General features: G+C 71.8%; 52 protein-coding genes and 2 pseudogenes (2 of these 54 only partly in view). 29 read left to right on the forward strand and 25 right to left on the reverse strand.

The features are described 5' to 3' along the window. Positions 1-550, reverse strand: partial view of a L,D-transpeptidase family protein gene (locus tag ACF09J_RS28090; protein WP_392308245.1) — the 5' portion only. The gene continues 182 nt to the left of window position 1, outside the view; the window shows 550 of its 732 coding nt (coding positions 1-550); it begins with the start codon at positions 548-550; the stop codon falls past the left edge of the window. Positions 551-1,219: 669 nt separating this feature from the next. Between ACF09J_RS28090 and ACF09J_RS28095 the strand changes: the two genes are divergently transcribed. Beyond that, a complete protein-coding gene (locus tag ACF09J_RS28095) occupies positions 1,220-2,506 on the forward strand; it encodes an FAD-dependent oxidoreductase (RefSeq protein ID WP_392308246.1) in 1,287 nt (428 codons plus the stop codon). Between the two features lie 95 nt (positions 2,507-2,601). Here the strand turns inward: ACF09J_RS28095 and ACF09J_RS28100 are convergent, their stop codons facing one another. Then, positions 2,602-3,753, reverse strand: a complete 1,152-nt coding sequence (locus ACF09J_RS28100; protein ID WP_392308247.1) for a S1 family peptidase — start codon at positions 3,751-3,753, stop codon at positions 2,602-2,604. 231 nt (positions 3,754-3,984) lie between these two features. On the opposite strand from ACF09J_RS28100, the gene ACF09J_RS28105 reads away from it, so the two are divergent. Then, positions 3,985-4,554, forward strand: coding sequence for a TetR/AcrR family transcriptional regulator (locus tag ACF09J_RS28105; protein WP_392308248.1), 570 nt, complete (start codon positions 3,985-3,987; stop codon positions 4,552-4,554). A gap of 402 nt (positions 4,555-4,956) precedes the next feature. Continuing rightward, positions 4,957-7,743 (forward strand): SpoIIE family protein phosphatase, encoded by a 2,787-nt coding sequence (locus tag ACF09J_RS28110; RefSeq protein ID WP_392308249.1) that lies wholly within the window; start codon positions 4,957-4,959, stop codon positions 7,741-7,743. Positions 7,744-7,857: 114 nt separating this feature from the next. Here ACF09J_RS28110 and ACF09J_RS28115 read toward each other — a convergent pair whose 3' ends face one another. The 3 genes from ACF09J_RS28115 to mdlC form a co-directional block, all read right to left on the reverse strand. Further along, positions 7,858-9,108 carry an MFS transporter gene (locus ACF09J_RS28115; protein WP_392308250.1) on the reverse strand — a complete coding sequence of 417 codons (1,251 nt, stop codon included), beginning with the start codon at positions 9,106-9,108 and terminating at the stop codon, positions 7,858-7,860. 72 nt (positions 9,109-9,180) lie between these two features. Then, a complete protein-coding gene (locus tag ACF09J_RS28120) occupies positions 9,181-10,635 on the reverse strand; it encodes a benzaldehyde dehydrogenase (protein WP_392308251.1) in 1,455 nt (484 codons plus the stop codon). A gap of 29 nt (positions 10,636-10,664) precedes the next feature. Beyond that, positions 10,665-12,245 carry a benzoylformate decarboxylase gene (gene mdlC / locus ACF09J_RS28125; protein ID WP_392308252.1) on the reverse strand — a complete coding sequence of 527 codons (1,581 nt, stop codon included), beginning with the start codon at positions 12,243-12,245 and terminating at the stop codon, positions 10,665-10,667. A 94-nt stretch (positions 12,246-12,339) separates the two neighbouring features. Here mdlC and ACF09J_RS28130 point away from each other — a divergent pair, with 94 nt between their 5' ends. The 3 genes from ACF09J_RS28130 (at position 12,340) to ACF09J_RS28140 (ending at position 15,534) form a co-directional block, all read left to right on the forward strand. Continuing rightward, the gene (locus ACF09J_RS28130) at positions 12,340-13,275 is read left to right on the forward strand and encodes a LysR family transcriptional regulator (protein ID WP_392308253.1); all 936 of its coding nucleotides are present in this window, start codon (positions 12,340-12,342) and stop codon (positions 13,273-13,275) included. 214 nt (positions 13,276-13,489) lie between these two features. Continuing rightward, positions 13,490-15,169, forward strand: coding sequence for a cytochrome c oxidase subunit I (gene ctaD / locus ACF09J_RS28135; protein ID WP_392308254.1), 1,680 nt, complete (start codon positions 13,490-13,492; stop codon positions 15,167-15,169). Then, positions 15,166-15,534 carry a cytochrome C oxidase subunit I gene (locus ACF09J_RS28140; RefSeq protein ID WP_392308255.1) on the forward strand — a complete coding sequence of 123 codons (369 nt, stop codon included), beginning with the start codon at positions 15,166-15,168 and terminating at the stop codon, positions 15,532-15,534. The genes ctaD and ACF09J_RS28140 overlap by 4 nt, the downstream gene beginning before the upstream one ends. Before the next feature lie 117 nt (positions 15,535-15,651). Here ACF09J_RS28140 and ACF09J_RS28145 read toward each other — a convergent pair whose 3' ends face one another. From ACF09J_RS28145 to ACF09J_RS28155, 3 genes are all read right to left on the reverse strand, one after another. Then, a complete protein-coding gene (locus ACF09J_RS28145) occupies positions 15,652-15,846 on the reverse strand; it encodes an antitoxin (protein WP_392308256.1) in 195 nt (64 codons plus the stop codon). A 106-nt stretch (positions 15,847-15,952) separates the two neighbouring features. Next, on the reverse strand, positions 15,953-16,381 hold the full coding sequence (locus ACF09J_RS28150; protein WP_392308257.1) for a hypothetical protein: 429 nt from the start codon (positions 16,379-16,381) through the stop codon (positions 15,953-15,955). A gap of 90 nt (positions 16,382-16,471) precedes the next feature. Then, positions 16,472-18,007 (reverse strand): MFS transporter, encoded by a 1,536-nt coding sequence (locus tag ACF09J_RS28155; RefSeq protein WP_392308258.1) that lies wholly within the window; start codon positions 18,005-18,007, stop codon positions 16,472-16,474. Between the two features lie 274 nt (positions 18,008-18,281). Here ACF09J_RS28155 and pgm point away from each other — a divergent pair, with 274 nt between their 5' ends. Next, positions 18,282-19,922, forward strand: coding sequence for a phosphoglucomutase (alpha-D-glucose-1,6-bisphosphate-dependent) (pgm, locus tag ACF09J_RS28160; RefSeq protein WP_392308259.1), 1,641 nt, complete (start codon positions 18,282-18,284; stop codon positions 19,920-19,922). A gap of 124 nt (positions 19,923-20,046) precedes the next feature. Then, positions 20,047-23,421 carry a pyruvate carboxylase gene (locus ACF09J_RS28165; RefSeq protein ID WP_392308260.1) on the forward strand — a complete coding sequence of 1,125 codons (3,375 nt, stop codon included), beginning with the start codon at positions 20,047-20,049 and terminating at the stop codon, positions 23,419-23,421. A 70-nt stretch (positions 23,422-23,491) separates the two neighbouring features. On the opposite strand, the gene ACF09J_RS28170 is transcribed toward ACF09J_RS28165, so the two are convergent. After that, positions 23,492-24,514 (reverse strand): LysR family transcriptional regulator, encoded by a 1,023-nt coding sequence (locus ACF09J_RS28170; RefSeq protein WP_392308261.1) that lies wholly within the window; start codon positions 24,512-24,514, stop codon positions 23,492-23,494. Positions 24,515-24,709: 195 nt separating this feature from the next. On the opposite strand from ACF09J_RS28170, the gene snpA reads away from it, so the two are divergent. Then, on the forward strand, positions 24,710-25,408 hold the full coding sequence (gene snpA, locus ACF09J_RS28175) for a snapalysin (RefSeq protein ID WP_392308262.1): 699 nt from the start codon (positions 24,710-24,712) through the stop codon (positions 25,406-25,408). Between the two features lie 120 nt (positions 25,409-25,528). Here snpA and ACF09J_RS28180 read toward each other — a convergent pair whose 3' ends face one another. Then, positions 25,529-25,933 carry a hypothetical protein gene (locus ACF09J_RS28180; protein WP_392308263.1) on the reverse strand — a complete coding sequence of 135 codons (405 nt, stop codon included), beginning with the start codon at positions 25,931-25,933 and terminating at the stop codon, positions 25,529-25,531. A gap of 26 nt (positions 25,934-25,959) precedes the next feature. Continuing rightward, positions 25,960-26,139, reverse strand: a pseudogene (locus tag ACF09J_RS28185) (DUF6233 domain-containing protein); the annotation flags it as partial. Between the two features lie 517 nt (positions 26,140-26,656). Here ACF09J_RS28185 and ACF09J_RS28190 point away from each other — a divergent pair. Then, the gene (locus ACF09J_RS28190) at positions 26,657-26,812 is read left to right on the forward strand and encodes a hypothetical protein (protein WP_392308264.1); all 156 of its coding nucleotides are present in this window, start codon (positions 26,657-26,659) and stop codon (positions 26,810-26,812) included. A gap of 10 nt (positions 26,813-26,822) precedes the next feature. Here ACF09J_RS28190 and ACF09J_RS28195 read toward each other — a convergent pair whose 3' ends face one another. Then, positions 26,823-26,954, reverse strand: a complete 132-nt coding sequence (locus tag ACF09J_RS28195; protein ID WP_392308265.1) for a hypothetical protein — start codon at positions 26,952-26,954, stop codon at positions 26,823-26,825. A gap of 48 nt (positions 26,955-27,002) precedes the next feature. Between ACF09J_RS28195 and ACF09J_RS28200 the strand changes: the two genes are divergently transcribed. The 6 genes from ACF09J_RS28200 to ACF09J_RS28225 all read left to right on the forward strand — a co-directional run bounded on the left by ACF09J_RS28200 (position 27,003) and on the right by ACF09J_RS28225 (position 30,775). Further along, complete coding sequence (locus ACF09J_RS28200) at positions 27,003-27,497, forward strand: YcaO-like family protein (RefSeq protein ID WP_392308266.1); 495 nt, start codon at positions 27,003-27,005, stop codon at positions 27,495-27,497. Between the two features lie 98 nt (positions 27,498-27,595). After that, positions 27,596-28,156 (forward strand): class I SAM-dependent methyltransferase, encoded by a 561-nt coding sequence (locus ACF09J_RS28205; RefSeq protein ID WP_392308267.1) that lies wholly within the window; start codon positions 27,596-27,598, stop codon positions 28,154-28,156. 316 nt (positions 28,157-28,472) lie between these two features. Continuing rightward, positions 28,473-29,483 carry an NAD(P)H-dependent glycerol-3-phosphate dehydrogenase gene (locus tag ACF09J_RS28210; RefSeq protein WP_392308268.1) on the forward strand — a complete coding sequence of 337 codons (1,011 nt, stop codon included), beginning with the start codon at positions 28,473-28,475 and terminating at the stop codon, positions 29,481-29,483. A gap of 70 nt (positions 29,484-29,553) precedes the next feature. Then, entirely contained in the window at positions 29,554-29,910 is a 357-nt protein-coding gene (locus ACF09J_RS28215) for a hypothetical protein (RefSeq protein ID WP_392308269.1), read from the forward strand. Next, entirely contained in the window at positions 29,897-30,418 is a 522-nt protein-coding gene (locus ACF09J_RS28220; RefSeq protein WP_392308270.1) for a hypothetical protein, read from the forward strand. The genes ACF09J_RS28215 and ACF09J_RS28220 overlap by 14 nt, the downstream gene beginning before the upstream one ends. A 72-nt stretch (positions 30,419-30,490) precedes the next feature. Further along, positions 30,491-30,775 carry a hypothetical protein gene (locus ACF09J_RS28225; RefSeq protein WP_392308271.1) on the forward strand — a complete coding sequence of 95 codons (285 nt, stop codon included), beginning with the start codon at positions 30,491-30,493 and terminating at the stop codon, positions 30,773-30,775. Here the strand turns inward: ACF09J_RS28225 and ACF09J_RS28230 are convergent. The 5 genes and pseudogenes from ACF09J_RS28230 to ACF09J_RS28250 all read right to left on the reverse strand — a co-directional run bounded on the left by ACF09J_RS28230 (position 30,772) and on the right by ACF09J_RS28250 (position 36,894). Then, a pseudogene (locus ACF09J_RS28230) lies at positions 30,772-32,042 on the reverse strand (Tn3 family transposase). The gene ACF09J_RS28225 and the pseudogene ACF09J_RS28230 sit on opposite strands and share 4 nt — an antisense overlap. Before the next feature lie 29 nt (positions 32,043-32,071). Beyond that, positions 32,072-33,784, reverse strand: a complete 1,713-nt coding sequence (locus tag ACF09J_RS28235; RefSeq protein ID WP_392308272.1) for a DUF4158 domain-containing protein — start codon at positions 33,782-33,784, stop codon at positions 32,072-32,074. A 94-nt stretch (positions 33,785-33,878) separates the two neighbouring features. After that, the gene (locus ACF09J_RS28240; protein ID WP_392308273.1) at positions 33,879-34,073 is read right to left on the reverse strand and encodes a hypothetical protein; all 195 of its coding nucleotides are present in this window, start codon (positions 34,071-34,073) and stop codon (positions 33,879-33,881) included. 107 nt (positions 34,074-34,180) lie between these two features. Then, positions 34,181-35,773: an MFS transporter gene (locus ACF09J_RS28245; RefSeq protein WP_392308274.1), complete on the reverse strand. Its 1,593-nt coding sequence runs from the start codon at positions 35,771-35,773 to the stop codon at positions 34,181-34,183. A 107-nt stretch (positions 35,774-35,880) separates the two neighbouring features. Next, entirely contained in the window at positions 35,881-36,894 is a 1,014-nt protein-coding gene (locus tag ACF09J_RS28250) for an NAD(P)/FAD-dependent oxidoreductase (RefSeq protein ID WP_392308333.1), read from the reverse strand. Between the two features lie 87 nt (positions 36,895-36,981). On the opposite strand from ACF09J_RS28250, the gene ACF09J_RS28255 reads away from it, so the two are divergent. The 5 genes from ACF09J_RS28255 to ACF09J_RS28275 all read left to right on the forward strand — a co-directional run bounded on the left by ACF09J_RS28255 (position 36,982) and on the right by ACF09J_RS28275 (position 40,089). Beyond that, a complete protein-coding gene (locus ACF09J_RS28255) occupies positions 36,982-37,578 on the forward strand; it encodes a helix-turn-helix domain-containing protein (RefSeq protein ID WP_392308275.1) in 597 nt (198 codons plus the stop codon). 119 nt (positions 37,579-37,697) lie between these two features. Beyond that, positions 37,698-38,579, forward strand: coding sequence for a class I SAM-dependent methyltransferase (locus ACF09J_RS28260; RefSeq protein WP_392308276.1), 882 nt, complete (start codon positions 37,698-37,700; stop codon positions 38,577-38,579). Positions 38,580-38,862: 283 nt separating this feature from the next. Further along, positions 38,863-39,045, forward strand: coding sequence for a hypothetical protein (locus ACF09J_RS28265; RefSeq protein ID WP_392308277.1), 183 nt, complete (start codon positions 38,863-38,865; stop codon positions 39,043-39,045). A gap of 60 nt (positions 39,046-39,105) precedes the next feature. After that, positions 39,106-39,654 (forward strand): recombinase family protein, encoded by a 549-nt coding sequence (locus ACF09J_RS28270; RefSeq protein ID WP_392308334.1) that lies wholly within the window; start codon positions 39,106-39,108, stop codon positions 39,652-39,654. A 132-nt stretch (positions 39,655-39,786) separates the two neighbouring features. Next, positions 39,787-40,089, forward strand: coding sequence for a hypothetical protein (locus tag ACF09J_RS28275; RefSeq protein ID WP_392308278.1), 303 nt, complete (start codon positions 39,787-39,789; stop codon positions 40,087-40,089). 191 nt (positions 40,090-40,280) lie between these two features. On the opposite strand, the gene ACF09J_RS28280 is transcribed toward ACF09J_RS28275, so the two are convergent. Continuing rightward, positions 40,281-41,717, reverse strand: coding sequence for an amino acid permease (locus ACF09J_RS28280; protein WP_392308279.1), 1,437 nt, complete (start codon positions 41,715-41,717; stop codon positions 40,281-40,283). 355 nt (positions 41,718-42,072) lie between these two features. On the opposite strand from ACF09J_RS28280, the gene ACF09J_RS28285 reads away from it, so the two are divergent. Beyond that, complete coding sequence (locus ACF09J_RS28285; RefSeq protein WP_392308280.1) at positions 42,073-42,453, forward strand: DUF2511 domain-containing protein; 381 nt, start codon at positions 42,073-42,075, stop codon at positions 42,451-42,453. A 102-nt stretch (positions 42,454-42,555) separates the two neighbouring features. Here the strand turns inward: ACF09J_RS28285 and ACF09J_RS28290 are convergent, their stop codons facing one another. After that, positions 42,556-43,317 carry a DeoR/GlpR family DNA-binding transcription regulator gene (locus ACF09J_RS28290; RefSeq protein ID WP_392308281.1) on the reverse strand — a complete coding sequence of 254 codons (762 nt, stop codon included), beginning with the start codon at positions 43,315-43,317 and terminating at the stop codon, positions 42,556-42,558. Between the two features lie 364 nt (positions 43,318-43,681). On the opposite strand from ACF09J_RS28290, the gene ACF09J_RS28295 reads away from it, so the two are divergent. From ACF09J_RS28295 to ACF09J_RS28325, 7 genes are all read left to right on the forward strand, one after another. Further along, on the forward strand, positions 43,682-45,208 hold the full coding sequence (locus ACF09J_RS28295; RefSeq protein WP_392308282.1) for an APC family permease: 1,527 nt from the start codon (positions 43,682-43,684) through the stop codon (positions 45,206-45,208). Then, positions 45,205-46,638: an FGGY family carbohydrate kinase gene (locus ACF09J_RS28300; protein ID WP_392308283.1), complete on the forward strand. Its 1,434-nt coding sequence runs from the start codon at positions 45,205-45,207 to the stop codon at positions 46,636-46,638. The genes ACF09J_RS28295 and ACF09J_RS28300 overlap by 4 nt, the downstream gene beginning before the upstream one ends. Then, positions 46,635-48,071, forward strand: a complete 1,437-nt coding sequence (locus tag ACF09J_RS28305) for an NAD(P)/FAD-dependent oxidoreductase (protein ID WP_392308284.1) — start codon at positions 46,635-46,637, stop codon at positions 48,069-48,071. The genes ACF09J_RS28300 and ACF09J_RS28305 overlap by 4 nt, the downstream gene beginning before the upstream one ends. Then, positions 48,068-49,321 carry an NAD(P)/FAD-dependent oxidoreductase gene (locus ACF09J_RS28310; protein WP_392308285.1) on the forward strand — a complete coding sequence of 418 codons (1,254 nt, stop codon included), beginning with the start codon at positions 48,068-48,070 and terminating at the stop codon, positions 49,319-49,321. Before ACF09J_RS28305 ends, ACF09J_RS28310 begins: the two co-directional genes overlap by 4 nt. 148 nt (positions 49,322-49,469) lie before the next feature. Continuing rightward, entirely contained in the window at positions 49,470-50,978 is a 1,509-nt protein-coding gene (gene proP / locus ACF09J_RS28315; RefSeq protein WP_392308286.1) for a glycine betaine/L-proline transporter ProP, read from the forward strand. A 110-nt stretch (positions 50,979-51,088) separates the two neighbouring features. Beyond that, on the forward strand, positions 51,089-51,772 hold the full coding sequence (locus tag ACF09J_RS28320) for an adenosylcobinamide amidohydrolase (protein ID WP_392308287.1): 684 nt from the start codon (positions 51,089-51,091) through the stop codon (positions 51,770-51,772). Positions 51,773-52,036: 264 nt separating this feature from the next. Further along, entirely contained in the window at positions 52,037-52,831 is a 795-nt protein-coding gene (locus tag ACF09J_RS28325) for an alpha/beta fold hydrolase (protein ID WP_392308288.1), read from the forward strand. Between the two features lie 41 nt (positions 52,832-52,872). On the opposite strand, the gene ACF09J_RS28330 is transcribed toward ACF09J_RS28325, so the two are convergent. The 6 genes from ACF09J_RS28330 to paaB all read right to left on the reverse strand — a co-directional run. Then, positions 52,873-53,568, reverse strand: a complete 696-nt coding sequence (locus tag ACF09J_RS28330) for an alpha/beta hydrolase (RefSeq protein WP_392308289.1) — start codon at positions 53,566-53,568, stop codon at positions 52,873-52,875. 20 nt (positions 53,569-53,588) lie between these two features. Beyond that, positions 53,589-53,783 carry a hypothetical protein gene (locus tag ACF09J_RS28335; protein ID WP_392308290.1) on the reverse strand — a complete coding sequence of 65 codons (195 nt, stop codon included), beginning with the start codon at positions 53,781-53,783 and terminating at the stop codon, positions 53,589-53,591. An 87-nt stretch (positions 53,784-53,870) separates the two neighbouring features. Beyond that, a complete protein-coding gene (gene paaE / locus ACF09J_RS28340; RefSeq protein WP_392308291.1) occupies positions 53,871-54,992 on the reverse strand; it encodes a 1,2-phenylacetyl-CoA epoxidase subunit PaaE in 1,122 nt (373 codons plus the stop codon). Then, complete coding sequence (paaD, locus tag ACF09J_RS28345; RefSeq protein WP_392308292.1) at positions 54,992-55,504, reverse strand: 1,2-phenylacetyl-CoA epoxidase subunit PaaD; 513 nt, start codon at positions 55,502-55,504, stop codon at positions 54,992-54,994. Before paaD ends, paaE begins: the two co-directional genes overlap by 1 nt. Further along, positions 55,498-56,364, reverse strand: a complete 867-nt coding sequence (paaC, locus tag ACF09J_RS28350) for a 1,2-phenylacetyl-CoA epoxidase subunit PaaC (RefSeq protein WP_392308293.1) — start codon at positions 56,362-56,364, stop codon at positions 55,498-55,500. The genes paaD and paaC overlap by 7 nt, the downstream gene beginning before the upstream one ends. Before the next feature lie 13 nt (positions 56,365-56,377). Continuing rightward, positions 56,378-56,638, reverse strand: the 3' portion of a protein-coding gene (gene paaB, locus ACF09J_RS28355) for a 1,2-phenylacetyl-CoA epoxidase subunit PaaB (protein WP_392308294.1). The gene runs 42 nt beyond the window's last position; 261 of the gene's 303 nt are visible here — the last part of the coding sequence; its start codon lies off the right edge, out of view; it ends in the stop codon at positions 56,378-56,380.

Below are 56,638 nucleotides of genomic sequence, written 5' to 3' on the forward strand. Positions count from 1 at the left end.
CGTTGGGCGGCGTGCCCTTGACGCGGTTGAAGTCGATGGCGATGACGTAGTCGAAGTCGTGCCAGGCGTTCTTCGTCCAGGACCGGGGAGCCTGGAACGCGGCGGACCGGGTGTACGGCAGTTTCGCCCCGGGGTTCTCGAGCACGCCGCCGGCGTCGCTCAGCGTGAACACCCCCACAGGGGTGCGCTGGTCGCCCTCGTGATGGTCCGTCGTCCAGCCCTTCCTGCCGTTGTGGGCCGGCCAGGAAGCCGTCCGCTCCCAGTGCGAACCGTGCCCGGTGAAGAACTCGACCGTCGAGTAGGGGGAGTCCGGCCCCGCTCCGTAGACCGCAACCACCTGACGGGACCCGGCCGGCACCCGATGCCACATCCGGTCGCCGATGCCCGGTACCCGGCTCGGGGAGGACCTGCGGCCCGGCCTGTGCTCCGCCGGTCCGCCGTGCCCGGCCACGCGCCGGTGGCCCGGAGCGCCGCAGGCCGTCAGCGACATCGCCAGCGCCCCGCCGACGGCCACCACGGCCGCTGTCCGCAACGCTCCGCTTTTTCGCATGCGCCCCATGATGGCACCACCCAGGGCGCGTTTTTCACCTGAATGGCCGTCCGTGGCTGCGTGCAGACGGCCCACTCGGTGTCTCCTTGAGTGAGAGAGGCGTCCATCGAGGGAGTGGAGCCGATCATGTATGAGATGTGTGCAGGAGCAGAGAAGCCCGGTGGGGCTCTCGTCTGGCACGTCATGGCCAAGCACACGACCACCACCCTGTGCGGACAGCAACTGGGTCAGCACGTAGACGGCGCGAGCGCACAGCGGGCTGGACACTGTTCCACCTGCATGGCGTTGTTCGGAAAGCTGATGACCGCACCACCCGCGGTCGGCTCTCCCGCCGCCACGGACCGCTAGGGTCTTTCGTCCGGATCAGCCCCGTGAGCCCGGCATGATCCAGGCGAGAGGCCCAACGTCCGGCCACCCGGCTCCCGTTCTCCGCCGCGAGGACGGGAGCCGGGTGTCGTGCTCCCTCTCTTCGGGGCTCGCGCGGGCGCGGCCGGTCAACACTCGGGCCAATTTTTGGCAACGTGTCCCCATATCGCATTCCGGAGGCGGTCGGTGGGTAACACTGAGCGGCGGAGGGGGGAGACGTGCGGCGGCGGCCTGCCGGCGCGCACATCCCGGAGTGTCACGCCCGCCTTGGGGAAGGCGGCGAGGGGACCAGCGGGGGGATGCATGACGCAGTCGCTTCCGGGGCAGCGGGCTGCCCGAGGGGGAGCGCGACCGGGGCGCCGGGCGCTGCCGGTCGTGGTGGTCGGCGCCGGGCCGTACGGGCTGTCCGTCGCCGCGCACCTGCGCGGGGCGGGGATCCCGGTGCGGGTCTTCGGGGAGGTCATGGGCAGTTGGCGGCACGCCATGGCGACCGGGATGTTCCTGAAGTCGACGCCGGACGCCGTCGACCTGTCCGCTCCGGAGCCGGGCGGCCGGCTGGCGGACTTCCTCCAGGTGCACGGTGAGCCGGAGCTGACCGAACTGACGCCCATCCCGTGCGAGGTGTTCGTACGGTACGGACAGTGGTTCCAGAAGCAGTACGTCGGCGAGGTGGAGCCGGCCCGGGTCGCGGCCGTCGACCCGGCCACGTCCGGCACGGGGTTCGCCGTACGGCTGGACGACGGACAGGAACTCGCGGCCGCCGCCGTGGTCGTGGCCACCGGCCTCAACGGACTGGCCCACGTCCCCGGCGAGTTGCGCGGACTCGCGCCCGAAGGGCCGGGGCCCGGCGCGCCGGTGTCGCACACCAGCCAGCACACCGACCTGTCCCGGTACGCCGGCCGCCGGGTCGCCGTGGTCGGCGGGGGCCAGTCCGCCCTGGAGAGCGCCGCACTGCTCCACGAGTCCGGTGCCCATGCGCAGGTGCTCGTCCGGGAGGACACCGTGTTGTGGGGGACGGTGCCGCGGCCGGGCCGGTCCTGGGCGCGGCGGATCGGCAGGCCCGCCTCACCGCTGGGCACGGGCTGGATCCTGGCCGCGGTCTGCCGGGCCCCCGGCGGGGTGCGGCATCTGCCGGCCGCGGCCCGACTGCTGCTGTTCCGGCGCGCGTTGCGGCCCTCGGGCGGATGGTGGCTGCGGGACCGGGTCGAGGGCGAGGTGCCGGTGCGCACCTCGCGCCGGGTCGTACGGGCCGAGACCGACGGCTCCGTCGTACGGCTGCACATCGCCGGGCCGGGCGGCGCGGCGGAGGCGCTCGACGTCGACCATGTGCTGGCCGCCACCGGTTACCGTCTGGACCTGGACGCCGTTCCGTTCCTGTCGCCGGCGGTGCGCCGGCCGCTCAGGCAGGTGCCGGGTTCGAGGGCGCCGCGGCTGAGCCCGGGGTTCGAGTCGTCGGTGCCGGGTCTGTACTTCACCGGGTCGCTCGCCGCCCCGGTGTTCGGGCCGATGATGCGGTTCGTCGCGGGGACCGGGTACGCGGCGGCCCGGGTCGCCCGGGACCGGGCCCGCCGGGCGGCCGACGCCGGTTGACCACGCGAGCCGTCCCCCGACCGCGCGGTCGAGGGACGGCCCGTCGCGGAGGGGGCTCCGGCCGAGCCTTGCCGGAACCTCCTCGTCTGTGCGGGTCAGGCGGTGTGCAGGGTCAGTCCGTAGCGGTTGAGGATCTCGTTGACCGGCTGGAACCAGGTCTCGCCGCCGCTGGAGCAGTTGCCCCAGCCTCCCGAGGTGACGCCCTGGGCCTGGTCACCGCTGATGAAGGAGCCGCCGGAGTCGCCCGGCTCGGCGCACACGCTGGTCTTGGTCAGCTCGTGCACGGCGCCCTGGCTGTAGTTGACGGTCTCGTTGTGCGCCAGCACGGTGCCGCAGTGCCAGTGCGTCGTCGAGCCCGAGCGGCAGACCGAGGCGCCGACGGGAGCCACGGCGGAGCCGCGTACCAGCTGGTCCGGGACGGTGCCCCAGCCGAGGACGACCGGAACCGTCCACCAGCCGCTGCCGACGCTGACCCACGCGTAGTCGTTGTCGGGGAACGAGGACCCCTGGAAGGTGCCGATGTACGAGCCGTCCCAGCCGCTCACGCCGGCGCCGGGCTGGCCGCAGTGTCCGGCGGTGACGAAGCCGCCGTACACCGAGAAGCCGATGGAGCAGCGGACGTTGCCGGTGTAGTACGGGTCGCCGCCGACCGTGCCCGCCGCGAAGGTCTGCGGCGCCGCGGAGACCGTGCGGACGGTGACGGGGCCGGCCGCGCGGGCCTTGGAGAGGAAGCGTTGGACATCGTTGTCGGAGCGCGCGGCGCCGACTACGTCCACGACCACCGTGTTGGCCTTGGGGTCCACCCGCCAGCCGCTCACACCCTGCGGTGCGGTCGTGCTGTCGAGGCGGGCCTTGGCCGTGTCCAGCTGCCGTGCGCTGTGCTGGACGGTGCGGACCTCGGCGCCGGCGGTACGGACGGCGCGCAGGGTCGAGTCGGAGGCGTCGGAGGTGACGGCCACGGTGAGGCGGCCGGTCGCGTCGTCGAACCATGAGCCGCCGAAGGCGGAGCCGGCGGCCGCGCGGGCCTTCGGTTCCACGGCCGTGGCGGTGCGTTCCGCCGCCAGCCGCGCCTCGGCCTGCTGCGGGGAGAGCCCCAGGTCGCGCTGCATCGCCTGGAGCAGGCCGGGGGAGGTGGAGGGTGCGGCGGCGGGGGTCGCCGCTCCGGCCGGAGTGGTGCCCGCCACGGCCCAGCTGCCGAGCAGGACGAGCGCGGCCACGGCCACGCGGTGGAGTCTGGTGCGTCTCACAGGGGGTGCCCTTCGTCGTTCCAACGAGGTGGGGGTGGAACACGGGGTGGAACAACCGCGACCTGAGAGCGCTCTCAACCGGGTCCGGGAGCAGCTTAGCGGGACTGGTTGAGCAGGTCCATGCCAATGCTGGTTTTCGCGCCCGCCTCGGCGCCGTCCCGTTTGCCTAATGGGCTTAGGCATATATTCAATGGCTTCAGGTTCTTGGTGGGCTCGAGTGGGAGGAGCGGCATGGCGCGTGCGGGGTTGACCACGGAACGCCTGATCAGAGCGGGAGCCGAGCTGGCGGACGAGGTCGGCTTCGAGCACGTGACCGTCTCGGCGCTCGCCCGGCGGTTCGACGTCAAGGCCGCGAGCCTGTACTCGCACCTGAAGAACTCCCAGGACCTCAAGACGGGGATCGCCCTGCTCGCCCTGGAGGAACTCGCGGACCGGGCCGCCGACGCGCTGGCCGGGCGGGCCGGCAGGGACGCGCTCGCCGCCTTCGCGAACGTCTACCGCGACTACGCCCGGGAGCACCCCGGCCGTTACGCGGCGGCGCGCCTGCGGCTGGACCCGGAGGCCGCCGCCGCGAGCGCCGGGGGCAGGCACGCGCAGATGACCCGCGCGATCCTGCGCGGCTACGACCTGACCGAGCCGGACGAGACCCACGCCGTCCGGCTGCTCGGCAGCGTCTTCCACGGCTACGTCAGCCTGGAACTGGCCGGCGGCTTCGCCCACAGCGCCCCGGACCCCCAGGAGACCTGGACCTGGATCCTCGACCGCCTCGACGCGATGCTCCGCACCTGGCCCCCTGCGTAGCGCCCGCACGTGCACACGCAGCGTGCGTGCGCGCGCCCGCTGACGGGTGACGGGTGACGGGTGACGGGTGACGGGTGACGGGAGCGGGGCGAGCGCGAGCAGAGCCTCCTGCGGGCCTCGGGCCGTCTCTGCGCGGTCGTCCCGCGTCGGACGGCCGTGCGGCCGGTGCCGTCCCATCGGTGCGCGCGGCTACGTTCCGTCGTCGTTCGCGGACGGGTCGCAGTCGGGTGCCGTGAGTCGTCGCTGCCTCGGCCGAAATTCTCCTCGCTGCCGGGGACAGCGCTTTCACCCGCCGGAATCTTCGCGATCCGAGGGTTCCTCGTGCGGTCCGGGCCGGGCCCTGCCGAACGATCAATCACGAAAGTCGTGACGATGCGGGAGGGTGGATGTTACAAATGCCGGATGGCAGACCGTTTTACCCGTCTTCGACGTATATCGCTGCGCTCGCCGCTGGGAAAGAGCCCGCGAAGCGTCGCCGGACAGGTGTTCGTTCTGCAGGTGGCGCTGGTGGCGCTGCTTGTGGCCTTCGCCGTCTTCTCCCTCGTCCTCCAGTCGCAGCGCGACATCAACGCCGAGGCCAAGCGCCGTTCCGTGGCCGTGGCGCAGACCTTCGCGCACTCCCCGGGCGTCGTGAGCGCACTGCGCGTGCCCGGCCCGTCGCAGGTGCTCCAACCCCTCACGGAGGCGGGACGCAGGGCCGCGGGGGTCGACTTCATCGTCGTCATGGACACGAAGGGCATCCGCTACACCCACCCCCTGCCGGACCGCATCGGCCGGCGCTTCGTCGGCACCATCGAGCCGTCGCTGGCCGGCAAGGTCTACACCGAGAGCGTCCACGGGCCGCTCGGCGAAGAGGTGCAGGCCACCGTTCCCGTCAGGGACGGCGCCCGCGTCGTGGCGCTGGTCTCCGCCGGTCTCCAGGTCAAGCACGTGACCAGCCAGGTGTACCGGCAGATCCCGATCATCCTGGGCGCAGGGGCGGCGGCGCTGTGCCTGGCCACCGGCGTGACGGCCCTGGTCGGCAGGCGGCTGCGGCGGCAGACCCACAGCCTCGCCCCGGACGAGATGACCCGCATGTACGACCACCACGACGCGGTCCTGCACTCCGTACGCGAAGGGGTGCTCATCGTCGGTGACGACGGGCGGCTGCTGCTGGCGAACGACGAGGCCAAGCGACTCCTGGACCTGCCGTCGGACGCCGAGGGCAGGCAGGTGACGCAGTTCCCGACGCTGGAACCCGAGACCGTCGAACTGCTCGCCTCCGGCCGCATGGCCACCGACGAGGTGCACCTCGCCGGGTCCCGCCTGCTGGCGGTCAACCAGCGGCCCACCCACCATGACGGAGGCGGGCGACGCACGGTGGTGACCCTGCGCGACTCCACCGAACTCCAGGCCATCTCCGGCCGCGCCCAGGTCGCCAGGGAACGGCTCGAACTGCTCTACGACGCCGGACTGGGCATCGGCACCACCCTCGACGTGGCCCGCACCGCCGACGAGCTCGCCCAGGTCGCCGTCCCCCGCTTCGCCGACTACGTCTCCGTGGACCTCGCCGAGGGCGTACTCCAGGGCGAGGAGCCCGCCGCCACCGCGACGGACCTGCGCCGCATCGCCGTACGCGGTGTCCAGGACGACTCGCCGCTCTACGAGAAGGGCCGGCTGATCGACTTCCTGCCGTCCACACCCCAGGCACGCAGCTACGGCAGCGGCCACCTGGAACTGGTGACGGACCTGTCGTCGGAGCACGGCTGGCACGCGCAGGACCCGGCACGCGCCGAGGCGATCGTCGACTACGGCATCCAGTCGCTGATCTCGGCCCCCATCCAGGCCCGCGGTGTCGTCCTGGGCATGGCCAACTTCTGGCGCCGCAAGGAGCGCGGCCCGTTCGACGAGGAGGAGCTGTCCCTGGCCGAGGAACTGGTGGCCCGGGCCGCGGTGAGCATCGACAACGCCCGCCGCTACGCCCGCGAGCACGCCCTCGCGGTCACCCTGCAGCGCAGCCTGCTGCCGCGGGCGCTGCCCGAGTTGAGCGCGCTGGAGGTCGGCTACCGCTATCTGCCCGCCCAGTCGGGTGTGAGCGGTGACTGGTTCGACGTGATCCCGCTGCCCGGAGGGCGGGTCGCCCTGGTCGTCGGGGACGTGGTCGGGCACGGCCTGCACGCCGCCGCGACCATGGGACGGCTGCGGACCGCGGTGCACAACTTCTCCACGCTCGACCTGCCCCCCGACGAGCTGCTGAGCCACCTGGACGACCTCGTCGGCCGCATCGACCAGGACGAGGCCTCCACCGGTGCCGCCGCGGCCGTCGTCGGAGCCACCTGTCTGTACGCGATCTACGATCCCGTGACCCGCCGCTGCGCCATGGCGCGCGCCGGTCATCTCGCACCCGCGCTGATCAGCCCGGACGGCGGCGTCACCTTCCCGGACCTGCCGCACGGCCCGCCCCTCGGCCTGGGCGGCATGCCGTTCCGTACGGCCGAGCTGGAGCTGCCCGAAGGCACCCAGCTCGCCCTGTACACCGACGGGCTCGTCGAGGACCGCAGGCGGGACCTGGACGTCGGCATGGAGATGCTGCGCCAGGCCCTCGCGGGCCATCCCGACCGCTCGCCGGAGCAGAGCTGCCAGGCCGTGCTCGAGGCGCTGCTGCCCGCGCGTCCCAAGGACGACGTCGCCCTGCTCATCGCCCGCACCCGGGCGCTGCCGTGCGACCGGGTCGCCGAGTGGGACGTGCCGCCGGACCCCGCCGCCGTCGCCCGGGTCCGCGTCGCGGCCGCCCGCACACTCGACGAGTGGGGCCTGTCCGAGCTCGGCTTCAGCATGGAACTGGTGCTCAGCGAACTCGTCACCAACGCCATCCGCTACGGCGGCGAGCCGATCCACGTCCGGCTGATCCGCGACCGCACGCTGATCTGCGAGGTGTCCGACGGCACCAGCACCTCGCCGCACCTGCGCTACGCCGCGACGACCGAGGAGGGCGGCCGCGGCCTGTTCCTGGTGTCGCAGATGACCGAGCACTGGGGCACCCGCTACTCCCCGCACGGCAAGGTGATCTGGGCGGAGCTCGCCCTGCCCGAGGGCGTCGAGAAGCCGGGCACGGCCATGGCCGGAGCGGTCCCGCACGCCACCGACGGCTGGCCCGCCGCGCCACGGACACCGGTGCTCCCCGGACAGGTGACGGGCGACCGCGCCTGACGGGCGGCCCCCGGCCCCCGGGCACACGGGTGATCGGCCGGCCTTCGAGCAGTGACGGCGCGGGACCGCCCGCTGGAGGGCGGTCCCGCGCCGTCGCGAAAACGAACGGACGCGTCAGGCGAGGGCCCCGGCGGCCTCCGGCTGCGGGGCGTGCCGCGGCAGGGTCAGCACGGCCAGGAATCCGAGGACCGCGACCGCGGCGAAGAAGTAGAAGCCCCACGGGTGGCCGATGCCGGCCGTGACCAGGGCCCCGGTGATCGTCGGGCCGACGATCGAGCCGATCCGGCCGATTCCGGAGGCCGAGCCCAGGGCGGTCCCGCGGACCGCGGCCGGGTAGAAGTGGGTCACGTAGGCGTACACGAGCACCATGGCGGAGAAGACGAACACGCCGGTGAGGAAGACGACGACGTCGAGCAGGATGTCGCTGCTCATCTTGATGCTCAGACAGCCGAGCATGACCACGGACACCGCGAACCAGCCGAGTATGGTCCCTTTGATGCCCCGCCGGTCGGCCACGAAGCCGCCGACGACCAGGCCGACGACACCGCCGACGTTGAGTATCAGGAGCTGGGTGACGGCCGTGGGGACCGGGTAGCCGGCGTCGTTCATCAGCTTGGGCAGCCAGGTGTTCAGGCCGTAGACCAGCAGCAGCCCCATGAACGAGGCGACCCAGATGCCGATGCCCGCGCGCAGGTAGGCGGGCTTGAGCAGTTCGGTGAGCGGGACCCGCTGCGCTCCCGTCGCCTGCTTGGCCTGCGTGAACGCCTCCGACTCCGGCAGCCGGAACCACTGGATGCCGGCGACGACGAGGCCGGCCACGCCGAGGACGTAGAACAGGATCTGCCAGTTGTCGGTCACCTGGAGGGCCAGCAGGGAGGTGATCACGGCGCCGGTGTGGTAGCCGGTCATGGTCAGGGTGCTGGCCCGGGCACGCCTGCTGGCCGGCATGTGCTCGGCCATCATCGTGAGCGACACCGGCATGCAGGCGCCGAGGCCCAGACCGGCGATCAGCCGGAGGACGGCGAACATCGCCACGGAGCCGGCCAGCGGCACCACGATGGTGAAGACCGAGAACACCACCACCGACGCGATGAGCAGCAGGCGGCGGCCCAGCCGGTCGGCCAGCGGGCCGACGCAGACGGCTCCGATGGCGACGCCGACGAGCGACAGCGTCGCGATCATGGTGGCGTCGCCCGCGGTCATGCCGAGATGGCGGGTCTTGAGCAGGGTCGGGATGATGGCGCCGAGGACGACGAGGTCGTAGCCCTCGAGCATGACGGTGATCCAGCACAGGACCACGGTCCAGGTGCCGCGTCCGGCGGTGCCGGACTGCACGGTCGTCTGGGACGAGACGGCGGATGTCATTGCGGACGTTCCCCCTGGGGACGGGAGCGGACGGGCGGGGACGAGCGAGGTCGGAACGGAACCGTGACGGGGTCAGAACGGGTAGTCGGCGATCTCGGGCCGGACGGTGACCCACTGGGTCTCGGTGAAGGCCTCGACGTTGGCGGCGGCGCCGCCGAACCGGGATCCGGTGCCGGAGGCCTTGACCCCGCCGAAGGGGGCGTTGGGCTCGTCGCTGACGGTCTGCTCGTTGATGTGGACCTTGCCGGACTCGATCCGGTCGGCGAGCTTCATCGCCGTCCCCACGTCGCCGAGGATTCCCACGGACAGCCCGTACTCGCAGTCGTTGACGATCCGCGCGGCCTCCTCCAGCGTCGAGAAGCCGATGACGGGCGCGACGGGCCCGAAGATCTCCTCGCGCCAGGCAGGCATGTCGGTCGTCAGCCCGCTCAGCACCGTGGCCCGGTAGCCCGCGCCGGCGATCTCGCCGCCGGCCGCGAGAGTGGCGCCCGCGGCGACGCTGTCGGTGACGATGCCGTGCACCCGCTCCAGTTGGCGCCGGTCGATGAGCGGGCCGAGCGCGACGTCCTCGCGGGCCGGGTCGCCGACCGGCAGGGCCGCGGCCTTCGCCGCCAGCTCCGCGGTGTACTCCTCCAGCAGCGACTCGTGGACGATGTGACGGCCGGTCGTCATGCAGATCTGGCCCTGGTGCAGATACGAGCCGAACGCGCCGGCGGAGGCCGCCTTCCGCACGTCCGCCCCCGGCAGTACGACCAGCGCGTTGTTCCCGCCCAGCTCCAGGTGGGCCCGCTTGAGCAGGCGTCCGGCCTGCTCGCCGATCGCCCGCCCGACCGGGGTCGAGCCGGTGAAGGAGACCACCCGGACCTCGGGCGCCTCGACCACCGCCCGGCCGACCGAGCCGTCACCCGGCAGCAGGTGCAGCACGCCGTCCGGGAGCCCCGCCTCCTCGAAGACGCGCGCGATGACGACACCGCCGCTCACCGCGGTGCGCGGGTCCGGCTTGAGCAGCACCGCGTTGCCCAGGGCGAGCGCGGGCGCCACCGAGCGCAGACCCAGGATGAGCGGGAAGTTGAAGGGCGCGATGACACTGACGACGCCGGCGGGACGGCGCCGGGAGAGGGACCAGCGGGCGTCCTCGGAGGTGAGCACCTCGCCCTGCGGGTGCGTCGGCAGGCCCGCGCACTCGAAGCACTCGCCCACGGCGAGCCGCGCCTCGAAGGCCGCCTTGGCCCGTACGGACCCGGCCTCGCGCACCAGCCAGTCCGCGATCGCGGCGGAGTGCTCGGCCAGCAGCTCGCCCGCCCGGCGCAGGACGGCGGCCCGCCGCTGCGGGGAGGTCGCCGCCCAGTCGCGCTGCGCCTCGGCCGCGCGGGCGGACGCACGCCGTACGTCCTTGGCGGTGGCCAGGCCCGCCGTCGCGAGCTGTTCGCCGGTGGCGGGCTCGACGACCGGCTGCTCGCCGGCGGCGTCCCTCCAGCCGTCGCTGAAGAACTTCTTGCCCCAGACGTCGCTGTCCAGGAGTGCCATCGCGTTCCCTCTCTTCTTCTCGGGGCGGATCAGGACGGGGTGGTGAGCGCGGTGTCCACCTGGATCAGGCGCGGCTGGTCCGGGAGCTCGGCGAGGGCGGCCCGCAGTTCCTCGGCGCCGCCGACGTGCCGGGCCTGGACGCCGTATCCCTCGGCGATGCGGGTGAAGTCCAGACCGGGGATGTCCAGACCGGGGGCGTCCGGCACGCCCAGCAGGCCGCCGAACCAGCGCAGGGCCCCGTACGTGCCGTTGCGCAGCAGCACGACGGTCAGCGGCACGCGGTGCTGTGCGGCCGTCCACAGGGCGGTGATGCCGTAGTTGGCCGAGCCGTCCCCGATGACGCCGGCCACCGGACGGCCCGGCTGCCCCATGGCGACCCCGACCGCGCCGGGCAGCCCGAACCCGAGTCCGCCGGCCGCCGGGAAGTAGTAGGAGCCGGGCCGGCGCAGGTCCATCTGGCGCCACCAGGAGGCGTTCGTCGACGTCGACTCGACCACGTACGCGGTGTCCTCGGGCAGTTCGTCGCGCAGCGCGGCGAAGACCTGCTCCGGGTGCAGCCGGGAGCCGTCGCCGGCCGGCGGCTCGGGCGCGGGCCGGAAGGCGCCGGCGGGCGCCTCGGGGCCGTCGAGCAGCTTCAGGAGCAGACCGATGACGGCTCCGGGGCCGGCGACCAGCGCCTCGCCCATCGGCGCCCGCGCGGCGGCGGAGGCGTCCTCGGTCACCTGGAGCAGCCGGGTGCCCTCGGGCAGGTACCGGCCGGGCAGGTGCTCGTGGTAGCGGAACACCGGCGCGCCGAGCACCAGCACGAGATCGTGGCCCTCGAACGCCTCGCAGACCGGCGCGATCCCGGCGGGCAGCACCCCGCGGAACAGCGGGTGCCGGTTGGGGAAGGGCAGCCGGAACTGCGAGGGCGCCGCCCACACCGGGCCGCCCAGGCGCTCGGCCAGCCGGACGGCGTCGTCGAACAGTCCCGCCGAGTCGATGTCCCCGCCCAGCACCAGCGCGGGCCGCCGGGCGGAGGCGACCTGCTCGGCCAGCCGGCGGCCCTGCTCCCCGTCGGGCACGGAAGCACGGGCGACCCGCCGGTCGAGGACCGCCGGGGCGTTGTCGCCCGCGTCGGCCGCCCAGTCGTCGTAGGGGACGGACAGGTACGTCGGGCACCGCTGGAGCTCCGCCTCGAAGACGGCCTGGGCGAGGGCGCGCGGCACGTCCTGGGCGCACGCCGGCTCGGCCGCCCAGCCGACCAGCGGCCGCATCAGCGCCGGGGCGTCCACATTGGACAGGTTGGCCTCCGGACCGACGGCGGAGCGCACCTGCTGGCCTGCGACGATCACGAGCGGGGTGCGGGAGGCCACGGAGTTCGTCAGCGCGCCCATCGCGTTCCCGGAGCCCGAGGCCGCGTGCAGATTGACCAGGACGGGCCGGCCGGTCGCCTGTGCGTACCCGTCGGCCATGCCGACGACGGCGCCCTCGTGCAGGCCGAGGACGTAGCGGAAGCTGTCGGGGAGTCCGGCGAGGAAGGGCAGCTCGTTGGAGCCGGGGTTGCCGAACACGGTGGTGAGCCCCCGGCGCTCCAGGAACTCGTGGCAGAGGCGGCGTACGGAAGGCACGGGCGTTCCCTTCGGAGTGACGCACGCCACGCTAGGCAAGCGCTCACATGAGCACCAATAAATCTTTTACCCTCGCGATATAGAGTCCTTCGATATGAGGACCTTCGACCTCAACCTCGCCCGCGTCTTCGTGCTGCTGTACGAGACCGGCAGCGTCACGGTCACCGCCGACACGCTCCACGTCACCCAGCCCACCGTCAGCTACAGCCTGGGCAAGCTGCGCCGTCACTTCGGCGACGAGCTGTTCCGGCGCACGGGACGCGGACTGACGCCGACCGCGGGCGCCCGTCGGCTGTACGAGCCGTTGCAGCGCGCCCTCGCCGACATCGACGGCACGGTCCGCCAGGCCGACGTCTTCGATCCGCGGGCCATGTCCGGCCGCTTCACGGTGGCCCTGTCCGACCTGGGCGAGGTGACCCTGCTGCCGCGCCTGATGGCCGCGGCCCGCGAGCGGGCTCCCGGGGTGTCCTTCACGGTGCGGCCGCTGGACGTGGACGACGCGGAGCACCAGCTCCGCCGCGGCGACATCGACGCCTTCGTGGCCACCCCCGTGCTGACCTCGCACCGGACCGTGCGGATCCCGCTCTTCCACGAGCGCTATGTCGGCATGGTCGCCGCCGGCCATCCCCGCGTACGGGACGAGTCGGTCACCCTGGCCGAGCTCGCGGCCGAGTCCCACGCCACCGTCTTCGGCCCCAGCGGGCACGTCGTCCCGCGTGCCGTGCTCGCCTCGCACGGGCTGCTCGACCGGGTGGTGGTGGACGCCACCCGCTTCTCGATGCTGCCCTACCTGCTGGAGCAGACCGACCTGATCGCCATCGTCCCCGAGTACGTCGGCGAGGTCTTCGCGTCCTCCCACCAACTGCGCCTGGTGCGGCTCCCCTTCGACACCGAGCCGATCGAGGTGGCGCTGTACGCCCGGCACGAGTCCTCGCGCAGCCCGTCCCAGCGGTGGCTGGTGCGGTTCATGTCCGAGGTCCTGGGGGAGCGGGTGAGCCCCGCCCAACTGCCCCCGTCCGCCACCGGGTAGGCCCCCGCCGCGCGCCGCGGCGACAGCGCCGTGCCCGCCATGAGCGTGAGGCGCGTAGGCCAACCGGGTGCAATCCGCCGGGCGTTACTCCGTCCAGGCGACGGCTGCCTCCGGCTCGGCGGCCCGAGACGGAAGGATGGAGCCCGGGCCCTGCGGGAGAACCGCGTGGACCTTCGTGTACCCATCTCCTGAGAGAAAGCGTGTCACGGGCCGCATGACAGACGTCCAGCACACCACGCGCGAAACCGCCGCTCCCCGTCGTCACCTGCGGCCCGGTGCCGTGGTGGTGAACTGGGTGACGACGACCGATCACAAGACGATCGGCTCGCTGTATCTGATCACCTCCTTCGCGTTCTTCCTGCTCGGCGGCATCATGGCGCTGGTGATGCGTGCCGAACTGGCCCGCCCGGGTCTGCAACTGCTGTCGACCGAGCAGTTCAACCAGATGTTCACGATGCACGGCACGATCATGCTGCTGATGTTCGCGACGCCGCTGTTCGCGGGCTTCACGAACTGGATCATGCCGCTGCAGATCGGCGCCCCGGACGTGGCCTTCCCGCGGCTGAACATGTTCGCCTACTGGCTCTACCTGTTCGGCTCGCTGATCGCGGTGGCCGGCTTCCTCACCCCGCAGGGCGCCGCCGACTTCGGCTGGTTCGCCTACGCCCCGCTGAACGACGTCATCCACACCCCGGGCCTGGGCGCGGACCTGTGGATCCTCGGCCTGGGCATGTCCGGCTTCGGCACCATTCTCGGCGCGGTCAACTTCATCACCACGATCATCTGCATGCGCGCGCCGGGCATGACCATGTTCCGCATGCCGATCTTCACCTGGAACGTGCTGCTGACCGCCGTGCTGGTCCTGCTGGCCTTCCCGGTCCTCGCGGCCGCGCTGCTCAGCCTGGAGGTGGACCGCAAGTGGGGCGCCCACGTCTTCGAGGCGGCCAACGGCGGTTCGCTGCTGTGGCAGCACCTGTTCTGGTTCTTCGGGCATCCAGAGGTGTACATCATCGCGCTGCCGTTCTTCGGCATCGTCAGTGAGATCATCCCGGTCTTCGCCCGCAAGCCGATGTTCGGTTACATGGGCCTGATCGGCGCGACCATCTCGATCGCCGGCCTCTCGGTGACCGTGTGGGCGCACCACATGTTCGTCACCGGCGGTGTGCTGCTGCCGTTCTTCTCCTTCATGAGCTTCCTGATCGCGGTGCCGACCGGGGTGAAGTTCTTCAACTGGATCGGCACCATGTGGAAGGGGTCCCTGAGTTTCGAGACGCCGATGCTGTGGGCGACCGGCTTCCTGGTGACGTTCCTCTTCGGCGGTCTGACGGGTGTCCTGCTGGCCTCGCCGCCGCTGGACTTCCACGTCTCCGACTCGTACTTCGTGGTGGCCCACTTCCACTACGTCGTCTTCGGCACGGTGGTGTTCGCGATGTTCGCCGGCTTCCACTTCTGGTGGCCGAAGTGGACCGGCAAGATGCTCGACGAGCGCCTGGGCAAGATGACGTTCTGGACGCTGTTCGTCGGCTTCCACACCACGTTCCTGGTGCAGCACTGGCTGGGCGCGGAGGGCATGCCCCGCCGGTACGCCGACTACCTGGCGAGCGACGGCTTCACCACCCTCAACGAGATCTCCACCATCGGCTCGTTCCTGCTGGGCTTTTCGATGCTGCCGTTCTTCTACAACGTCTGGAAGACGGCCAAGTACGGCGAGAAGGTCGACACCGACGACCCGTGGGGCTACGGCCGCTCCCTGGAGTGGGCCACCTCCTGCCCGCCGCCCCGGCACAACTTCGTCACCCTGCCCGTCGTCCGCAGCGAGTCCCCGGCCTTCGACCTGCACCACCCGGAGGTCTCGGTCACGGACAAGCGGGAGAACCTGGGCCTGCCAGGATGACCGACGCGGCCAAACGCCCGGACGGACAGCCGGCCGGGCCCACCGGACTGGTCGAGCAGGTCGAGGGCTATCTGCTGTGGCAGACCCGCGTCGCCGAGGCCGAGCAGCGGGCCCGTGCCTTCACCGAGCCCATGCAGTGGCTGACCACGGCGCAGCGCGAGGAGATCGAGGAGCACTACGTCTCCGACTGCCTGGTGCGGGCCCGGGAGGACCTCCAGCGGATCGCCGAGCGGTGCCGGGCGCTGCGCGGCGAGTACGAACAGCGCTACCGCCAGTTGCGGGCGAGGTGCTTCGCGTTCGTCCTCATCGCCCTCGCGGTGCTCGCCGGGGCGGCCGTCCTGGCGCTGGCCCTAGGGGGTGTCTGAGACGCGGATCCGGCCCGCCCCACCCGCGCCGGACACCACTCGGGCCGCCCTCCTCGCGGGGGCGGTCCGAGCCCGTTGTGCCGGCCCACCGGGCCGGCGGTCCCGGTCACGGGAGCTTCACTGCGGCGGCTGGTCCTGACCCGGGTCCGGCCGGCCGAGCTGGTCCTTGAGCTTGTCCTGGCCGGTGTCGACCTGGCTCCGGTACTTTCCCTGGGTCCGCTCGTCGACGTAGTCACCGGCTTTGTCGATGCCCTTGCCGGCCTGCTCCTCGTGACCTTTCAGCAGTCCCTTGAGCTTGTCCAGCATGCTCATCGCATACTCCTTAACGCCGTGGTTCCTCCCAGCATGGCCGACGGCGGTAGGGGATGCATCCGCAGCCGGAACAGCGGGGTTCACCTGCGCGCATACCCGTCTTTCGTCAGCGCGCGCACAGGTTCTCGGCCGGCGGCACGCCGTCGAGCAGCCGGCGGCCGTCCCGCTCCGTGATGTGCCACGCCGTGCACAGGGAGTCGTCCCGCGCCGAACGCAGCAGCAGGAAGTCGCTGCCGTCGCGGTGCTCGACCCGGACCTGCAACGCAGGGGCGTCCTCGCCCAGCCGGTCCAGGTAGTCGGCGGCGTAGTCGTCGGAGACGGTGTCCTCGTCGAACAGGGTCTGGAGGCCGTCCGCGTCCCGGTCGGCGGCCGCCTTCCGGGCCTTCTCGGCCAGCGCGGTCACGCTCGGCGCGCCGGGCGGGGGTTCCGTCGCGATCGAGTAGCACACCACGCCCAGCCAGGTGCCCAGACCGACGATCAGCGCGATCACCGCGAGACGCGACTTGCTCGAACGTTTCGGGCGCCCTTGCGGCACTGCTCTTCCTCCCGACATGCCCTGTGTAGGCGACCACTCTCCCACGGCGGAGGACTCGTACGAGCACGAGGCCGGTGCATGGACTGTTGCCTAGGCTCGGGGCGTCCAGTCGGCGGCCTTGTACAGGGCCCGCGAGGAGGTGATCAGTTCCCGCCGCTCCCGCGCGGAGCCCACCATCGGCTGGGAGCCGTTGAGCGGCACCTGGGCGCTCTCCGGCAGGAACTTGACGGTCCCCAGGCCGATCACGCCGGCCAGCATGAGGTAGTAGGCCGGCATCAGGTCGTTGCCCGTGACGTTGACCAGGGCCGCGGTCACCAGCGGCGTGGTGCCGCCGAACGCGGCGACCGCGATGTTGAAGCCGATGCCCATGGCCGCGTAACGCACCGCGGTCGGGAAGAGCGCGGGCAGGGTCGCGGCGCTCGGCGCGGCGAAGCAGGCCAGCAGGGTGGACAGGATCAGTATGCCGCAGACCGGCGCCCAGGTCCCGTGCATCTTGATCAGCAGGAACGAGGGGACCGCGAGGACGATCATCGCGGCGGCCGAGATTCCGTAGACCGGGCGTCGCCCGACGTGGTCGCTGAGCCGGCCGATGAAGGTGATCAGCAGCACGATCCAGACCATGCCCAGCAGCACCAGCAGGTCGGCGGAGCCGCTGGAGCGGTGCAGGGTCTCGGTCTGATAGGTGGGCAGGAAGCCGGTGACCATGTAGTTCGTGACGTTGTAGAGCAGCACCAGACCCATGCAGATCAGCAGGGCGCCCCAGTGGTTCCTGACGACGGCCCGCAGCTCGCTGCCCGCCGACTTCTGGGCCAGGCTCCGCTCGTGCTCGTCGAGCTGCTGCTGGAAGGCGGGCGACTCCTCCAGCCGCAGCCGCATGTACAGGCCGATCACGCCGAGCGGCCCGGCGATCAGGAACGGCACCCGCCAGCCCCAGGCGATCATCTGGGCGTCGGTGAGGAGCAGGTTGAGCGCGGTGACCAGGGCGGAGCCCAGCGCGTAGCCGACGAAGGTGCCGAAGTCGAGCCAGCTCGAGAGGAAGCCGCGGCGCCGGTCGGGGGAGTACTCGGCGACGAAGGTGGTGGCGCCGCCGTACTCGCCGCCGGTGGAGAAGCCCTGGACCATGCGGGCGAGCAGCAGGAGGATCGGGGCGGCGATGCCGAGGGTGTTGTAGCCGGGGATCAGGCCGATGGCGAACGTGCCCACCGCCATCATGATCATCGTGGTGGCGAGCACCTTCTGCCGGCCGATCCGGTCCCCGAGCGGGCCGAACACGAGGCCGCCGAGGGGACGCACCACGAAGGCCGCGGCAAAGGTCGCGAAGGAGGAGATCACCTGGGCGCCGGGGGAGGCGCCGGGGAAGAAGACCTTCCCGATGGTGGCGGCGAGGTAGCTGTAGACGCCGAAGTCGAACCACTCCATGCAGTTGCCGAGGGCGGAGGCGCCGACCGCGCGCCTGAGCAGCGGCGGCTCGACGATCTGCACGTCCTCCTCGCGCAGGGCGCGCCTGGTGCGCCGCAGCCGGCGGGTCAGTTCCTGGCGGACCTGCCGGGGCAGTCGCGCGGCGGCCGTCCGGGGCCCGGTCCCGCCGGAGGGACCGGCCTGCCCGTCGGATGTCACGTTCACCACCACGTCACCTTGCCCTTGGGTGCTGTGTGCTCTGCGCGCATGTGCGGAGGTACTGGCATTCTGTGCGGATTCGGCTCTCGGTGCGTGTTGGAGCGGCTGCCCAGAACGCCGTTCTTCACGCGTACGACGACCGGCCCGCGGCCCGGGACGGGCGTCGGCCGCTGCACGCGGGGACCGGCGCCGGTACGTCTCGCGTCCCGCGTACGGGGGAAGATGAGATCGCGAGCGACAGCGGACAGCGGACGCACGAGCGACGCGGAGGAGCGTGGGTGCCATGCAGCACGAGCGAGCGGGCAAGCCGGCCGGACCCGAGGACCTGATCGACGTCGCCCGCCTGGTGACGGCGTACTACGCGCTGCACCCCGACCCGGCCGAGACCGGACAGCGGGTGGCGTTCGGGACCTCCGGACACCGCGGGTCGTCCCTGGCGACGGCGTTCAACGAGGACCACATCGCCGCGACCAGCCAGGCCATCTGCGAGTACCGCGCACGGCAGGGCACCGACGGCCCCCTGTTCCTGGGCGCGGACACCCACGCCCTGTCCGAGCCCGCGCGGGTCACCGCGCTGGAGGTCTTCGCGGCCAACGACGTCACCGTCCTCATCGACACGGCGGACGGCTACACCCCCACCCCGGCCGTCTCCCACGCGATCCTGACGCACAACCGCTCCCGCGCCTCGGGCCTCGCCGACGGTGTCGTCGTGACCCCGTCGCACAACCCGCCCCGCGACGGCGGCTTCAAGTACAACCCGCCCAGCGGCGGCCCGGCCGGTTCGGAGGCGACCTCCTGGATCCAGGACCGGGCCAACGAGATCATCGCGGGCGGCCTGAAGGACGTACGGCGCGTGCCGTACCCCCGCGCGCTGGCCGCGCCCGGCACCGGCCGCTACGACTTCCTCGGCGCCTACGTCACCGATCTGCCCAGCGTGCTCGACCTCGACGCGGTCCGGGCCGCCGGCGTGCGGATCGGCGCCGACCCGCTGGGCGGAGCCTCCGTCGCCTACTGGGGCCGCATCGCCGAGCAGCATCGGCTCGACCTGACCGTGGTCAACCCGCTCACCGACCCCACCTGGCGCTTCATGACGCTGGACTGGGACGGCAGGATCCGGATGGACTGCTCCTCGCCGTACGCGATGGCCTCGCTCATCGGGCAGCGCGACCGCTTCCGGATCGCCACGGGCAACGACGCCGACGCCGACCGGCACGGCATCGTCACCCCGGACGCCGGGCTGATGAACCCCAACCACTACCTCGCCGTGGCCATCTCCTACCTCTACGCCCACCGCACCCGGTGGCCCGCCGAGGCGGGTGTCGGCAAGACGCTGGTCTCCTCCGGCATGATCGACCGGGTCGCCGCGGACCTCGGCCGCCGGCTGGTCGAAGTGCCCGTGGGCTTCAAGTGGTTCGTGGACGGACTGATCGACTCCTCGCTCGGCTTCGGCGGTGAGGAGTCCGCCGGGGCGTCGTTCCTGCGCCGGGACGGTTCGGTGTGGACCACCGACAAGGACGGCATCGTCCTGGCCCTGCTCGCCTCCGAGATCACCGCCGTCACCGACCGGACGCCGTCCCAGCACTACGCGCAACTCACCGCCCGCTTCGGCGAACCCGCCTACGCCCGTGTCGACGCGCCGGCCACCCGTGAGGAGAAGGCCCGCCTGGCCAGGCTGTCACCGGCCCAGGTCACCGCCGACACCCTCGCCGGGGAACCGGTCACCGCCGTCCTCACCGAGGCCCCCGGCAACGGCGCCCCCATCGGCGGCATCAAGGTGACCACCGAGAACGCCTGGTTCGCGGCCCGGCCCTCGGGCACCGAGGACGTCTACAAGATCTACGCCGAGTCCTTCCGGGGCCCCGGCCACCTCTCCCAGGTCCAGGACGAGGCCGAACGCGTCGTCCACGCGGCCCTCGGCGGTTGACGGCGGCGCCACGACAGCGGCGGTGGCGCGGGAGAGAATCGGGATGAGTGGCCCGGCTCACATGGCATGACGAGGGCATGGCCGACACCATGGTCCTTTCACCGGCAGGCCGAAGGGATAGAGCATGTTCCGCAAGGTGCTGGTCGCCAACCGCGGCGAGATCGCGATCCGCGCTTTCCGCGCCGGCTACGAACTGGGCGCGCGAACCGTGGCCGTCTTCCCCTACGAGGACCGCAATTCGCTGCACCGGCTGAAAGCCGACGAGGCCTACCAGATCGGCCAGCAGGGCCACCCGGTCCGCGCCTACCTCTCCGTCGAGGAGATCGTCCGCGCGGCCCGCCGGGCGGGCGCCGACGCCGTCTATCCCGGCTACGGGTTCCTGTCCGAGAACCCCGAACTCGCCCGCGCCTGCCAGGAGTCGGGCATCACCTTCGTCGGACCGGACGCCGACACGCTGGAGCTGACGGGGAACAAGGCCCGCGCGGTCGCGGCCGCCCGCGCCGCCGGCGTGCCCGTGCTCGGCTCCTGCGCGCCCTCCACCGACGTCGACGAACTGGTCCGTGCCGCCGAGGACATCGGCTTCCCCCTGTTCGTCAAGGCGGTCGCGGGCGGCGGGGGGCGCGGCATGCGCCGGGTGGAGGAACCCGCCGCGCTGCGCGAGTCCATCGAGGCGGCGTCCCGGGAGGCGGCGTCCGCGTTCGGCGACCCCACCGTCTTCCTGGAGAAGGCCGTCGTCGACCCGCGCCACATCGAGGTGCAGATCCTCGCCGACGGCCGGGGCGACGTCATCCACCTGTTCGAGCGCGACTGCTCGCTCCAGCGCCGCCACCAGAAGGTGATCGAGATCGCCCCCGCGCCGAACCTCGATCCCGCGCTGCGCGAACGGATCTGCGCCGACGCGGTGCGCTTCGCCCGGGAGATCGGCTACCGCAACGCGGGCACAGTGGAGTTCCTGCTCGACCGCGACGGCAACCACGTCTTCATCGAGATGAACCCGCGCATCCAGGTCGAGCACACGGTGACCGAGGAGGTCACCGACGTCGACCTGGTCCAGGCGCAGATCCGCATCGCCGCCGGCGAGACCCTGGCCGACCTCGGGCTCTCCCAGGACACCGTCACCCTGCGCGGCGCCGCCCTGCAGTGCCGTATCACCACCGAGGACCCGGCCAACGGCTTCCGCCCGGACACCGGCCGCATCAGCGCCTACCGCTCCCCGGGCGGCTCCGGCATCCGCCTGGACGGCGGAACCACCCACGCGGGTACCGAGATCAGCGCGCACTTCGACTCGATGCTCGTCAAACTCACCTGCCGCGGACGCGACTTCAAGGCCGCCATCGGCCGGGCACGGCGCGCCGTGGCCGAGTTCCGCATCCGCGGGGTCGCCACCAACATCCCGTTCCTCCAGGCCGTACTGGACGACCCCGACTTCCAGGCCGGGCGGGTCACCACGTCGTTCATCGAGCAGCGGCCGCACCTGATGACCGCGCGCTCCTCCGCCGACCGCGGCACCAAGCTGCTCACCTACCTCGCCGACGTCACCGTGAACAAGCCGCACGGGGAACGGCCAGAGGTGATCGACCCGGTCACCAAGCTGCCGCCGCTGCCCGCGGGCGAGCCGCCCGCCGGTTCCCGGCAAAGGCTCGTCGAACTCGGCCCCGACGGCTTCGCCCGCCTCCTGCGCGAGTCGCCGACCATCGGCGTCACCGACACCACCTTCCGTGACGCGCACCAGTCGCTGCTCGCCACCCGGGTGCGCACCAAGGACCTCCTCGCCGCCGCCCCGGTCGTGGCGCGGACCCTGCCGCAGCTGCTGTCCGTGGAGTGCTGGGGCGGCGCCACCTACGACGTCGCCCTGCGCTTCCTCGCCGAGGACCCCTGGGAGCGCCTGGCCGCCCTGCGCGAGGCGGTGCCCAACATCTGCCTCCAGATGCTGCTGCGCGGCCGCAACACCGTGGGCTACACCCCGTACCCGACCGAGGTGACCGACGCCTTCGTCCAGGAGGCCGCCGCCACCGGCATCGACATCTTCCGCGTCTTCGACGCCCTCAACGACGTGGGCCAGATGCGGCCGGCCATCGACGCCGTACGCGAGACCGGGACGGCGGTCGCCGAGGTCGCCCTGTGCTACACCGGGGACCTGTCCGACCCCTCCGAGCGCCTCTACACCCTGGACTACTACCTGCGCCTGGCCGAGCAGATCGTGGATGCCGGAGCGCACGTCCTGGCCGTCAAGGACATGGCCGGGCTGCTGCGGGCGCCCGCCGCGGCCCGGCTCGTCTCCGCGCTGCGCCGCGAGTTCGACCTGCCGGTCCACCTGCACACCCACGACACCGCGGGCGGTCAGCTCGCCACCTACCTCGCCGCCGTGCAGGCCGGGGCCGACGCCGTGGACGGCGCGGTGGCCTCCATGGCGGGCACCACCTCCCAGCCGTCGCTGTCGGCGATCGTCGCCGCCACCGACCACTCCGACCGGCCCACCGGCCTCGACCTGATGGCGGTCGGCGACCTGGAGCCGTACTGGGAGACCGTCCGCAAGATCTACGCCCCGTTCGAGGCGGGCCTGGCCTCGCCGACCGGACGCGTCTACCACCACGAGATCCCCGGCGGTCAGCTCTCCAACCTGCGCACCCAGGCCGTCGCGCTGGGTCTCGGCGACCGCTTCGAGGACATCGAGGCCATGTACGCCGCCGCCGACCGCATCCTGGGCCGCCTGGTCAAGGTCACGCCGTCGTCCAAGGTGGTCGGCGACCTCGCCCTGCACCTGGTCGGCGCCGGTGTGGCGCCGGAGGACTTCGAGGAGTCACCGGACCGGTTCGACGTCCCCGACTCCGTGATCGGCTTCCTGCGCGGTGAGCTGGGCACGCCGCCCGGCGGCTGGCCCGAGCCGTTCCGCACCAAGGCGCTCAGGGGCCGCGCGGACGCCAGGCCCGTCACCGAGCTCACCGCCGAGGACCGCACCGGCCTGGAGAAGTCCCGCCGCGCCACGCTCAACCGGCTGCTCTTCCCCGGTCCGACACGGGACTTCGAGGCCCACCGCCAGGCCTACGGCGACACCAGCGTGCTGGACAGCAAGGACTTCTTCTACGGGCTGCGCCCCGCCGACGAGTACGCCGTCGACCTGGAGCCCGGCGTGCGGCTCCTCATCGAGCTCCAGGCCATCGGCGAGGCGGACGAACGCGGTATGCGCACCGTGATGTCCACGCTGAACGGCCAGCTCCGCCCGATCCAGGTCCGCGACGCCGCGGCGGCCTCCGACATCCCCGTGACCGAGAAGGCCGACCGGGCCAACCCCGGCCATGTGGCGGCACCGTTCGCCGGCGTGGTGACCCTCGCGGTCGCCGAGGGCGACGAGGTGGAGACCGGCGCGACCGTCGCCACCATCGAGGCGATGAAGATGGAGGCCGCCATCACCGCCCCCAGGTCCGGCCGGGTGACCAGGCTGGCCATCAACCAGATCCAGCAGGTGGAGGGCGGCGACCTCCTCGTCGAGGTGGGCTGACCCGGCCCCCGCACGGCGCGCCACCCGTCCGGCGGGTGGCGCGCCGTACGGTTGCCGTGACCGGCGTCGCCTACGGGCCGACCGGGACCGGGCGTCTGCGCCGGGGAGTGTCCGTGCGGGACGTCTGGGCGACGAGCGTGGTGGTGGGCGTCGTGCGTGGGTGGCCGCCGGTGCGGGACAGCCAGGCCTGGTAGGCCGGGGACTGGCGGGCCGCCTCCCAGTAGGACTCCTCCAACTCGCCGTAGGCGAGGTCGAGTTCTGACTCGGTGCGGGCCGCCAGCAGCAGTCGTACTCCGATGGGGTCGCCCTGCAAGGGGCGGATGGCGAGTTCGGCGCGGTGGCGAGCGGTGGGCTGGCTGACCGTCACCACCTCGCCGGTGGCGGCCAGGGAGTAGGCGGTGAGGTAGTCGCCGTGCAGCATGTCGGAGTCGAGCCCCGCCTCGCGCAGCACGCGGCACAGCGCGTCCCATTCGCCGTCGACCGTGGAGTCCACCATCCAGCGGTCGCCCGCGAGGTCGGCGAGCCGTACCTCGGGCAGCGCGGCGGCCGGATGGTCGGCGGCCAGGGAGACGAACTGCGGTTCACGCTCGACCAGTACGCGCACGCAGAGCCCGGCCGGGATGCGCAGCGGGCTGCCCTCGACCTCGTGCACGAAGGCCATGTCCAGCCGCCCCGAGGCGACCAGGCGCAGCAGGCAGTTCGCGGAGGCGTCCATCTGGAGGGTGGGCTCGGTGCGCGGCACGCGGGTGCGCAGCCGGCGTAGCCAGCCCGGCAGGGCCCGGCTCGCGGTGGCGCCGATGCGCAGCCGTGTACCGCCGGCCGCCCGGGCCGCCGCCGCCCGCGCCTCGGTGACGATGGCGGCGAGTTCGGAGACGAGGGGTCTGGCCCGGCTCAGTACCGCGTGTCCCAGCGGCGTGGGCCGGCAGCCCGCACGGGTCCGCAGGAAGAGCGGACCGCCGAGCGCGTGCTCGATGCGGCGCAACTGAGTGCTCAACGAAGGCTGCGCCACGCCGAGTTGCCGAGCCGCCTTGTGCAGGCTGCCGTGGTCGGCGATGGCGCACAGCACACGCAGGTGCCTCACATCGAGCTCCATGGGAGGGAGCGTAGGGAAGCCTGTGACGCCGCACCAGACGTTCAAATCCCAACGGAACCAGCTCAATCGTACGAGTCGGCCCCGATAGCCCGGCGTTATCCCCGGTTGCCATCATCCGCCGGCCCGTTGGTGTGCCCGAAACTCCTGCGTGACCGATCGTTCACCACCCCACACGAACGAGTAGGAGCCCCCCACATGAAGGCGTCCCGTACCTCCTCCACGTCTGCGAAGACCTCCAGGAGGCTGCTGGCCCTCGCGCTCGGCCTCGGCCTGGCCTCCGCCGCCCTGGGCACCGCGACCCCGGCGAGCGCCGAGACCGCCCGCTCCGCGCCGTCCGCCTCCGCCGCGTACGCCCAGTACGCCGGCTCGGCGGAGAGCGCCGCCAACAACAAGGCGTTCTTCGAAGCGGTGCTGAAGTCCGTCGCCGAGAAGCAGGCCGCCCACCCGACCCTCCAGTCGGTGACCGTCTACTACAACGCCTCCCAGGCGCCGAGCTTCGCCTCGCAGATATCGAACGCGGCCTCCATCTGGAACAGCTCGGTGTCCAACGTCAAGCTCCAGGCCACCTCGGGCAGCGGCGACTTCGCGTACTACGAGGGCAACGACTCGCGGGGCTCCTACGCCTCCACGAACGGCCACGGCAAGGGCTACGTCTTCCTCGACTACGCGCAGAACCGGCAGTACGACTCGATCCGTGTCACCGCCCACGAGACCGGCCACGTGCTGGGCCTGCCCGACCACTACAGCGGCCCGTGCAGCGAGCTGATGTCCGGCGGCGGCCCAGGCACGTCCTGCACCAACCGCTACCCCGACGCCAACGAGCGCGCCCGCGTCAACCAGCTCTGGGCCAACGGCCTCGCGAAGGCCATGAAGGAGCTGGACAAGGCGAACTGACGTCCCGCCCCCCACTGGTGCGGGCCGCCCACCCCACGGGGCGGCCCGCACCGCTGTGTGGAGCGAGCAGCCGGCCCTGGTTGCTGAGGTCGGTGCCCTTCCCCACAGCCCGATGTCAGGTCAGTGCCGACTGACCTTGGTAATACGGCACTTCAGCCCATCGGGCGCCTTGGCGAGACCCCCGGCCTTCTCGTGTGCCTTCTGGCCCGCTGCCAGGTTGTTCACCATCGCCACGCCCTCGCTGGAGCGCGCGCCGGAGCCGTCGACGAACTCGACCTGCACCATGTATGAGCGGCTGCGCGAGTCGTGATTCTCGATGGTCAGCTCGGCCTGCGGGAAGCCGGCGAGATTGTCGGTCGACGAACACTTCGTGATCTTGACGTCGTCCTCGGGCTTGTGCACCCCGGCCGGCTTCGACTCCGCCTTGGTATCGCCACTGCCCCCCGAGCTGGTGCCGGTGCCGGTGCAGCCCGTCAGTACAGCCGCAGCAGCGGCCACCGCCGCCAGCCAGATACGCGTACGCATGTCGTGAGTGCCTCCCCCTGATGAGCCTACGGACCGCAGAACGTAGCGGCTCGAATCCGGTCGGTAAACCCCGAACCTGGCGGTAAGCACCCCAACGAGGCAACCGTCAACAGCCTGACCGACGCTTGCGTGTCCGGACGGCACTGTGCGCACGCCGGTACCTGCTGCCGCAGCGCCTTCAGGGCCTGCGGCCGGCTCACCGGTACACGCCGTCCACCGTCCTACGCCGTACGAGGCCATGCCGTCGCCACCGGCACCGCGCGCCGGGCGGGAGCGGGGTCGAGGGTCCGGGCGGAGGCGTTGGCGATCGCGTAGTACGCCAGGACGCCGAAGGAGGAGAAGCCGATCGCGCCCCGGATGTGGCCCTCTTCCCGTTCTGGGTCACCGACGGGTGTTCGACGGCAGTGGGGGTACGCGGAGTTGCGGGAGATGCCGTTCCACTGGCTGGAGCCACAGGGCAGGCGTTCCGGAAGAAGGCGACCGCAAATGAACTTCGTAGAACTCGCCGACGACCCCGTTACCGACCTCATCGTGTGGTTCGCCATCATGGGCGCGATTCTGCTTGTGGCTCTTGCGACCATGCTGGTGAAGACCAGGCACCGTTGACCGAGCCGCATTTCCGCAGGTCAGCGAATCCCACCGAGAGCCCGTCTCGCCATCCTTCCCGGTCCTGTGGTCGTTACGTTTGTCGACCATACGTTGCCAAAACGGGATGGTATCGGGATGGCTGGGACGAACGTGCTGGTATGGGTACTCCTCGGTGGCTGTGTCGTGGCGCTCGGCGCGTGCGTCGTCGGCGGCCCGGCCGTCGTCGTGCGGGGCAAGGTGGAGATCGCCCGTATCCACGCGGGCGCGGCCGGCAGGCCTCGCAAGGGCTGACCGGCCCGGGTCAGTACTTGCTGACGATCTCGGGGTCGGTGTCCTTCTGCCGCTTGTACCAGTCGATGGGCACGAGGACCTTGACTGTGCTGCCCGTCGTGACGACCTTGTGGTCCGTGCCGCGCTTGGAGCGGCGGGGCACCTTGCGGGCGCGGGCGATGATGCGGACCCGTTCTTCGTCCCATGGCAGGTGCCACCTGTTCGAGGTCGTGGAGCGGGACGTCCTCTACCGGGACGGGCAGGCGGCGGACGGCGGCGGACGCTGATCGATCCCCGGACGGTCGAGGACCCCTACGGCCGGGAGGTCATCGAACGGCTCATGGCGGCAGGGGCGGCGCTGGCGTTGGCGCTCGTGGACGGCCCGTACGGGCTGCCGGTGTGCCTGGCCTACCTGTGGTCGGAGGACGTCCCGACCGTGTTCGCCGGTGGGGGCTGCCACACCGGCCCGGCCATTGCGCTGACCCGGGCGGTGACCGAGGCCGCCCAGTCCCGCCTGACGGCCATCGCGGGGACCCGGGACGACCTCGCCGGCGATCCCGCCCCGCTCGACTCCGTGTCCTTCCGCCCGGCACGGACCGAGGAGCTTGCCTCGTGGTCGGCGGCGGCCCGCTTCGCCCCGCCGCGCGGCGGCTTCGCCGACCAGCGGGCAGGTGGCGCGACTGGTCGAGGACGTCACCGGTCATGAGCTGGTGGCCCTGGACCTGTCCGAGGAGGGCGATCCCATCCACGCCGTACAGGTGATCTGTCCGGTACCCGCTCGCGGATCAGGAGGGCGGTGCCCCGATGACACACCCCACCATTACCCCCGGCACCGCGCCGCCCGCGTCCCCGGCTGCGGCTGCGTTCGACGCGTTCCACGCCGCGCGGGCGCGCACAACCCTGGTCGCCCGTCTTTACGCCGAGGCGATGGGGGAGGGCTACCCGGCGGAGGTCGCCGCCTCCAGCTCCTGGGACTGGCCCCTCCTCGGGCTGATGACGGCCCGGCTGCGGATGCGGCCCGGCCAGCTCCTCGTGGACGCGGGTTGCGGCACCGGCGGCGTCGGGCTGTGGCTGGCCCGAGCCCTGTCCGCCCGCCTGATCGGCCTCGACCTCTCGCGTGTCGCCGTCGGGCAGGCCATCGGCCGCAGCGGGCAGTTCCTCCCCGCCGGGCGGGCCGCCTTCCGCGTCGCCGGGCTGGAGGCCACCGGGCTACCGGACGGCTGCGCTCACGGCGTGGTCTGCGTGGACGCCCTGAGCCGCGCCGCGGACCGGGACCAGGCCGTGCGTGAACTCGGCCGGGTCCTGGCGCCCGGCGGCCGGCTGGTCCTCACCCGGGCGCTACGGCGCGGCGCCGAACCCGTGTGAGGGGAGCAGGCCCGCGCGGCCGGGCTCATCGTGGAACACGTCGACGAGCGGCCCGGCGAGCCCGAGATGTGGGGACGGCTCTACCGGCAGTGGATCGACCACGCCGACGAGTTGCGGCGCGACCTCGGCGACGTCCAGGCGGAGAACATGCTCACGGAGGCCCGCCGGGTACTGCCCGCGCTTCCCGGCCGCCGCGCGGTCCTCCTGACCCTGCGTCGGCCCGCAACCTCACCGGCCGCGCCCGGAGCGGTCGATACGATGGCCCGGCCCGGCCGGCGCCCCGACGGCGGCCCGCCCCCAGCGAGAGGACCACCCAGTGAGCCAGCCCCGCGCCCGTGCGGCGGTGTTCTCGGCCGGCTCCTGGGGCACCGCAGCGGCCAAGATCCTCGCCGACGCCGGTAGCGACGTGATCGTGCACGCCCGGCGCAGCGAGATCGCCGCCGCGATCAACACCAGCCACCGCAATCCGGCCTACTTCCCGGACGTCGACCTGCCCGACTCCCTGACGGCCACCACCGATCCGGCCGCCGCGCTGGACGGCGCGGACTACCTCGTGCTGTCCATCCCGGCGCAGTCCCTGCGGGCCAACCTCGCCGCCTGGGCCCCGCACATCGGGCCGGACACCGTGCTTGTGTCGCTGATGAAAGGCATCGAGCGGGACACTGGGCTGCGGGCAAGTCAGGTCATCGCCGAGGTGGCCGGTGTGAGCGCGGACCGGGTAGCGGTGCTGTCGGGGCCGAACCTGGCCCGAGAGATCATGGAAGGCCAGCCGGCCGCCGCCACCATCGCCTGCCCCGACGAGGACGCCGCGCGCGCCTTCCGGACGGCGTGTCACACGCGATACTTCCGGCCGTACACCAGCACCGACGTGGTCGGCTGCGAGCTGGGCGGCGCGGTGAAGAACGTGATCGCGCTCGCGACCGGCATTGCGTGCGGCATGGGCCTTGGCGACAACGCCACCGCCCTGCTGATCACCCGGGGCCTGGCGGAGACCACCCGACTGGGCACGGCCATGGGCGCCCACCCGGCCACCCTCGCCGGGCTGTCCGGCATAGGGGACATGGTGGCCACCTGCACCTCCCCGCTTTCCCGGAACCGCACCTTCGGCGCCCACCTCGGCCAGGGCATGACGATGGACGAGGCCGCGGCCGCCACGCGGCAGACCACTGAGGGCGTCAAGTCAGCTGAGGCGATCCTCGCCCTCGCCCGCGCCCACGGCGTCGAGATGCCGATCACTGAGGTGATTTCGTCTTTGCTCCACGGCGACGTCACGCTCGACGAGGCTGCGGCCGTGCTGATGCAGCGGCCCCCCAAGCCCGAGCGCTGACCCCGGGGCGGCCCCGCCCGTGGGCCGCCCGCCCCCCTTCCTTCACCCTCCCTGTTCTCGGAGGCTCCTCATGCATGGTTCCGTGCTGCCCGCTGTCCAGGCTGCCGTCACGGTCGCCCTGGTCGTGTGGATGGTCACCGGCTTCACACCCCTGACCGGCCGCTGGATGCGCTGGAAGATGTTTTGCCGGGCCACGTTCACGATCATCACGCTCACCGGCACCACCAGAGACGGCCGCACCGAGCCGGTGAACGTCTACGACTGGCTTTCGCCGGGCTCGTTCATCCTCGGTCCGCCGCAGCTCCAGACGATCGTCAACCACCTCGTGGCGTCCGGCCGTTACGCCAGGGTCGACGGCCACGGCCGCGTGCTGTCCGCGCACGGCGAGCAACCTGTAGAGGTGAGGAGCAGCCGTGTGGTTCTTTGACGCCCTCGCCTCCGGCTTCCAGCACCCCACCGACCCCGCGCGCCTCCAGGCCTTCCGGATCGTGTTCGGGACCGTGCTCGCCGCACGGTTCGCGCTCTCCTTCGGCCAGGGCGGATGGGACCGCCTCACCCCCGGCTCGCTCAGTGCCCACGTGGTGGAACAGCGCTTCGGTCCGGCGCGCGCCGGGCTGCTGTTCGCGGTCTACCGGCCCGCACTGATCGTCCGCACCGCGGCGGCCGTCGCCCTGGCCGTCGGCGTCGCTCCCCGCCTGGCGCTGCTGCTGGTCCTGGCCGGGGCCGCGATGGAATTGCTCTACCTCAAGAGCCCGAACGCGATCCGCTACAGCTTGCTCACGGGGGCCTGCCTGCTGCTCGCCGGGAACCTCGGCGCCGGCCTGCACATCGCTCACGGCTCCAGCACGGCGAACACGTGGGCGCAGGTCCTCCTCGTCCTGGTCACCACCGACATCTACTGGAACTCCGCTTGGCAGAAACTGGGGTCCGAGTAGGAACGGAACAGAAAACCGGTGCAGCCGTCAAATCTTTTGACGGGCCGTGAGTTGGGCTGCCAGGGTGCGTCCATGAGTGACGACCCGACGATCGGCTTCCTGAAGGCGGACGTGGCGCGGTTCTGCGCCGGTCTGGAGGAACTGGCCCCGGCGATCCGGCTAAGGCTGCTCGTCGAGCTGCGAGCCGCGCTGAACGAGGTGACGGACGCGGCCTTGGACGAAGGCATGGCCGCGGCGAAGGCGGAGGGCTGGGGGCTGAGGCAGATCGGCGACCAGGTGGGCCTCTCGCACGAGAAGGTCCGCTACCGGCTCGCCCAGGCCGCGGGCAGGGGCGAGCCGGCAAGGGAGCCGTGCTAGACCGTGGTGGTCTTCTCGGGCTTGGCGGTGGAGCGGAGCTGTCCGCCCTGGATCTCGACGGGCAGGGCGAAGCTGTAGCGGCCGTGGAAGTTGATGTGCGCGAACTTCAGCGGTGAGAGGCGGGCGATGTCCTCGTCACGGACGTGGATGCCCTCGGCGCGCATCTCGCCAATGATCTTCTGGAAGTACACCGTGTTCCACAAGACAACGATGTTGAGCATCAGCCCCAGTGCCCCGAGCTGGTCCTCCTGGCCTTCGCGGTAGGACTGCCTGAGTTCGCCCTTCTGTCCGTGGAAGATCTTCCGAGCGAGTTCGTGACGCGATTCCTGCCGGTTGGGCTGGGTGTTGACCCTGCGGCGCAGGAGTTCGTCGGTGAAGTACGAGGACAGATACGCGCTGCGGTCCAGGCGGCCGAGTTCCATGACGGCCTTGCCCGTGGGGGTGGGCTTGCCGCCGGGCGCGAGGACGCGCAGTGCCTCGGAGGCTTTGATCGTGCCGGAGTGCAGGGACCCGGCCAGGCGGAGCATCTGATCCCAGTGGGCGGTGATGTGCTTGAGGTTGATCTTGTCTCGGGTGACCGGGTTGAGCGGGCCGTAGTCGGCGTCCGGATCGGCGCGGTAGAGGGTGGCGCTGCCGACGTCGGCCAGGCGCGGGGAGAACTGGTAGCCCATGAGGCGGAAGAGCCCGAAGACGCTCTCACTGGCGCCGTGCGTGTCCGAGGTGATCTCGACCGGGCGCAGGGCCGTCTCCTGCTCCAGGAGGCCGTCGAGGATGTAGAAGGAGTCGCGCTGGGTGCCGGGGATCAGGATGCCGTGCAGGCCGCTGAACTGGTCCGAGAGGAAGTTGTAGAACGTCACGCCGCGTCGGCGGGTGCCGAAGTACTTAGGGTTCGGGCCAGAGTGAGGGTGCGGATCGGGGTGACGAAGCGCAGGCCGTCGGCGGAGGCCAGCTCGCCGCCGCCCCACGCCTGCACCAGCGGCAGGCGCATGTGGTAGTCGACCAGGCGGGCGTTGGCCGTCGACAGGGTCTGTGCGCGGATGTAGTTCTGCTCGACCCAGAACAGGCGGTCGCGGTTGAGGGCGTCGACGCCGTCGTGGACGATCGGCTCGATGCCGACGTTGGTGGCCTCCGAGGTGAGGACCGCGGCCACGGACAGGGGAAGGTCGTCCATGCGCGAGTTGGCCTCGGAGACGTGGGTGAAGTCGGACAGGTAGGGCACCCAGGAGTCGACCTCCAGCACGATCTCGGGAAGGTCGACGGCGGGCATGCGCGCCTCGATCTCCTTGTTCAGGTCGATCAGGGAGGCGGGCTCGTCCAGGCGATCCAGGCCGGTGAGGATGATGCGGTCGCGGCCGCCCTGCTGCTCGATGCGGACGTTGGGGTTGGCCGACAGGCCGTCGGCGAACTCCCGGTGGGCCCTGTCGAGCCGATCGGTCCAGGCACCCAGGATCTTGTCGGGCTTGGGGTCGAGGTCGAGTTCCTCGCAGACCCGGGTGCGGGCCGCCTCCCACGCGGCGTCTTGCAACAGGCGGGCGTTGGGGTCGCCCCACTTGCGCAGGCCCGGCACGAACACCTCGTGACGGTGCAGGGCCGGCGCAGGGCCTCGGCGGAGGCGACGACCAGGGCGCGCTTCTCGACGCTGCCCACGGGCATCGGCGGGGGCGGGAAGACCAGGCGCCGCCAGGCGGAGGTGAGCATTTTGGCGGGGACTTCCCACGCCTGGATGGGGCGGCGCCGGCCCTTGAGCGACTTCACGAAGCCGATCGCGTCCAGCACCGGTTCGCCCGCCGGGCTGGCCTCGAAGGTGAACGTTTTGAGCAGGCCGGGCAGGAAGCGGGCGATGGTGTTGTAGCGAGCGGCGAGCATCTGCTCGGCGCCGTCGTCGGGCTGCTGGGCGAGGACCTTGACGGTGTCGGCCGCCGCGTGGACGGGGCCGACGTCCATCGCGTCGAGCATTGCGCGTACGTCGCCGTCGGGGTCGGCGGCCGTGGTGCAGATGGCGAGCCAGGCTTTGCATAGCTCGATCGCGGCGGCGTCGAGGTCTTTGAGCGTCCGCAGTCTCTGCTTGGTCATCTTGGTGGCGGAGCTGCGGATGATGTCGCCCATCACCAGGTCGAAGACCTCGATCGCCTCGTCGGCGGCGAGCTGCGGCATGACCGCGGCGAAGGCGACCAGGGTGGCCAGGCGCCGGTCGCCGGCGAGGTCGGAGACGGCCTGGGCGCGGGCGGCCTTGGCGAACCGCACCAGGGCCTGGAGTCGTCCCGGCGGTATCGCGTCCAGCTTCCACGCGTGGCCGCCGAAGGCGCGCAGGGATTCGTAGCGCTCCAGGGCCTTGCCCACCCCGGTCGCGGAGATGTCGCGCGGTGAGCGGCGCAGGCGGTCCAGCTCGGACAGGCGCTTGCCGGCGGGGACGACGACCAGTTGCTGCAGACGTTCGGCCTGCTCCGTGGTCGGGGCGGCGGCGAGGGTGGCCCACAGGCGTTTCTCGGCGCCCTCGCGGGTGCCGGAGACCAGGCGTTCCAGCACGGTCACCCCGGGCAGCACCACCTTCTTGTCCACCAGGCGCTTGGTCGCGAGGTCGAACAGCAGGGTGGGACGTTCGTTGCCGATCCAGGCCCGCTGGTACATCCAGCGGGCGAGCGCGAACCACTGGTCGAACCCGAACTTCGTGTACTCGTACTCGGTGCGGATCTGCTCCTGGTGGTCCCAGCGGGCCTCACTTGTGCCGTACCCGGCGAGCTCGCCGGGGTCCAGGCCGAGCTGCTCGGCGACATAGCCGACCACGACCGCGGGCACGTCCTCGGGGTTCTCCAGGAAGGTGCCCAGATAGCGGAGGGTGCCGAGCTGGAGGACCCAGCCGATCCGGTTCCGCGCGCTCCGGGCGGCCATTGCCCGGCGCCGTGCGGTCTGATCCAGCAAGAAGGACCCGGCGAGCTGTCCCTCGTCCGGATCTTCGGTGAAGTGACCGAAGCGTTTGCGCTGTTCATCGCTCAGAAAGCTGGTGGGCACCGGACCGCTCCTTGATCCGTCGGCGTGATTCGCGCGCGACGGTGCCAGGCGGGCTGACAGTGCGTGAGGTGATCCCCGATTCCAGCGCAGAGCATCACCCCATGTGATAGGCGGGCGGGGCGGCTTTACGCGGCGGCGGTGGGCTCCAGCCGGTGCAGGTGAGCTGTCCACAGGCGGCACTCACGTCGGCGAGCACAGCCTCGTACTCGGCGCCGACGGGCGAGATCATCGAGACGGTCACGGTGAGCAGGACCTTGGCGCGGCCTTCACGGACTTTGGTCCGGGTCACGAAATCGGCGCACGATCAGCCGGACCGGGATCCGTCGGCTGATCGTGCGCCGGCGAACGCGATGTTCACGGAGCGGTGTGTCTGGTGTGCGTCTGGCTCGTGTGCGGTCAGCGGGCGGCGAGGGTCTCGGCGGTTTCTGCCTCGGCGGTGACCGCAGGTGTTGTGTTCTTGGGGCCGCGGAAGACGATGTAGACGAGCAGGGCGCCCATGACGGCGGCGCCTGCCCACATGGACTGCTGCCAGCCGTCGACGAAGGACTGCTGGGCTGCGTGGAGCAGGTCCTGGGCGTGCGGGCCGGCGTTGCCGGCTGCTTCGACGGCGTTGGCAACGCCGTCGCGGGCGGTGTCCGCGGTTCCCTGCGGGATGCCGTGCAGCCGGTTGTCGATGGCGCTGCGGTAGCCGTTGGCCAGCAGCGCGCCGAGCAGAGCGACGCCGAGTGCGGTACCGAACTCGCGGGTGACGTCGTTCAGGGCGGAGGCCACGCCCTGCTTGGCGCGCGGCAGGGACGCGGTGATGGCGGTGGTGGACGGGGTCATCGACAGACCCATGCCCAGTCCCATGACGAGCAGTCCGGGCAGGATGGACAGGTAGCCGCCCTTGGCGGAGACGAGCAGGGCCACGAGTACGAGACCGAGTCCGGCCAGCGCGATGCCCGCGGCCATAGTGGAGCGGGAACCGATGCCCGCGGCGAGCTTGGGGGCCAGGCCGGAGGTGGCCATCATCATGACGGCCATGGGCATCATGGCGGCCGTGGACAGCAGTCCGGACCAGCCGAGCACGGCCTGGAAGAACGGGAAGAGGACCACGCCGATGCCCGCCTGGACACCGAAGACCACCAGCAGTGCGATCGAGCCGCCGCTCAGGCCGCGCTCGCGGAACAGCCGCACGTCCAGCAGTGCGCTGTCGCGGCGGTGCAGCTCCCAGGCCACGAAGCCGATGGCCGCGAGGAGACCGACGGCGAGGCTGATCAGAGTGATGGGGGCGGTCCAGCCGCGTTCGGGGCCTTCCTGCAGGACGAAGATGAGGCCGGTCACGGCGAGGGTGGAGAGCAGCGCACCGGCGGTGTCGAAGCGGTGGGCCGAGGTCTCGCGGGAGTTGGGAACCGACTTCGCCGTCATGGCCAGGGCCGCGAGGATCAGGGCCACCGGCAGAGCGAACAGCCAACGCCAGGAGGCGACGTCGACGAGGAGGGCGGAGAGGAACATGCCCAGGATGCCGCCGCCGCCGGCGACGCCGGTCCATACGCCGATCGCCTCGCCGCGCTGTTCCTCGGGGAAGGTAGAGGTGATGACGGCCAGGGTGATCGGCATGATCATCGCGGCGCCGATACCGCTGGCGACGCGTGCGGCAATCATCACCTCCGCCGTCGGGGCCAGGGCCGAGACGACGGTGGCGACGCCGAAGAAGCCCAGTCCGGCGAGGAGCATGGGCTTGCGTCCCAGGCGGTCGCCGATGGCGCCGAGCGGCAGCAGCAGGGCGGCCAGGGCGAGGGTGTAGATGTTGATGATCCACAGGACCGTGTTCTGCGAGGCGCCGAACTCCACTGCCATGTGGGTCTGCGCGACGTTCAGCCCGGACACCGAGGCGATGACCGACATCAGCGCGAGGGAGACGGTGATCAGGACCGTCCGCAGCTGACGCGCGTCTGGGCTGCCTTCGCCACTGGCTGGCGCGGCATGTGGGGGCTGGGGTGTGCTCATGGATTTCCTCACAAATAGGCATGCCGAGCTGACGCCGGGCAGGGCCGGTCGGTGGGTGAACGGGGCGGGTTGGGCCGGGCGGTCGGCCGGGCCCCCGGAAGGCGTTGTCAGGGGGTGGGTGTCTCGCCCCGCGCGGCGGCGAGCGCGGCGTCGGTGTCCGCGGTGACCAGCACGGCATTGATGTGGGAGCCGGCCAGGGCGCCGGCCGCGGCAGAAGCGCCGACCTGGGCGGCAAGGTCGGTGGCGTTGCCTGCCACCCACACGCCCGGCACCTCGGTGGTGCCGGCCATGCCGGAGGCGAAGCGGCGGCCCATGTGGCCTGGCAAGTCCTCCATGGGAAGCTTCAGCGCGTCCAGGCCCTCGGTGCGGGCCTGCATCTGTGTGGCGACCGCGAGGACGCGGCGGCCCACAACCTGGCCGCCGGTCAGGCGCAGCCCGGCGAGGGTGCCGTCCTCGTGGTTGACGACCTCCTGCACCGGGGTGTCGACGATGGGGATGTTGCGGGCGGCGAAGCGGGCGCGGGTGTCCTCATCCAGGGCAGTGCCGTGGGTGAAGTAGGTCAGGTCCTCGGTCAGTTGGCGGAACAGGAATGCGTGGTGGACGGAGGCCGGGCCGGTGGCGAGGACGCCGATGGGCTGGTCGCGGACCTCCCAGCCGTGGCAGTACGGGCAGTGCACCACACTGTCTCCCCAGTGTTCGGCGAGGCCGGGGACCTCGGGCAGCACGTCCCGCAGACCCGTGGCCACCAGGAGGCGACGCCCGGTGATGCTGTGGCCGTCAGCCAGGGTGAGGGTGAAACGCAAGTCTCCGTCGGCCGACGGGGCGGCCGGGGCGGCAGAGGCCACCGTGCCAAAGACGATGTGTCCGCCGTACTGGCGGACCTGCTCCCGGCCCCGCCGGAGGATCTCGCGCGGCTCGGTGCCGTCCAGCACGATGAAGCCGTGCATGGCCGCAGCCGGCGCGTTGCGCGGGGAGCCGTTGTCGATCACGACGACCGACCGGCGGGAGCGGGCCAGAGTCAAAGCACCGTTCAGGCCTGCGGCACCCCCGCCGATCACCACTGCGTCGACGGTTCCACCGGGCAGTGCGTCGCTCGCGTACGGAGAAGTCGTCATAGCCATGTCCTCCTGCTGTTTCGTCATGCGTGGTCCCAGACACTGCGGACCATCTACACAGACGCTAACCCCGCATTGCATCTAAGGCATATAATGTTGCTCGTGACGCAAGAAAGTGGAGAGCTGGACGGCCTCGTACGCAAACGAATCCGCGCGCTGCGGGTGGCGCAGGGCCTGTCACTGGAAGAACTGGCCACCCGCGCCCACCTCAGCCAGTCCTCACTGAGCCGCATCGAGAACGGCCAGCGCCGCCTCGCACTGGACCAGCTGGTCACCCTCGCCCGCGCCCTGGACACCACGCTGGACCAGCTCGTGGAGACCGCCACCGACGACGTCGTCACCAGTCCGACGATCGACAGCGCCCACGGCCGGATGCGCTGGACCCTGAAGGCCGACCCCAGCATGAGCGTGGTGCGCCAGCGCCTGACCGACCCCCCGCCCGACAACCCCGCCCGCATGCGCGCCCACCCGGGGCGCGAGTGGCTCGTCGTGCTGTCCGGCACCGCGATCCTCATGCTCGGCCAGCGCCGCTTCCGCATCGAGACCAACCAGGCCGCCGAGTTCCCCACAATGATGCCGCACGCGATCGGCGCCGGGGGTGGACCCTGCGAGATCCTGGGTCTCTTCGACCGCGACGCCCGCCGCGGCCACCAGCGCGACGACGGCGACGCTCAAAGCCCTCCCGAATGACGGCGCGAGCCACACGACGGCCTCCGCAGCGGTGCCCTTTTGCGCGTCACGCAGCAGCTACGGCCATCGTCTTGCGCAAACAGGGAGACAGTACGCCTCTGGCGCATAGTCGACTTACGGTGAAGAGCGTGAACCAAGCACACACGCACACCCCCCACCACGGCGTTTCGCACGGCCACCACCACGAGCAGGACACCAGCGATCAGGCGGAGATCCTCGACCTGGACGCCGAGGTCCTCGCCGAGCACACCGCCTCCATCACCGAGTCGCTGCCACTGAAGACCGCCCCCGGCCACATCGTGGACCTCGGCTGCGGCACGGGCGCGGGCACCTTCGCCCTCCTCGACCGCTTCCCCGACGCGCACGTCACCGCCGTCGACACGTCCGCCGAACACCTTCAGCGCCTGCGCACCAAGGCGTGCACCCGCGGCGTCGAGGAACGCGTGCGCACCGTGCAGGCCGACCTCGACGACGACGCCTGGCCCGACCTCGGCTCGCCCGACCTGATCTGGGCATCGGCATCGATGCACCACATGGCCCACCCCGAGCGCGCGCTGCGCACCGTCCACGACGCGCTCGCGCCGGGCGGCCTGTTCGCCGTCGTCGAACTGGCCGGCCACCCCCGCTTCCTGCCCGAGAATGCCCCCAAGGAGCGGCCCGGCCTGGAAGAGCGCGTCCACGCCGCAGCCGACCGCCGCCAAGCCGAACACATGCCCCACCGCGGCGCCGACTGGGGCCCGATGCTGACCGCCGCCGGCTTCACCGTCGAGGACGAACGCACCATCGCCGTGGACATCGAGGGCGACCGCAGCGAAGCGATCGGCCGCTACGCCCTCGGCGTCCTGCAACGCATCCGCAGCGTCATCGCCGACAGGCTCTCCCCCGAGGACCTCTCCGCGCTCGACCGGCTCCTCGACACCACCAGCCCGCACAGCATCCTGCGCCGCGACGACCTGACGGTACGCACCGAACGCACCGTCTGGGCCACCCGCCGCGCCTGACCCCTGACACGGGGTGCCACGTCCGGCGCGGTCACACGGAAGCAGGCCGTCACGTCCGCGTGACACAAGGGCATTCTCACAAATGACCATCTGTGCGAGTTCTGCGAGAGCCCCGGAACGTGATCCGTTTCCGCAGGTCCCGATTCGCAGAAGTCCTCTCAGAACTCGGGCGTTCTGCGAGACACCTTCTGCGACACTGATCGCGTGGATCTGACGCCCGATCAAGCCGAGACACGGTAGAACGCAACGACTGCCCCAAGTGCGAGGCGCCCGCCGGGAGCGCGTGCCGAACGCGCGGCGGGAAGACCGCGACGAAGTACCACACGCCGCGCTGCGCGAGGAACTCGAAGTCCTCATCCCCGCAGACCGCTCACCCGGCCGCCCCTGGAAGCAGGGACCGGCCCCCGCCGCGGTGCCCGCGCAGCGCACCGCAAAGCCCATCCGCATCGGGTACGCCAGGACGTGAACAGCCCGCCAGGAGCTGGCGAGCCAGCTCGAAGCCCTCCGAGTAGCGGAGTGCCACAAGATCTACCAGGAGCAGATCAGCACCCGGATCAAGGTCCGGCCCGAGCTTCAGGCCGCGCTCAAGCTGGCCCGCCAGTTCAAGGAAGTCGCCCCCGACGCCCCGGTCATCTTCACCGTCCACGAGCTCAAGCGCCTCGCGCGGAACGCGGCCCAGTTGATGACGCTGTCCGCCGAGCTCCAGGCCGACGACATCCAGCTCGAACTCCTCACCGGCCCGCTCGCCGGCATCTACGACCCCAATGGCATGGGCGCCATGTTCTTCGCCGTCCTGGCCGTCGCCGGGCAGATTGAGCGCAACTACATCCGGGAGAAGACCCTCGAGGGACAGGTCAGCGCCGCGAAGAAGGGCAACCACGGCGGACGCCCCAAAGTCATCGACGACGACATGCTCACCTTCGCCCTCGCGCTCAAGGACAAGGGGGTCCCCGTCCCCGAGATCGCGGGCAAGCTCACCATCAAGACCGGCAAGAACAAGGACAAGCACCCCTCCGTCGCCTCGCTCTACCGCGCGTTCGCCGAAGCCGAGCAGGCGGCGGAGGTGCGCTCGTGAGCGCAGAGACGGACGCCCACATCACGGCCCGTCAAAAGATTTGACGGCTGCACCGGTTTTCTGTTCCGTTCCTACTCGGACCCCAAACTCCGCAGCCCCCAGTTCCGCAGCGGGCTCTACCTGGCGCAGTGGGTGCACGTCTACAGCCAGATGCGCGAGCGACTCCCCTATCGCCGCCAGTATGCCGTCCCCGGCATCGTCCGCCGGTACATGGGCAACCTGACCGACCGCAACGTCCGCCTGTGGCGGCTCGTCTCGGCCGCCGTCATCGCCTTGGAGGTCGCACTGCCGCCGGCGCTGCTCGTTGAGCAGACGATGCCGTACGCGGTCGCCGCCGGTATCGGGATGCACGTCGCGTTCACCTGTTTGAAGCCGCGCCAGCTCGTCACGTTTTCCAGCCTCACAGTCGGCACGTACGTGGCCTTCGCTGCTTGAGGCGCGGCCCCTTTCGGTCAACCTGGCGGCCGACGCGGGCTCGTGGAGCCCGGGAGCCGTACGGGCTGGTCAGGGCACTGCGCGTTCCCGTGTTCCCGGTGGTGTTCCCACGGGAACACGGACGCCGTCCCGAGGCGGGCTGACGCGGGTTGAAGCGTGGATGCTTCCGCAGGTCGGAGAGAAACCGCAGGTCAGAGCATGTGCGAGGGGCCCTCTGCAGCCTTGTTCCGGCGGGCCGCCATCACCGCGTAGACGAGGACGCCCGCGAACAGGAACAGCACGCCCTGGTAGACCGCCGCGTACCCGGCGCCCGCGACGAGCCACAGGGAGAAGGCGGCCGCTCCGCCCGCCACGACGGCGTCGCGCACCAGCCGTGCCCGGTCGACCCGTTCGCGCCGCCCCGAGACGAGGTGGAAGATCTGCGCGGCGGTGGCCAGCAGGTACGGCACGGTCGCGGTGAACGTGGTGACGAGGACCAGCACCTCGAAGACCTTCGCCGAACCCGACATGTAGTTGTAGACGGTGAGCAGCGAGGCGAGGACGACGGTGACGGCGACGCCGAAGGTCGGCACGCCGCGCTGCCGGCGCCCGAACGCGGCGGGGAACAGGCCGTCCCGGGCCGCCGCGTAGGGGGTCTGCGCGCTCAGCAGGGTCCAGCCGTTGAGGCAGCCGGTCATCGACACCAGTGCGGCGAGCGCGACGGCCCATCCGCCCCAGGAGCCGCCGAACATGGCGTTCACGGCGTCCGAGAAGGGCGCGGTGGACTTCACCAGACGATCGTGCGCCACCGTGCCGAACACCGAGAGCGTGCCCAGCAGATACACGAGCGCGGCCCCGGTGGTGCCGATGACGGTGGCCCGTCCCACGTTGCGCCGGGCGTTCTTGACCTCGCCCGCGCTGACGGCCGCGGACTCCACGCCGAGGTAGGAGAAGAGCAGGATCGCGGCGGCGGCGGACACCGCGCCGACCGTGCTGCCGCCGCCCTCGTGGAACGGTCCGAGGTTGCGCGGGTCGAAGAAGAACAGCCCGCCGACGGCGACGAGCAGCAGCGGCACGAACTTCAGCACGGTGGCGACGAACTGCACGGCGCCCACGTACCGGGTGCCCGCGAAGTTGGCGAGCGCGGGCAGCCATTGGATGGTGAGCGCGGCCAGGCACGCCGTCCAGCGGTGGCCGCCGACCGGGATCAGTACGTCGAGGTAGCCGACGGCGGCGACGGCGAGCGCCGCGTTCGACACCCAGGTGGTGATCCAGTACGCCCACGCGGCGAGGAATCCGGCGAAGTCGCCGAAGGCCTCGCGGGCGTAGACGTAGGGGCCGCCGGTACGGGGGTTCCGCTCCGCGAGCCGGCCGAAGACCAACGCGAGGGCGATGGCGCCGAGGGTCAGGACACCGAAGGCGACCAGGCTGACCGTGCCGTACGGGGCGACGGAGGCCGGGAGCAGGAAGATCCCGCCGCCGATGATGTTGCCCATGACCAGGGCGGTGGCGACGGGGAGCCCGAACTGCCGGGCGTGCCTGCCGGAAACTTCGGAGGGGTTGGGGGTGGGGTCCTCGGCGGGGGTGGTGGCCGCGGGGTTCTCCCGCGGGGCCGGAGCCGACGGAGGGGCGGTTCCGGGGACGTGCATGGGGTGGTGCGCCTCTCTTCAAAACTGGTGCCCGGGGTGGCCGGGACGGACCCCATGGTCCGGCATGGCCCGATACCGCTCCAAATCGCACGCTTATGTCCCGTATCGGACGGTGCCGCACCGAAAAAAATGAGCCATCGTGCACCCTGGGCCGCCGATCGTCCTGCGCCCCTGCCCGTCGTCCGGTCGCACCGCGGTCCCTTGTCCGGCCGGGCCGCGGACCCCTGGCTGCGCCCGGCGCGCCAACTGACCGTCACGATCCCATCACAGAGCCGACATGACATCCGCCATTTTCGGTCATCGGTCGGATGATGTTGTTTTCCGCCTCACCGTCATCACATGTCCAAGGGGGATCATGCGCATCCGTGTCACCGCCGTTGCGGCCGCGGTCTTCGGTTGTCTCGCCCTGACCGGCTGCACCGGCGGCTCCGGCACCGCCGACCGCGAAACCACCGACAACGCCGAGCCCGCCGCCGGCCAGGGCGAGCCGGACTCGACGGGGTACATCAGCGAACGGACCTTCATCCCCTGGCCGTTCACGGTGGCCTCCGGCAACCTCGCCTGTGCCGACCAGGCCGTCACCTTCATCACCGCCGAAGGTACCTACGGTCTCAACAGCCGTGCCCGGCAGAAGCACCCCGGGCCCGACCCCATCTGGGCCGGCGACCCCAACAACCCCGGGAAGAACATCCCCCTCGACGGGGTCATCGACCGCGGCCTGGAACTCTGCAAGTAGTCCGGGCCCACCTCCCGCTCCGGGCGCCCCACCCCTGGCGTCCGTGGCGGCGGCCCGGGCTCGCCGGCCCCCGCCGCGCGGGGCGGCCGGACTGCGGGCGGATCACCCCACGACGACCGTGGCGCCGGCCAGGGTGAGCGCGGTGCGCAGGTCGGACGGGCAGGGCCGGTCCGTGATGAGGGTGTCGAAGCCGTCCAGCTCGCACACGCGGTGGGCGGCCGTGCGGCCGAACTTGCTGGAGTCGGCCAGCACATAGCGGTGCGAGGCGTTGGCGAGCATGGCCCGCTTGGTGGCGACCTCGTCGAGGTGGAAGTCGGTGAGCCCGTAGGGGGCTATCCCGCCGGAACCGAGGAAAACGGCGTCCGCGCGCAGGTTGCCGAAGAACTCGACGGCCTGGGCGTTGGAGCAGGCGAGGTCGCCCGCCCTGAGCCGCCCGCCGCTGACCAGGACCTCGACCCGGGGGCGTGTGCTGACCTCCGCGGCCACGAGCAGGGACGGGGTGGCGACGACGCCGGCGTGGTCGGCGGGCAGTGCGCGGGCCACCTCGAGCGCCGTGGTGCCGACGTCGATGACGACGGTCTGGTTCGGCTCGATGAGCGCCGCCGCCGCCCGGCCGATGGTCTCCTTCTCCGCGGCCAGGCTGCCGCTGCGCTCACTGAAGGGAGCCTCCTCGCCGACCGGCGCCTGGGCGCTGGTGGCGCCGCCGTGCACCCGGGACAGCTCGCCGCGCCGCTCGAGCAGGGCGAGGTCCCTGCGGACCGTTTCGTGGGAGACGCCGAGCAGCGTGGTCAGGTCGTCGGTGGTGACGAACTTCAGCCGGGCGATCTCGGCGACGATTCTGCGGTGGCGCTCGGCGGCGAGCACGCCCACCTCCCTGGGTGATGACCGTTTCTGTGGATCTCTGACTGCATTCTACGGTCGACCGGCACCGGGCCGGACCGCCTCCGTCTTGCTGTGCACGGTGAACAACCCTTGACGGCAGACGGGCAACGGTCCACACTTTCAGCAACGCGCGGTCAACAATCCACAGAAACGGTCACGTGGATGGGTTGCCGCAACCGCTTCGGCCGCGGCTCAGCGCACCATCGCAGGCCCCGCCGCCTCCCCGGCGGACAGGCCCCGGCAGACCCCGCCCGGGGCGTGCCCGCACAGCCGACCGAGTTCGGTTGCTCACGTTCACTGGCTCTCGCACTTCGCGGCGGGGCACTCTGAAGCAGGGAAAAGAGTCATGGCACACGCAGAATCAGGTCCCCAGAGATCAGGCGCCCCGGGCGCGGGTGAGCCCAAGCAGATGGCGCGGGAGCTCGGCTGGTACGCCTCGTTCTCCGTGGCCTTCGGATTCGTCTCCATCGCCACCGGCATCTTCACCACCTACGGATCGGTGCTCGCGACCTCCGGCCCGCGGGGCATCTGGGCCTGGCCGATCTCCGTGATCGGCCAGCTCTCCATCGCCCTGGTCTTCGGCGCCCTCGCCGCGCGCATCCCGATCAGCGGCTACTCGTACCAATGGGTGTCACGGATCGTGGGCCCGGTATGGGGCTGGATCATGGGATGGATCTCCTTCGCCTTCCTGGGCGTGGTCCTGGTCGCCGTCGACTACACGATCGCCTCCACCATCCTTCCGGAACTGTTCCGCTACGTCGGCACCACGCAGAACGCCTGGGTGATCACCGCCGTCGTCGTACTGCTTCAGGCCGTCCTCGTCGCCGCCTCCACCCGCACCACCCACCGGGTCAACAGCGTGGCCGTGACCGTGCAGCTCGTCGGCATGATCGCCCTGACCGTGCTGCTGTTCGCGGTGGGCGCCTTCACCGGCAAGCTCGACTTCGGGCACCTCTTCGACACCGGGACCGTCCCCGCGAGCGGCTACTACGCCCTGGGCGGCGGCACCTCGGCCGGACCGTTCGCCCTGGCGTTCCTGCTCGGCGCGTTCACCATCGTCGGCTTCGAGTCGGCGGCCAACCTGGCCGAGGAGACCAAGAACCCGGCCCGGGTGATCCCCAAGGCCATGGTCCAGGCCGTGCTGTCGCTGGGTGTGCTCGGCTTCCTGTTCCTGGTGGCCATTACCGCGGCGGCCGGCCGGGTCGACGGTGTCGGCGCCTCGGCGACTCCCGTGGCCACCGTCATCACCGCCGTGCTCGGCTCGGTCGTCGGCAAGATCCTGCTGGTCCTGGTCGTCGTGTCGATCTTCTCCTGCGGACTGGTCATCACCCTGAGCGGCACCCGCCTGGTCTACGCGATGTCCCGCGACGAGCGCTTCCCCGGCTGGCGGCTGCTCAGGCGCCTGGACCGGCGCACCGCCACGCCCCTGAACGCCTCGGTGTTCATGATGTTCATCGCCCAGATCATCCTCGCGGTCTTCTCCCGCTCCACCGACGCGCTGTTCCAGCTCTTCTCCGCCGGAACCCTGCTGCCCGCCCTCATCTACGCCGGAACCGTCGCGATGTACGCCATCAAGCGCCGCTCCCTGCCCGCGTCCCAGGGCTTCTCGCTGGGCCGCTGGGAGGTGCCGGTACTGGTCGTCGCGGGCGTCTGGCTGGTGTACGAGCTGCTGATCTTCCGGGATGCTTCCTTCCGTGCCCCGTGGACCTACGTACTCGTGCTGTTCGCGATCGGTGCCGCCTACTTCACCGGTCTGCTGATCCGGCGCGGACGGGACGGGCTGACGATGCCGGACATGGCCGACGTCGACCGCGCCCTGGACGCCGCCGACGGCATGCCCGCGGACCCCGCCACGGAAAGGAGCGCACGGTGACCGCGATCCTCGCCATCGACCAGGGCACCTCGGGCACGAAGGCCATCGTCGTCGACCCCGAGGAAGGCACCGTCGCCATCGCCGAGGAGACCGTCCGCCCCACCTACCTCGACGGCGGCGGGGTCGAGCAGAACCCGCACGAACTGCTCGACTCCGTGCTGGGCGCCGGCCGCCGCGCGGTGAGCGCGGCCGGCCGTCCGATCGACTGCGTGGCCCTCGCCAACCAGGGCGAGACGGTCCTCGCTTGGGACCCGGCGACCGGAACACCCCTGACCCAGGCGCTCGTGTGGCAGGACCGGCGCGCGGAGAGCGTCTGCGGCGAGCTGGCCGAGCACGCCGAGAGCGTCGCCCGGCGCACCGGCCTCGTCCTCGACCCGTACTTCTCCGCACCCAAGATGGCCTGGCTGCGGCGCAACCTCACCCGCGACGGAGTGGTGACGACCACCGACAGCTGGCTGGTGCACCACCTCACGGGGGAGTTCGTCACCGACGCCACCACCGCCAGCCGCTCGCTCGTCCTCGACCTGGACACCGCCGCCTGGGACGGTGAACTCCTGGACCTGTTCGGTCTCGGCGACGAACGGCTGCCCCGCATCGCCGCCTGCGACGAGGTGGTCGGCACCACCCGGGCCTTCGGCCAGGAGGTGCCGGTCGCCGGGCTGATCGTCGACCAGCAGGCCGCCCTGGTCGCGGAGCGCTGCCTGGAGCCGGGCACCGCGAAATGCACGTACGGCACCGGCGCGTTCCTGCTGGCGAACACCGGCCTCGACCCGGTGCGCTCCAGCGCCGGACTGACCACCTCCGTGGCCTGGCGGGCGGCCGGACGGACGCCGTACTGCGTCGACGGCCAGGTCTACACCGTCGCCTCGGCGGTCCGCTGGCTCCAGGACCTCGGCCTCATCCAGTCCGCGACCGACCTGGACGCCCTGGCGGCGGCCGACGCCGGGAGCGTGCTGTGCGTGCCCGCGTTCGCCGGCCTCGCCGCGCCCTGGTGGGCCCCGGAGGCCACCGCGTCCTTCACCGGCATGACCCTGGCCACCCGGCGCGAACACCTCGTCCTCGCCCTGCTCCAGGGCATCGCCGCGCAGGTCGCCGAGCTGGGCACCCTGGTCGCCAAGGACCTCGGCCGGCCCCTGACCCGGCTGCGCGCGGACGGCGGACTGACCAACTCCGCCGTCCTCATGCAGGCCCAGGCCGACATCGCGCAGATACCGGTCGACATCTACCCCCACGCCCACGCCACCCCCCTGGGGGCGGCCGCACTGGCCCGCTGCGCCCTCGATCCGGCGCTCGGGCTCGAAGAAGCCGTCGGCGACTGGCAGCCGACCACCGTCTACGAACCCCGCTGGTCCGCCGACCGGGCCCAGGAGTTCCGCACCGCATGGGCGCGGGCCGCGACGGCCCGCGCCACCGAGGGAGACCATTCATGACCGCCACCCCGCACCGCCCCCACGACGGCGTCTTCGACGTCGCGGTGATCGGCGGAGGCATCGTCGGCGCGGCGATCGCACGCGAACTGTCCGGCCACGACGTCCGGGTCGCGCTGCTCGACGCCCGCGACGACGTCGGCGACGCCACCAGCAAGGCGAACACCGCGATCCTGCACACCGGCTTCGACGCCAAGCCCGGCACGCTCGAATCCCGGCTGGTCGCCCGCGGCTACCACCTGCTCAGCGCCTACGCCGAAGCCACCGGCATCCCCGTCGAACACACCGGCGCCGTCCTGGTGGCCTGGACCGACGAGGAACTCCACGCGCTGCCCGGCCTGAAGGAGAAGGCCGAGGCCAACGGCTACACGCACTGCCGGCTCATCGACGCCGACGAGGTCTACGGACTGGTCCCCGACCTCGGCGAGGGGGCGCTGGGCGGGCTGACCGTCCCCGACGAGTCCATCATCTGCACCTGGACCACGAACCTCGCCCTGGCCACCGACGCCCGGCAGCGCGGCACCACGATCCTGCTCCAACACGCCGTGACCGGCGTCGACGAAGGCGACGAGGTCACCATCCTGCACACGTCGGCCGGCGACGTGCGGGCCCACTGGGTGGTGAACGCCGCCGGTCTCGGCGCCGACCACATCGACCGGCTCTTCGGCCACGACCGCTTCACCGTCACCCCGCGCCGCGGTGAGCTCTTCGTCTTCGACAAGCTCGCCCGCCCCATGGTGAACAAGATCGTCCTCCCGGTGCCCACGTCACGCGGCAAGGGCGTACTGATCTCGCCGACCATCTACGGCAACGTCATGCTCGGCCCCACCGCCGAGGACCTCACCGACCGCACCGACACCGCCACCTCCGAGGACGGCTTCGACTTCCTGCTCACCAAGGGTGAACGGCTCATGCCGCGCCTGCTGACCGAAGAGGTCACCGCCAGCTACGCCGGACTGCGCGCCGCCATCGACCGCTCCGACTACCTCATCGAGGCCGGCCCGGAGCAGCGCTACCTCCTCGTCGGCGGGATCCGCTCCACCGGCCTGACCGCCGGCATCGCCATCGCCGAACACGCCCGCACCCTCCTGGAGGAGGCCGGCCTGGACCTGCGCCCGCGCGCCGACCTGCCCGAGCCGCCACGGATGCCCAACATCGGCGAAGCCGGCACGCGCCCCTACCAGGACGCCGACCTCATCGCCCGCGACCCCGCCTACGGCACCGTCGTGTGCTTCTGCGAACGGGTCACCGAAGGCGAGATCCGCGACGCCTGCCACGCCCCGGTCCCCGCCCGCAGCCTGGAGGGGCTGCGCCGCCGCACCCGCGCGATGAACGGCCGCTGCCAGGGCTTCTTCTGCGGCGCGGCCGTCGCCGCCCTGCGCGAGAAGCACCACACCCACGACGGCTGCCGCAGCCAGCACAAGGACAACCGATGACCCACCAGCCGCCCCTGACCACACCCGACGTCCTCATCATCGGCGGCGGACCCGCGGGCCTGACCGCCGCGGCCGAACTGGCCGGACGCCGGGCCGGCCGCGTCCTCGTCGTCGACCGGGAGCAGGAGGCCGGCGGCATCCCCCGGCACAGCGACCACACCGGCTACGGCCTGCGCGACCTGCGCCGCGTGATGACCGGCCCCGCCTACGCCCGTCACCTCGTGCGGCTGGCCACCGGGGCCGGAGCGGAGATCCGCACCCGCACCATGGTCACCGGCTGGGCCGACGAGCACACCGTCGAGGTCACCAGCCCCGACGGCCGCCACCGCATCCGGCCACGGGCCATCGTGCTGGCCACCGGCGCCCGCGAACGGCCCCGCACCGCACGCCGCATCCCCGGCGACCGCCCCCACGGCGTCTACACCACCGGCCAGTTGCAGAATCTCGTCCACCTGCACCACCAGCCCGTCGGCAAGCGCGCCGTCATAGTCGGCGGCGAGCTCGTGAGCTGGTCCGCGGCCGTCACCCTGCGCGAGGCCGGCTGCACCCCCGCCCTCATGGTCAGCCAGTACCCGAAGGCGGAGTCCTACGCCGCCTTCAACGCGGCCGGACGCACCGTGCTGCGCGTCCCCGTCGCCACCCGCACCCGCGTCACCCGCGTCATCGGCAAGGGACGCTGCCAGGCCGTGGAGATCGAGCACCTCGACACCGGCCGGCGCCGCACCGTCGCCTGCGACACCATCGTCTTCACCGGCGACTGGATCCCCGACCACGAACTCGCCCGGGCCGCCGGCATCACCCTCGACGAAGGCACCCTCGGCCCGCTCACCGACACCGCGCTGCGCACCAGCCGCCCCGGAGTCTTCGCCGCGGGCAATCTGCTGCACCCCGTCGACACCGCCGACGTCGCCGCCCTCGACGGCAGGCACGTCGCCCGGCAGGTCGTCCACCACCTCAGCGGCGAGGACCGGCCGGCCGAGGGCGTCCGCCTGATCGCCGACGCCCCCTTCCGCTGGGTCGCCCCGCAGATCCTGCGGCCGGGCGACCCCGCCCCCGCCCGGGGACGCCTGCTGCTGTGGACCGACGAGTTCGTCCGCTTCCCGAAGGTGACCGTCCACCAGGACGGACGGACTCTCGCCCGCCGCACCCTCGCCTGGCCGGCCGCCCCCGGCCGCGTCTTCCGGGTCCCGGCCGGAATGCTCGACGACGTCTCGCCCACCGGCGGCCCGGTCCACATCGGTCTCGGCTGAGCTCCCGGTACCGCAGGTCGCGGGCGCCGCGGTGCCCGTGTGGGGAATGTCGCTCTCTCCCGGGTGAACCGTTTGCTGCTGCCATGAGTGAGCAAGCGGTCCCATGGACGTCCGCGCGCCGAGGACGCCCGGGAGAGAGGAGACCCAGATGGTGGACAAGGAAGCCGGCCCCGCCCCGGCGGACGCGGATCCCGAGGCTCTCAAGCGCCACCGCACGCTGTTCAGGGCCGTGAGACGGCGCCGGAACCCTCCACTGCGGCGCACGGACATCACCGTCACCGACGAGGCTGCCGTGCAGCGGGCGGTGAAGGCCGCCTCGCTCGGCAATGCCATGGAGTGGTTCGACTTCGGCATCTACAGCTATCTGGCGGTCACCATCGGGCACGTGTTCTTCCCGTCCGGGAACGGCACCGTCCAGTTGCTGTCGTCGTTCGCCACCTTCGCGGTGTCCTTCCTGGTGCGTCCCCTGGGCGGCATGGTCTTCGGGCCCATGGGGGACAAGATCGGCCGCAAGAAGGTCCTGGCCCTGACCATGATCATGATGGCGATCGGCACGTTCGCCATCGGACTGATCCCCTCCTACGCCTCGATCGGGTTCTGGGCCCCGTTCCTGCTGATCCTGTTCCGGCTGGTGCAGGGCTTCTCCACGGGCGGTGAGTACGGAGGCGCGTCCACGTTCATCGCCGAGTACGCGCCGGACCGTCGGCGAGGCTTCTTCGGGAGCTTCCTCGAACTCGGCACACTGGCCGGCTACGTCGGCGCGGCCGGCCTGGTGACGCTCCTGACCGCGCTGCTCGGCAACGCCGGCATGGACTCCTGGGGATGGCGCGTGCCGTTCCTCGTCGCCGGACCGATCGGGCTGATCGGCCTGTACCTGCGGCTGCGACTGGACGAGACGCCCGCGTTCCGGAAGCTGGAGGACGACTCCGTGCACCGGGCGTCCGAGGCGGCCTCCACCGTGGAGGCGACCGCCAGGGGAGACCTGGCGAAGATCTTCCGGAACCACTGGCCGACGCTCGTCCTGTGCGTCTGCCTGGTCGGGGCGTACAACATCACCGACTACATGCTGCTCTCCTACATGCCGACCTACCTGTCGGACCGGATGGGCTACTCCGAGACGCACGGCCTGCTGATCCTGATCGTCACCATGGTGGTGCTGATGCTGCTGATCAACCAGGTCGGCAAGCTGTCCGACCGGCTCGGCCGGAAACCGGTCCTGATGACCGGCATGCTCGGCTTCCTGCTGCTGTCCCTGCCGGCCTTCCTGCTGGTCGAGCAGGGCAGCCTGGTCGCGGTGTCGGCGGGGATGCTGATGCTGGGACTGTCGCTGGTGTGCCTGCTCGGGACGATGTCCGCGGCGCTGCCGGCCCTGTTCCCCACCCAGGTGCGCTACGGCTCGCTGTCCATCGGCTACAACCTCTCCGCCTCCCTCTTCGGCGGGACGACCCCTCTGGTGATCACCGCGCTGATCTCGGTCACCGGCAGCGACCTGATGCCCGCCTACTACTCCATGGCCGCGGCACTCGTCGGCGTGATCTCGGTGGCCTGCATGAAGGAGACGGCACGCCGGCCCCTGGAGGGCTCCCCGCCGGCCGTCGCGACCCCGGAGGAGGCCGCGGAACTGGTGGAGAGCCAGGCCCCGCTGCCCAAGTTCTGACCGGCCGGGCGCGCGAGTGCGGGCAGCAGGTCCCGGCCCCGGTCCGGCGGGCACGGGTCCCTCCGCGTACGATCAGCGGGCCCGTCCCGCCCGCAAGGAGTGCCCAGCCCGTGACCTCCGTCGTCGCGCCGTCCACGGCCGTCGGTCTGCCCGCCCCGCGACGGTGGTCCCGAACCGAGGACGGGCTTCGGCTGCCCGCGCTGCTGTGGCATGCCGGACCCGGATGGCGGATGGTCAGCAACGCCGTCCTCGGCGGCGGCATCGGGGAGCGCGGCTGGGTCATCAACGCGCAGGTGGCCCACGGCTATCGGCGCACCGACCCCGGACTCCACCTCGCCGAGCTGGCCGAGGCGGCCGGTCTGGACGGCGCGGGAGTGGGCCTGATGACCGCAGCCGATGTCACGGCTCACGGCAGCGCGGACGCCGGCGGCGCCACCGCGGTCGCCACCGCGGGCGTCCGGGTACGCGGATGGGCCGCTGCCCCGGCACCGGGCACGGACGCTCCCGGCGCGCCCGGCACGATCAACGTCGTCGCCGCGATCCCCGCCGCCCTGTCGGACGCCGCACTCGTCAACGCCGTGGTCACCGCGACCGAGGCCAAGGTCCAGGCGCTGCTGGAGGCGGGCTACGACTGCTCCGGCACCCCCACCGACGCCGTGTGCGTGGCGGCCCGTACCCCGGGCGACGACGAGGAACTCCACACCTTCGCCGGACCGCGCTCGCTGTGGGGCGCCCGCCTGGCGCGCGCCGTTCACGGGGCGGTGCGCGCGGCCCTGCCCGTTCCCGGGGAGTGAGGAACGCCTTCACGGCGCTGCCACAAGGCCCCGAGTCCTGGCCGGGCAGCCCGCGGGCGCGGCCATCTGCGACCGGCCGGGGCGACCACGGCTGACGCGGGATGTCACTCCGATGCCGCGCCGAAGTCCCCCGTTCGGACGCCATCGCCTGGCCCGTTCGGTCTACCGCGTGAACGCTGAGGTGCCGTAAGCCCCATCGAGAGCGAGGTCAACATGACCATACCCGCGCTACGCCGCTCACAGCTCCGAAGCAGAGCGCTGTGCGTGGCGACGGCAGGGTGCGCGGTCACCGCCCTGTCCGCGCCGACCACAGTCCCGGTAGCAGCGAACGGCGGCGCCGACGCCGCCAAGCCGACCGTCGTCCTGATCCACGGCGCCTTCGCGGACAGTTCCGGCTGGAACGGGGTGATCGAGCGGCTGCAGCGCCGTGGTTACACCGTGATGGCCCCCGCCAACCCGCTGCGCGGCCTGTACAGCGATTCCGCATACATCGCCTCCGTCCTGAAGACGATCAAAGGCCCGATCGTACTGGCCGGTCACTCCTACGGCGGTGCCGTCATCAGTACCGCCGCGGCGGGAAACCCCGAGGTCAAATCCCTGATCTACATCAACGCGCAGATGCCCGACGTCGGTGAGAGCGGTATGTCGCTGTCCGCCCGCTTCCCCACCGCCCTGGGCACCGCCACGGAATCCGTGCCGTATCGGAAGGCCGGCGCGAGCGGCACCGACCTGTACCTCAAGCGGGACAAGGTCCACTCGGTCTTCGCCAACTGCCTGCCGGAGAGCCAGGCGAACCTGCTGGGTGTCACCCAGCGCCCGGCGGCCACGACCGCGTTCTCCGAGAAGGCCAAGGTGGCGGCCTGGAAGAAGATTCCGTCCTGGGCCCTGGTGGGACGGCAGGACATGACCATCAGCCCCCAGCAGGAGCGCTTCGAGGCCGCACGGGCCCACTCCCACACGCGGGAGATCGACTCCTGCCACGTGTCCCTCATCGCCCGCCCTGACGCCGTGGCCGACCTGATCCTCCAGGGTGCCACCGCGGCTGCGAGCGGCTCCTGACACCGCGGCAGCCGTCCGCCCCGGGGAGCGCGCGGCTGCCGTCACAGGCTCAGCAGCAGGTCCCGGACCGCTGCGGGCCGGGACAGGAACGGGTGGTGGCCGGCGTCGAGCTCGACGACACTGCCGGCCCGGCGGGCGAACTCGCGCTGCAGCCGCGGCGGGGTGCCCCGGTCCTGGGCGCAGACGAGGTACGTCGAGGGCAGCCGCTGCCATGCGGCCGCCCCGACCGGCTGCCCGGTCACCCGCACGCTCTGCCGGGCGAGGTGGTCCGCCGCCTGCGCCTGCACCTCGGTGTCGCAGTCCTGCAGGAACGTGTCCACGAGCAGCTCGGGGCGGACCCCGAACGTGCCGGCGTCGGGGTCGACGTCGAGGAACGGGGCGGGGCCGCCGTTCCCGAACTCCGACAGGCTCTGCCCGACCTCGGGCAGGTAGCTGGAAACCAGCAGCAGGTGGTGCACCGACCCTGTTCCCGCAGCGGCTTCCGCGGTGACGACACCGCCGTAGCTGTGGGCGACCACGACGGTCGGCTCGTCGCCGGCCTGCAGCACCTGCCGCACCGCGGCGACATCCTCGGGGAGCCCCGGACCGCCGACGCCGCCGGGCAGGCCCCCCTCGCCGCAGCTCGGCAGCGCCGGGGCCACGCTCGGCACCCCTCGTTCCCGCAGCAGCTCGGCGGTGCGGTGCCACCACCACGACCCGTCCCGCACACATGCTCCGTGCACGAACACGACTCTCATCGCCACCTCCACGCCGGCCGCTACAACTGCCCGCGGATCCCGGGTTCCTGCGGCGGGCGGGTGTGACGGTCGGCCTGACCGAGCCCGCTCCCGGCCAGCAGGGCCATGCCGATGCCGAAGGAGAAGAACCCCAGCGGCAGGGGACTGGCGTACGGCCGGACGGTGACGGTCGCGGCCGGCGGACCGTCGCCCCGAGGGCGCGTCGTACCCGTCATGCACCCCGCGTACCCCCGCCCGGACAGGGCGAAAACGACCAGGTCGGCGCGGTCCGGTCAGCCCCGTTCGGGCCCGGTCACGTGTCCTCAGCTGTCGAAGTCGACGGTCAGGGTGTCGGACACCGGGAACGTCTGGCAGGTCAGCACATAGCCGGCGTCGACCTCGGAGGTCTCCAGCGCGTAGTTGCGGCGCATGTCGGCCTCGCCGTCGGTGACCAGGGCGCGGCAGGTGCCGCACACGCCGCCCTTGCAGGCGAAGGGCATGTCCGGGCGTACCCGCGTCGCCCCGTCCAGGATCGTCGTCTCGCGGGAGAGCGGCGACGTGGTGGAGCGGCCGTCGAGCGTGATGGTGACCTGGCTGACCGGGCCGTCGCCGGTGGCGTCCTCGTGGCGGACCGTGCGGATCGGCTCGTCGTCGGCGAAGAACAGCTCCTGGTGGACGCGGTCCGCCGGGACGCCGAGGTCGCCGAGCAGCTTCTGCGCGTCGCGGACCATGCCGTGCGGACCGCACAGCCACCAGTGGTCCGCGCCCTTCACGTCCACGAGCCCCTCGATCAGCGCGGCCAGACGCTCGGCGTCCAGGCGCCCCGACAGCAGCTCGGCCTCGCGCGGCTCCCGGGACAGGACGTGCCCGAGCTGGAAGCGGGTGGGGTAGAGGTCCTTCAGATCGGCGAGCTCGTCGGCGAACATCACCGTGTCGGTACGGCGGTTGCCGTAGAAGAGGGTGACCCGGGAGCGGTCGTCGGCGGCCAGGACGGACTCGGCGATGGACATCATCGGGGTGATGCCGGAGCCGGCGGCGATCAGGACGTGGTGGCCCGGTTCGGCGAGGTCGGGGGTGAAGGCGCCGGTCGGGGCCATCACCTCGACGGTGTCGCCGGGGCGGACCTCGCCGACCAGCCAGGAGGAGAACAGTCCGCCGGGGACCACCCGCACACCGATGCGGGGACGGTCGCCGACGGGGGAGCAGATGGAGTACGACCGGCGCTCGTCGCGCCCGTCGACCTCGCGGCGCAGCGTGAGCGACTGGCCGGGCCGGTAGGCGAACTCCTCCGCCAGCTCCTCGGGCACGTCGAAGCTGATGGCGGCCGCGTCCGCGCACAGCGGCTGCACCGCGGCGACCCGCAGCGGGTGGAAGGCCGGACGGCGGCGCCGCCGCGCCGGGGCGGCGGACACCTCGGTCTCCGTCGTCGTGGTGGTCGGGGCCATCAGATCTCCTTGACGTACTCGAACGGCTCCAGACAGCTGCGGCAGCGCCACAGTGCCTTGCAGGAGGTGGCGGCGAAGCGGGACGTCTCCTCGGTGTCCGGGGAGCCGCAGCGGGGGCACGCCACCGTGCGCCGGGTGGCGGACAGCTCCAGCGGCACGGCCCCGCCGGTGCGCCGGGGCGCGCTGCCGGGAGGCGCGATGCCCGCCTCGGTGAGCTTGCGCCGGCCCTCCGCGGTGATCCAGTCCGTCGTCCACGGCGGGTCGAGGACGGTACGGATCTCCACCTGCGCGAAACCGGCCGCGCGCAGCCGCGCGGCCACGTCGGCACGCATCTCCGCCATCGCGGGACAGCCGGAGTAGGTGGGGGTCAGACCGGCGACGACCGTGCCGTCCGGCCGCATCTCGACGGTGCGCAGCACGCCGAGGTCGGCCAGGGTCAGCATGGGCAGCTCCGGGTCCGGGACCTGCTCGGCCACGTGCCGCGCGCGCCGCTCCTCCAGTGCGCTCACCATGTCGCCTCCGGATGCGCGCGGGCCAGACCCTGCAACTCCTCGAGCAGCGGGGCCAGATGCTCGGTGTGATCGCCCTCCCGGCCCTGACCGGGCAGCGCCTCGGCCTCGGGCAGATCGAGACCGGCGGCGTCGAGGACCTGCCCGAGCACGGCCGTCGTCTCCTCGCGCACATCCGCCGGGTCGACGCCGAAGTCCGGTCGCGGCGCGAAGAGTTCGGCCGTGTACGGGGCGACGGCGGCCAGCGCGGCCCGCATCCGCCGGTGGGACTCCTCCGTGCCGTCGCCCAGGCGCACCACCCAGTCCGCGGCGAACTGCCGGTGGTAGGCGAGTTCGTTGACGCCCTTGGCGGCGATCGCCCTCAGGACCGGGTCCTGCGTGGTGGCGGCGAGCCGCTGGAAGACGGCCAGGCGCCAGCAGGACAGCACCAGCAGCCGGGTGACGGAGAACGCGAAGTCGCCGTTGGGGAGTTCGGCGAGCCGGACGTTGCGGAAGTCCGCCGCGTCCCGGAAGTAGGCGTAGGCGTCCTCGTCCCGGCCGCTGCCGTCGACCTGTCCGGCGCGTGCGTACAGCAGCCGTGCCTGGCCGAGCAGGTCGAGGCCGATGTTGGCCAGGGCGACCTCCTCCTCCAGCTCCGGGGCGCGGGTGCACCACTCGGCCAGGCGCTGCGCGCCGACCAGGGCGTCGTCCCCGAGGGCGAGGCAGTACGCGGCCAGTTCGGCGGGGTCGACCGTGTCCGGCACGCCGGTGTCGACGCCGTGCAGCGGGTCCTCGAAGCCGGTGCCGAAGGCCCAGCGGGCGTCCGACTCCCCGTGCTCCGCGGCCAGGGACAGGTAGACGTGGTCGTCGGTGACGTCGCTCATGTCCGTCCTGCTCCTAGATGTGCGGGACATCGTCGGGGATGTCGTAGAAGGTGGGGTGCCGGTAGACCTTGTCGGCGCTGGGCGCGAAGAAGGGGTCCTTCTCGTCGCGGGTGGAGGCGGCTATGTGCTCGGAGCGCACCACCCAGATGCTCACGCCCTCGTTGCGCCGGGTGTACAGGTCGCGGGCGTGGCTGAGCGCCATGGCGTCGTCGGCCGCGTGCAGCGAGCCGACGTGCACGTGGTTCAGGCCGCGCTTGCCGCGGACGAACACCTC

Source organism: Streptomyces sp. NPDC014889 (genome assembly GCF_043081205.1).
GTDB lineage: Bacteria > Actinomycetota > Actinomycetes > Streptomycetales > Streptomycetaceae > Streptomyces.

Excerpts from the sequence above, each read along its gene's own strand:
- ACF09J_RS28095 (WP_392308246.1), top strand. The coding sequence starts at position 1,220 with ATGACGCAGTCGCTTCCGGGGCAGCGGGCTGCCCGAGGGGGAGCGCGA.
- ACF09J_RS28105 (WP_392308248.1), top strand. The coding sequence starts at position 3,985 with ATGGCGCGTGCGGGGTTGACCACGGAACGCCTGATCAGAGCGGGAGCC.
- ACF09J_RS28110 (WP_392308249.1), top strand. The coding sequence starts at position 4,957 with ATGGCAGACCGTTTTACCCGTCTTCGACGTATATCGCTGCGCTCGCCG.
- ACF09J_RS28115 (WP_392308250.1), bottom strand. The coding sequence starts at position 9,108 with ATGACATCCGCCGTCTCGTCCCAGACGACCGTGCAGTCCGGCACCGCC.
- ACF09J_RS28120 (WP_392308251.1), bottom strand. The coding sequence starts at position 10,635 with ATGGCACTCCTGGACAGCGACGTCTGGGGCAAGAAGTTCTTCAGCGAC.
- ACF09J_RS28130 (WP_392308253.1), top strand. The coding sequence starts at position 12,340 with ATGAGGACCTTCGACCTCAACCTCGCCCGCGTCTTCGTGCTGCTGTAC.
- ctaD (WP_392308254.1), top strand. The coding sequence starts at position 13,490 with ATGACAGACGTCCAGCACACCACGCGCGAAACCGCCGCTCCCCGTCGT.
- ACF09J_RS28140 (WP_392308255.1), top strand. The coding sequence starts at position 15,166 with ATGACCGACGCGGCCAAACGCCCGGACGGACAGCCGGCCGGGCCCACC.
- ACF09J_RS28145 (WP_392308256.1), bottom strand. The coding sequence starts at position 15,846 with ATGAGCATGCTGGACAAGCTCAAGGGACTGCTGAAAGGTCACGAGGAG.
- pgm (WP_392308259.1), top strand. The coding sequence starts at position 18,282 with ATGCAGCACGAGCGAGCGGGCAAGCCGGCCGGACCCGAGGACCTGATC.
- ACF09J_RS28165 (WP_392308260.1), top strand. The coding sequence starts at position 20,047 with ATGTTCCGCAAGGTGCTGGTCGCCAACCGCGGCGAGATCGCGATCCGC.
- ACF09J_RS28170 (WP_392308261.1), bottom strand. The coding sequence starts at position 24,514 with ATGGAGCTCGATGTGAGGCACCTGCGTGTGCTGTGCGCCATCGCCGAC.
- snpA (WP_392308262.1), top strand. The coding sequence starts at position 24,710 with ATGAAGGCGTCCCGTACCTCCTCCACGTCTGCGAAGACCTCCAGGAGG.
- ACF09J_RS28180 (WP_392308263.1), bottom strand. The coding sequence starts at position 25,933 with ATGCGTACGCGTATCTGGCTGGCGGCGGTGGCCGCTGCTGCGGCTGTA.
- ACF09J_RS28190 (WP_392308264.1), top strand. The coding sequence starts at position 26,657 with ATGGCTGGGACGAACGTGCTGGTATGGGTACTCCTCGGTGGCTGTGTC.
- ACF09J_RS28205 (WP_392308267.1), top strand. The coding sequence starts at position 27,596 with ATGACACACCCCACCATTACCCCCGGCACCGCGCCGCCCGCGTCCCCG.
- ACF09J_RS28215 (WP_392308269.1), top strand. The coding sequence starts at position 29,554 with ATGCATGGTTCCGTGCTGCCCGCTGTCCAGGCTGCCGTCACGGTCGCC.
- ACF09J_RS28225 (WP_392308271.1), top strand. The coding sequence starts at position 30,491 with ATGAGTGACGACCCGACGATCGGCTTCCTGAAGGCGGACGTGGCGCGG.
- ACF09J_RS28245 (WP_392308274.1), bottom strand. The coding sequence starts at position 35,773 with ATGAGCACACCCCAGCCCCCACATGCCGCGCCAGCCAGTGGCGAAGGC.
- ACF09J_RS28250 (WP_392308333.1), bottom strand. The coding sequence starts at position 36,894 with ATGGCTATGACGACTTCTCCGTACGCGAGCGACGCACTGCCCGGTGGA.
- ACF09J_RS28255 (WP_392308275.1), top strand. The coding sequence starts at position 36,982 with ATGTTGCTCGTGACGCAAGAAAGTGGAGAGCTGGACGGCCTCGTACGC.
- ACF09J_RS28280 (WP_392308279.1), bottom strand. The coding sequence starts at position 41,717 with ATGCACGTCCCCGGAACCGCCCCTCCGTCGGCTCCGGCCCCGCGGGAG.
- ACF09J_RS28285 (WP_392308280.1), top strand. The coding sequence starts at position 42,073 with ATGCGCATCCGTGTCACCGCCGTTGCGGCCGCGGTCTTCGGTTGTCTC.
- ACF09J_RS28295 (WP_392308282.1), top strand. The coding sequence starts at position 43,682 with ATGGCACACGCAGAATCAGGTCCCCAGAGATCAGGCGCCCCGGGCGCG.
- ACF09J_RS28305 (WP_392308284.1), top strand. The coding sequence starts at position 46,635 with ATGACCGCCACCCCGCACCGCCCCCACGACGGCGTCTTCGACGTCGCG.
- ACF09J_RS28310 (WP_392308285.1), top strand. The coding sequence starts at position 48,068 with ATGACCCACCAGCCGCCCCTGACCACACCCGACGTCCTCATCATCGGC.
- proP (WP_392308286.1), top strand. The coding sequence starts at position 49,470 with ATGGTGGACAAGGAAGCCGGCCCCGCCCCGGCGGACGCGGATCCCGAG.
- ACF09J_RS28330 (WP_392308289.1), bottom strand. The coding sequence starts at position 53,568 with ATGAGAGTCGTGTTCGTGCACGGAGCATGTGTGCGGGACGGGTCGTGG.
- ACF09J_RS28335 (WP_392308290.1), bottom strand. The coding sequence starts at position 53,783 with ATGACGGGTACGACGCGCCCTCGGGGCGACGGTCCGCCGGCCGCGACC.
- paaE (WP_392308291.1), bottom strand. The coding sequence starts at position 54,992 with ATGGCCCCGACCACCACGACGACGGAGACCGAGGTGTCCGCCGCCCCG.
- paaD (WP_392308292.1), bottom strand. The coding sequence starts at position 55,504 with ATGGTGAGCGCACTGGAGGAGCGGCGCGCGCGGCACGTGGCCGAGCAG.
- paaC (WP_392308293.1), bottom strand. The coding sequence starts at position 56,364 with ATGAGCGACGTCACCGACGACCACGTCTACCTGTCCCTGGCCGCGGAG.